The organism is Klebsiella sp. YJ, assembly GCF_002108615.1.
Taxonomy (GTDB): Bacteria; Pseudomonadota; Gammaproteobacteria; order Enterobacterales; family Enterobacteriaceae; genus Klebsiella; species Klebsiella planticola.
Genome location: NZ_MTEG01000035.1, coordinates 1 through 51,118, shown reverse-complemented (window position 1 = coordinate 51,118; position 51,118 = coordinate 1). Strand labels below are relative to the sequence as shown.

51 protein-coding genes and 6 pseudogenes are annotated in these 51,118 nt (G+C 49.3%); 37 read left to right on the top strand and 20 right to left on the bottom strand.

The genetic code is table 11. From position 1 onward, the window contains the following. Together BV390_RS26550 and BV390_RS26545 are read right to left on the bottom strand one after the other, a co-directional pair. A partial coding sequence (locus tag BV390_RS26550; protein ID WP_085397509.1) for a peptidoglycan DD-metalloendopeptidase family protein occupies nt 1-639 on the bottom strand: 639 nt, incomplete at its 3' end. A 288-nt stretch (nt 640-927) separates the two neighbouring features. After that, nucleotides 928-1,377 carry a hypothetical protein gene (locus tag BV390_RS26545; RefSeq protein ID WP_064360952.1) on the bottom strand — a complete coding sequence of 150 codons (450 nt, stop codon included), beginning with the start codon at nt 1,375-1,377 and terminating at the stop codon, nt 928-930. 234 nt (nt 1,378-1,611) lie between these two features. Here BV390_RS26545 and pcoA point away from each other — a divergent pair, with 234 nt between their 5' ends. From pcoA to BV390_RS26510, 7 genes are all read left to right on the top strand, one after another. Further along, entirely contained in the window at nt 1,612-3,429 is a 1,818-nt protein-coding gene (pcoA, locus tag BV390_RS26540; protein ID WP_073554100.1) for a multicopper oxidase PcoA, read from the top strand. A gap of 5 nt (nt 3,430-3,434) precedes the next feature. Beyond that, nucleotides 3,435-4,325 carry a copper resistance outer membrane transporter PcoB gene (gene pcoB / locus BV390_RS26535; protein ID WP_001378118.1) on the top strand — a complete coding sequence of 297 codons (891 nt, stop codon included), beginning with the start codon at nt 3,435-3,437 and terminating at the stop codon, nt 4,323-4,325. A 39-nt stretch (nt 4,326-4,364) separates the two neighbouring features. Then, entirely contained in the window at nt 4,365-4,745 is a 381-nt protein-coding gene (pcoC, locus tag BV390_RS26530) for a copper resistance system metallochaperone PcoC (RefSeq protein WP_085397508.1), read from the top strand. A 55-nt stretch (nt 4,746-4,800) separates the two neighbouring features. Next, nucleotides 4,801-5,679 carry a copper resistance inner membrane protein PcoD gene (gene pcoD / locus BV390_RS26525; RefSeq protein ID WP_080821469.1) on the top strand — a complete coding sequence of 293 codons (879 nt, stop codon included), beginning with the start codon at nt 4,801-4,803 and terminating at the stop codon, nt 5,677-5,679. A 54-nt stretch (nt 5,680-5,733) separates the two neighbouring features. Next, nucleotides 5,734-6,414 (top strand): copper response regulator transcription factor PcoR, encoded by a 681-nt coding sequence (pcoR, locus tag BV390_RS26520; protein ID WP_001188930.1) that lies wholly within the window; start codon nt 5,734-5,736, stop codon nt 6,412-6,414. Next, nucleotides 6,411-7,811, top strand: a complete 1,401-nt coding sequence (gene pcoS / locus BV390_RS26515; protein WP_064360950.1) for a copper resistance membrane spanning protein PcoS — start codon at nt 6,411-6,413, stop codon at nt 7,809-7,811. Before pcoR ends, pcoS begins: the two co-directional genes overlap by 4 nt. Before the next feature lie 215 nt (nt 7,812-8,026). Further along, complete coding sequence (locus tag BV390_RS26510; protein ID WP_004118347.1) at nt 8,027-8,461, top strand: hypothetical protein; 435 nt, start codon at nt 8,027-8,029, stop codon at nt 8,459-8,461. Nucleotides 8,462-8,640: 179 nt separating this feature from the next. Here the strand turns inward: BV390_RS26510 and BV390_RS31675 are convergent. From BV390_RS31675 to BV390_RS26495, 3 genes and pseudogenes are all read right to left on the bottom strand, one after another. After that, nucleotides 8,641-8,803, bottom strand: a pseudogene (locus tag BV390_RS31675) (type II toxin-antitoxin system RelE/ParE family toxin). Between the two features lie 36 nt (nt 8,804-8,839). Further along, nucleotides 8,840-8,959 carry a type II toxin-antitoxin system RelE/ParE family toxin gene (locus tag BV390_RS26500; RefSeq protein WP_009654306.1) on the bottom strand — a complete coding sequence of 40 codons (120 nt, stop codon included), beginning with the start codon at nt 8,957-8,959 and terminating at the stop codon, nt 8,840-8,842. Next, nucleotides 8,925-9,104, bottom strand: coding sequence for a type II toxin-antitoxin system ParD family antitoxin (locus BV390_RS26495; protein WP_004118349.1), 180 nt, complete (start codon nt 9,102-9,104; stop codon nt 8,925-8,927). Before BV390_RS26495 ends, BV390_RS26500 begins: the two co-directional genes overlap by 35 nt. Before the next feature lie 286 nt (nt 9,105-9,390). Between BV390_RS26495 and BV390_RS26490 the strand changes: the two genes are divergently transcribed. Then, complete coding sequence (locus BV390_RS26490) at nt 9,391-9,972, top strand: hypothetical protein (RefSeq protein WP_073554098.1); 582 nt, start codon at nt 9,391-9,393, stop codon at nt 9,970-9,972. A gap of 155 nt (nt 9,973-10,127) precedes the next feature. Further along, entirely contained in the window at nt 10,128-11,054 is a 927-nt protein-coding gene (locus tag BV390_RS26485) for an Abi family protein (RefSeq protein ID WP_224373622.1), read from the top strand. Between the two features lie 213 nt (nt 11,055-11,267). Here BV390_RS26485 and BV390_RS26480 read toward each other — a convergent pair whose 3' ends face one another. Next, a complete protein-coding gene (locus tag BV390_RS26480; RefSeq protein ID WP_223862240.1) occupies nt 11,268-11,852 on the bottom strand; it encodes a hypothetical protein in 585 nt (194 codons plus the stop codon). Nucleotides 11,853-12,135: 283 nt separating this feature from the next. Between BV390_RS26480 and BV390_RS26475 the strand changes: the two genes are divergently transcribed. From BV390_RS26475 to BV390_RS26445, 7 genes are all read left to right on the top strand, one after another. Then, on the top strand, nt 12,136-12,399 hold the full coding sequence (locus tag BV390_RS26475; protein WP_009310051.1) for a hypothetical protein: 264 nt from the start codon (nt 12,136-12,138) through the stop codon (nt 12,397-12,399). Beyond that, nucleotides 12,396-12,962 carry a hypothetical protein gene (locus tag BV390_RS26470; RefSeq protein WP_009654312.1) on the top strand — a complete coding sequence of 189 codons (567 nt, stop codon included), beginning with the start codon at nt 12,396-12,398 and terminating at the stop codon, nt 12,960-12,962. The genes BV390_RS26475 and BV390_RS26470 overlap by 4 nt, the downstream gene beginning before the upstream one ends. A 30-nt stretch (nt 12,963-12,992) precedes the next feature. Beyond that, on the top strand, nt 12,993-13,487 hold the full coding sequence (locus tag BV390_RS26465; protein WP_013023776.1) for a hypothetical protein: 495 nt from the start codon (nt 12,993-12,995) through the stop codon (nt 13,485-13,487). A gap of 43 nt (nt 13,488-13,530) precedes the next feature. Beyond that, nucleotides 13,531-13,899: a hypothetical protein gene (locus tag BV390_RS26460; RefSeq protein WP_009653915.1), complete on the top strand. Its 369-nt coding sequence runs from the start codon at nt 13,531-13,533 to the stop codon at nt 13,897-13,899. Nucleotides 13,900-13,932: 33 nt separating this feature from the next. Beyond that, nucleotides 13,933-14,136 carry an HHA domain-containing protein gene (locus tag BV390_RS26455; protein ID WP_004098931.1) on the top strand — a complete coding sequence of 68 codons (204 nt, stop codon included), beginning with the start codon at nt 13,933-13,935 and terminating at the stop codon, nt 14,134-14,136. A gap of 48 nt (nt 14,137-14,184) precedes the next feature. Continuing rightward, on the top strand, nt 14,185-14,442 hold the full coding sequence (locus BV390_RS26450; RefSeq protein WP_009653918.1) for a hypothetical protein: 258 nt from the start codon (nt 14,185-14,187) through the stop codon (nt 14,440-14,442). Between the two features lie 75 nt (nt 14,443-14,517). Continuing rightward, entirely contained in the window at nt 14,518-14,772 is a 255-nt protein-coding gene (locus tag BV390_RS26445; protein ID WP_009653916.1) for a hypothetical protein, read from the top strand. 159 nt (nt 14,773-14,931) lie between these two features. Here the strand turns inward: BV390_RS26445 and BV390_RS26440 are convergent. Further along, nucleotides 14,932-16,295 (bottom strand): annotated as a pseudogene (locus tag BV390_RS26440) (IS3 family transposase). Between the two features lie 128 nt (nt 16,296-16,423). On the opposite strand from BV390_RS26440, the pseudogene BV390_RS26435 reads away from it, so the two are divergent. After that, nucleotides 16,424-17,793: pseudogene (locus tag BV390_RS26435) on the top strand (ISNCY family transposase). A gap of 450 nt (nt 17,794-18,243) precedes the next feature. Here the strand turns inward: BV390_RS26435 and BV390_RS26430 are convergent. Together BV390_RS26430 and cadR are read right to left on the bottom strand one after the other, a co-directional pair. Continuing rightward, a complete protein-coding gene (locus BV390_RS26430; RefSeq protein WP_181680453.1) occupies nt 18,244-18,867 on the bottom strand; it encodes a hypothetical protein in 624 nt (207 codons plus the stop codon). 119 nt (nt 18,868-18,986) lie between these two features. Next, a complete protein-coding gene (gene cadR / locus BV390_RS26425; protein ID WP_004364961.1) occupies nt 18,987-19,394 on the bottom strand; it encodes a Cd(II)/Pb(II)-responsive transcriptional regulator in 408 nt (135 codons plus the stop codon). A 95-nt stretch (nt 19,395-19,489) separates the two neighbouring features. On the opposite strand from cadR, the gene BV390_RS26420 reads away from it, so the two are divergent. Genes BV390_RS26420 through BV390_RS26410 form a run of 3 tightly spaced genes read left to right on the top strand, consistent with a single transcriptional unit; the run spans nt 19,490 to nt 22,213 of the window. Continuing rightward, on the top strand, nt 19,490-20,386 hold the full coding sequence (locus BV390_RS26420) for a cation efflux transmembrane domain-containing protein (RefSeq protein WP_004574643.1): 897 nt from the start codon (nt 19,490-19,492) through the stop codon (nt 20,384-20,386). 3 nt (nt 20,387-20,389) lie between these two features. Then, nucleotides 20,390-20,902: a signal peptidase II gene (gene lspA / locus BV390_RS26415; protein ID WP_004863699.1), complete on the top strand. Its 513-nt coding sequence runs from the start codon at nt 20,390-20,392 to the stop codon at nt 20,900-20,902. Between the two features lie 21 nt (nt 20,903-20,923). After that, nucleotides 20,924-22,213, top strand: coding sequence for an ISL3-like element ISPpu12 family transposase (locus BV390_RS26410; RefSeq protein ID WP_004574636.1), 1,290 nt, complete (start codon nt 20,924-20,926; stop codon nt 22,211-22,213). Here the strand turns inward: BV390_RS26410 and BV390_RS26405 are convergent. Then, nucleotides 22,182-23,234 carry a hypothetical protein gene (locus BV390_RS26405; protein ID WP_206098734.1) on the bottom strand — a complete coding sequence of 351 codons (1,053 nt, stop codon included), beginning with the start codon at nt 23,232-23,234 and terminating at the stop codon, nt 22,182-22,184. The two genes, BV390_RS26410 and BV390_RS26405, sit on opposite strands and share 32 nt — an antisense overlap. 876 nt (nt 23,235-24,110) lie before the next feature. On the opposite strand from BV390_RS26405, the gene BV390_RS26400 reads away from it, so the two are divergent. Further along, nucleotides 24,111-24,761 (top strand): HAD family hydrolase, encoded by a 651-nt coding sequence (locus tag BV390_RS26400; protein ID WP_123198856.1) that lies wholly within the window; start codon nt 24,111-24,113, stop codon nt 24,759-24,761. A gap of 27 nt (nt 24,762-24,788) precedes the next feature. Here BV390_RS26400 and BV390_RS26395 read toward each other — a convergent pair whose 3' ends face one another. The 7 genes from BV390_RS26395 to BV390_RS26365 form a co-directional block, all read right to left on the bottom strand. Then, nucleotides 24,789-26,030 (bottom strand): VWA domain-containing protein, encoded by a 1,242-nt coding sequence (locus tag BV390_RS26395; protein ID WP_073554097.1) that lies wholly within the window; start codon nt 26,028-26,030, stop codon nt 24,789-24,791. An 87-nt stretch (nt 26,031-26,117) separates the two neighbouring features. Beyond that, nucleotides 26,118-26,693 (bottom strand): TerD family protein, encoded by a 576-nt coding sequence (locus BV390_RS26390; protein WP_044348232.1) that lies wholly within the window; start codon nt 26,691-26,693, stop codon nt 26,118-26,120. A 79-nt stretch (nt 26,694-26,772) separates the two neighbouring features. After that, entirely contained in the window at nt 26,773-27,351 is a 579-nt protein-coding gene (gene terD / locus BV390_RS26385) for a tellurium resistance membrane protein TerD (protein WP_073554096.1), read from the bottom strand. Between the two features lie 50 nt (nt 27,352-27,401). Beyond that, complete coding sequence (terC, locus tag BV390_RS26380; protein WP_014839889.1) at nt 27,402-28,442, bottom strand: tellurium resistance membrane protein TerC; 1,041 nt, start codon at nt 28,440-28,442, stop codon at nt 27,402-27,404. Between the two features lie 23 nt (nt 28,443-28,465). Further along, nucleotides 28,466-28,921: a tellurite resistance TerB family protein gene (locus BV390_RS26375; protein WP_073554095.1), complete on the bottom strand. Its 456-nt coding sequence runs from the start codon at nt 28,919-28,921 to the stop codon at nt 28,466-28,468. 22 nt (nt 28,922-28,943) lie between these two features. After that, the gene (locus BV390_RS26370; RefSeq protein ID WP_073554094.1) at nt 28,944-30,107 is read right to left on the bottom strand and encodes a TerD family protein; all 1,164 of its coding nucleotides are present in this window, start codon (nt 30,105-30,107) and stop codon (nt 28,944-28,946) included. After that, nucleotides 30,104-30,688, bottom strand: a complete 585-nt coding sequence (locus BV390_RS26365) for a TerD family protein (protein ID WP_073554093.1) — start codon at nt 30,686-30,688, stop codon at nt 30,104-30,106. Before BV390_RS26365 ends, BV390_RS26370 begins: the two co-directional genes overlap by 4 nt. Before the next feature lie 310 nt (nt 30,689-30,998). Here BV390_RS26365 and BV390_RS26360 point away from each other — a divergent pair, with 310 nt between their 5' ends. From BV390_RS26360 to BV390_RS31330, 16 genes and pseudogenes are all read left to right on the top strand, one after another. Beyond that, nucleotides 30,999-32,057: an ATP-grasp domain-containing protein gene (locus BV390_RS26360; RefSeq protein WP_073554092.1), complete on the top strand. Its 1,059-nt coding sequence runs from the start codon at nt 30,999-31,001 to the stop codon at nt 32,055-32,057. Between the two features lie 11 nt (nt 32,058-32,068). Further along, nucleotides 32,069-33,211, top strand: coding sequence for a phosphoribosyltransferase domain-containing protein (locus BV390_RS26355; protein WP_073554105.1), 1,143 nt, complete (start codon nt 32,069-32,071; stop codon nt 33,209-33,211). Continuing rightward, on the top strand, nt 33,204-33,977 hold the full coding sequence (locus BV390_RS26350) for an HAD family hydrolase (protein ID WP_071359886.1): 774 nt from the start codon (nt 33,204-33,206) through the stop codon (nt 33,975-33,977). The genes BV390_RS26355 and BV390_RS26350 overlap by 8 nt, the downstream gene beginning before the upstream one ends. 1 nt (nt 33,978) lies before the next feature. Further along, nucleotides 33,979-35,058: a cysteine protease StiP family protein gene (locus BV390_RS26345; RefSeq protein ID WP_085397507.1), complete on the top strand. Its 1,080-nt coding sequence runs from the start codon at nt 33,979-33,981 to the stop codon at nt 35,056-35,058. Continuing rightward, entirely contained in the window at nt 35,058-36,014 is a 957-nt protein-coding gene (locus BV390_RS26340) for an HpcH/HpaI aldolase/citrate lyase family protein (RefSeq protein WP_073554090.1), read from the top strand. Before BV390_RS26345 ends, BV390_RS26340 begins: the two co-directional genes overlap by 1 nt. 9 nt (nt 36,015-36,023) lie before the next feature. Beyond that, nucleotides 36,024-37,247 (top strand): DUF4236 domain-containing protein, encoded by a 1,224-nt coding sequence (locus BV390_RS26335; protein ID WP_073554089.1) that lies wholly within the window; start codon nt 36,024-36,026, stop codon nt 37,245-37,247. Between the two features lie 2 nt (nt 37,248-37,249). Continuing rightward, a complete protein-coding gene (locus tag BV390_RS26330; protein ID WP_073554088.1) occupies nt 37,250-37,723 on the top strand; it encodes a ribbon-helix-helix protein, CopG family in 474 nt (157 codons plus the stop codon). Nucleotides 37,724-38,043: 320 nt separating this feature from the next. Further along, nucleotides 38,044-38,682 carry a vWA domain-containing protein gene (locus BV390_RS26325; RefSeq protein ID WP_073554087.1) on the top strand — a complete coding sequence of 213 codons (639 nt, stop codon included), beginning with the start codon at nt 38,044-38,046 and terminating at the stop codon, nt 38,680-38,682. 24 nt (nt 38,683-38,706) lie between these two features. Further along, entirely contained in the window at nt 38,707-39,348 is a 642-nt protein-coding gene (locus BV390_RS26320; RefSeq protein WP_071359893.1) for a TerD family protein, read from the top strand. Beyond that, nucleotides 39,349-39,987: a vWA domain-containing protein gene (locus BV390_RS26315; RefSeq protein ID WP_071359894.1), complete on the top strand. Its 639-nt coding sequence runs from the start codon at nt 39,349-39,351 to the stop codon at nt 39,985-39,987. Between the two features lie 94 nt (nt 39,988-40,081). Then, nucleotides 40,082-41,122 (top strand): TerY-C metal binding domain-containing protein, encoded by a 1,041-nt coding sequence (locus BV390_RS26310; RefSeq protein ID WP_073554086.1) that lies wholly within the window; start codon nt 40,082-40,084, stop codon nt 41,120-41,122. After that, complete coding sequence (locus BV390_RS26305) at nt 41,122-42,888, top strand: PP2C family serine/threonine-protein phosphatase (RefSeq protein ID WP_071359896.1); 1,767 nt, start codon at nt 41,122-41,124, stop codon at nt 42,886-42,888. The genes BV390_RS26310 and BV390_RS26305 overlap by 1 nt, the downstream gene beginning before the upstream one ends. A gap of 27 nt (nt 42,889-42,915) precedes the next feature. Beyond that, complete coding sequence (locus BV390_RS26300) at nt 42,916-44,415, top strand: helix-hairpin-helix domain-containing protein (RefSeq protein ID WP_071359897.1); 1,500 nt, start codon at nt 42,916-42,918, stop codon at nt 44,413-44,415. A gap of 168 nt (nt 44,416-44,583) precedes the next feature. Continuing rightward, on the top strand, nt 44,584-46,788 hold the full coding sequence (locus tag BV390_RS26295) for a P-loop NTPase family protein (protein ID WP_071359898.1): 2,205 nt from the start codon (nt 44,584-44,586) through the stop codon (nt 46,786-46,788). Then, nucleotides 46,785-48,479: a LeoA/HP0731 family dynamin-like GTPase gene (locus tag BV390_RS26290; RefSeq protein ID WP_071359899.1), complete on the top strand. Its 1,695-nt coding sequence runs from the start codon at nt 46,785-46,787 to the stop codon at nt 48,477-48,479. Before BV390_RS26295 ends, BV390_RS26290 begins: the two co-directional genes overlap by 4 nt. Before the next feature lie 66 nt (nt 48,480-48,545). Then, nucleotides 48,546-48,744: pseudogene (locus BV390_RS31330) on the top strand (IS3 family transposase); the annotation flags it as partial. A 520-nt stretch (nt 48,745-49,264) separates the two neighbouring features. Here BV390_RS31330 and BV390_RS26285 read toward each other — a convergent pair. The 3 genes and pseudogenes from BV390_RS26285 to BV390_RS26280 form a co-directional block, all read right to left on the bottom strand. Beyond that, on the bottom strand, nt 49,265-50,335 hold the full coding sequence (locus BV390_RS26285) for a PDDEXK-like family protein (protein ID WP_073554085.1): 1,071 nt from the start codon (nt 50,333-50,335) through the stop codon (nt 49,265-49,267). Between the two features lie 144 nt (nt 50,336-50,479). Further along, nucleotides 50,480-50,650 (bottom strand): annotated as a pseudogene (locus BV390_RS30910) (IS30 family transposase); the annotation flags it as partial. After that, nucleotides 50,607-51,118: pseudogene (locus BV390_RS26280) on the bottom strand (IS3 family transposase); the annotation flags it as partial. The pseudogenes BV390_RS26280 and BV390_RS30910, both read right to left, overlap by 44 nt.

Sequence of the window (51,118 nt, the reverse complement as noted above, 5' to 3'; positions counted from 1 at the left end):
AGGATTGTTATTGATGACCAGCTCGTAATGCAGATGAGGACCGGATGAACGTCCGCTGTTACCGGATAACGCAATAGCGCCTCCCCGGGTAACCCTGGCCCCTTTAGTAACGAGTATTTTATTGAGGTGGAGATAGCGAGTTTTAACACCGGCTTTTCCTGTTACTTCAACAAAATATCCCATGGTGCTGTTGTATTCGGCCCGGGTGATTTTTCCGTCGATGACGCTGACTATTTTCGTGTTCATGGGCATGGAATAATCAATGCCATTATGGGGACTCACTTTTCCCGATACCGGGTTAAGTCTTGCAGGATTGAAAGGCGAACTGAGTCTTGCTGTGGCCGGTAACGGATAATCGAGACTGCCTTTCCCGGAAGTATCGGAAAGGTTATAGAACTTTTTATCTGATATACGATACGCCGTGTAATTAAATGAACCGGACGTAAATTTATAGGCCACGACACGTGATTTTCCCGCTTTCTTTTGCAGTACGAGTTTTAATGATTCATTTTTTTTCAAATGCCGCAGATTAAACCGGGAAGGCAAGGAGCGCTGAAGAGTAGCGATCTCGTTCGATTCCAGCCCCGAGCGGGTGGCTGAAAGGTAGGCATTTTCTTTTACGACATCGGTAGAATACATTTACTGGAATTCGCCGTTAGCATGAACACTGCGGCGTATGCTAGGGGTTTTCAGGAGGCGTGTCATCTGTCAGTTAATCGGGAGCACCGTTGATGGTCGTCATTTTTGTAACATATCTTGTTTCCCGTTTGCTCCTGAAGCTCTGGGAACTGTATGACCAGCCCGACGGTGATGATTAACGGGACTGAAACAGGTTACGGCAGAGCAATATGGGGCTCATGTCCTGCTACGTAACCCGTCAGTAAAGCCCTGCTGCGCACCTGACGCTAAGCACTAACCCGCCTGCAGTTACCTGGTCGAATACAGCCCGCGAAGCTTTCTTGCCTGCGTCTGATGTGCTTCCGCACCGGCATTATTGACCTGCTCATGCACGAGAGCGGCTTTTTCTCCGGCATTCAGTTCGTTAAAAGAAGAAGACGAGGTCTTTGAATTTGCATCACTGCCGGACAGCATTTTTTTATGTTCCTCAATCATTTTCTGATGCGCATAGGACGCGCTGTTGTTCATAAATGAATGAGCAACAATGGCCCTTTCATGTTCATTCATTTCAGAGAATGAGGGCGTGTTGTTTTTATTAACCCTGTCCGGTAAGTTTTCATGCGTCGAGTAATTCACATGACTGACGGCTGAGGCATTATTAACAAATCGATGTGTTTCATGGGCAATATCACTGGACTGAGCAAAAGCTGCCCCACAAAATAAAGCTGTAAACGCAGTGGTCGTGATTAATATATTCATGTGTAATTACCTTCTGAGGTACATAAAAGATGTCCTTATGATCATATATAAAAATAATCAACCTGTGGGGAAGATGACGTAAATGTAATACAGCTATGTACATTACACGATTGTAATGAATTTGTTTCTTAAGGTGTGCTAGATTCATTTCATTGTAAGTGGATGAACCAGTAATTTAATTTAAATCGGTTCTCGAATTCTGTCAGTAACCATACTTTAAATAAGGGAATGCGCATGCTGTTGAAAACGTCTCGACGAACTTTCCTGAAGGGGTTAACCCTCTCTGGCGTAGCCGGAAGTCTTGGCGTATGGAGTTTCAATGCGCGTTCCAGTCTGAGCCTGCCAGTTGCCGCATCCCTGCAGGGTACTCAGTTTGACCTGACCATTGGTGAAACGGCCGTCAATATCACGGGCAGTGAGCGTCAGGCCAAAACAATCAATGGAGGCCTGCCGGGGCCCGTTCTTCGCTGGAAAGAAGGTGACACCATTACCCTGAAGGTCAAAAACCGTCTTAATGAACAGACGTCCATTCACTGGCACGGCATTATTCTTCCGGCCAATATGGATGGTGTTCCGGGGCTGAGTTTTATGGGCATAGAGCCTGATGATACCTACGTTTACACCTTTAAGGTTAAGCAGAACGGGACTTACTGGTACCACAGCCATTCCGGTCTGCAGGAACAGGAGGGGGTATACGGTGCCATTATCATCGATGCCAGGGAGCCAGAACCGTTTACTTACGATCGTGAGCATGTGGTCATGTTGTCTGACTGGACCGATGAAAATCCTCACAGCCTGCTGAAAAAATTAAAAAAACAGTCGGATTACTACAATTTCAATAAACCAACCGTTGGCTCTTTTTTCCGCGACGTGAATACCAGGGGGCTGTCAGCCACCATTGCCGATCGGAAAATGTGGGCTGAAATGAAAATGAATCCGACTGACCTCGCGGATGTCAGTGGCTACACCTACACCTATCTCATGAACGGGCAGGCCCCGCTGAAAAACTGGACCGGACTGTTCCGTCCCGGTGAAAAGATACGCTTACGGTTTATCAACGGCTCGGCAATGACCTATTTCGATATCCGTATCCCCGGGCTGAAAATGACGGTCGTGGCTGCAGATGGCCAGTATGTAAACCCGGTTACCGTTGACGAATTCAGGATTGCCGTTGCCGAAACCTATGATGTCATTGTGGAGCCTCAGGGTGAGGCCTATACCATCTTCGCACAATCCATGGACAGGACCGGTTACGCTCGAGGGACACTGGCCACGAGAGAGGGGTTAAGTGCTGCCGTTCCCCCCCTCGATCCCCGTCCTCTGTTGACCATGGAAGATATGGGTATGGGGGGAATGGGACATGATATGGCAGGAATGGACCACAGCCAGATGGGAGGCATGGATAACAGCGGAGAGATGATGTCTATGGACGGTGCTGACCTTCCGGATAGCGGGACATCCTCCGCGCCCATGGATCACAGCAGCATGGCCGGTATGGATCATTCCCGGATGGCCGGAATGCCGGGTATGCAAAGTCATCCTGCGTCAGAAACGGATAACCCACTGGTTGATATGCAGGCGATGAGCGTCTCTCCGAAATTAAATGATCCGGGTATTGGTCTTCGAAATAACGGAAGAAAGGTTCTCACGTACGCGGATTTGAAAAGCCGCTTTGAGGATCCTGACGGACGTGAACCTGGCCGTACCATAGAACTGCATTTAACCGGCCACATGGAAAAGTTTGCCTGGTCATTTAACGGAATCAAGTTTTCAGATGCCGCACCGGTGCTGCTGAAATACGGTGAGCGGCTCAGGATCACGCTGATCAACGATACCATGATGACTCACCCCATTCACCTGCATGGTATGTGGAGCGATCTGGAAGATGAAAACGGTAATTTCATGGTTCGTAAACACACAATAGATGTTCCCCCTGGTACAAAACGCAGTTACAGAGTGACAGCAGATGCGCTTGGCCGCTGGGCGTATCACTGCCATTTGCTCTATCACATGGAAATGGGAATGTTTCGTGAAGTCCGGGTGGAGGAATGATGCGAATGAAGAGAAATTTGAAGGCCATACCTGTTCTGGTCGCCGGTTTGTTTACCTCACAGCTTTCTATTGCGGCGGGCTCCGTCTCTGCAGATCCCCACGCCGGGCACGACATGTCTGCCATGCAGATGCCAGCAGATGAGAATTTCACTGAGATGACGTCAATGGAGCCCATTGTAACTGAGAGCAGAACGCCAATTCCGCCTGTTACCGATGCCGACCGGAAGGCTGCATTCGGCAATTTACAGGGGCATGCGATTCACGACAGTGCGATTAATTATCTGGTTCTGCTGGATCAACTGGAATGGCAACGGTCGGATAACACCAACAATTTCAGCTGGAGTGTTAACAGCTGGATTGGAGGCGACACAGATCGGATTTGGCTAAAGAGTGAAGGTGAACGAAGCAATGGGGAAACGGAGGCGGCTGAAGCGCAGTTACTCTGGGGACATGCGGTTGGCCCATGGTGGGATTTGGTTGCGGGTGTCAGGCAGGATTTCAGACCTGCTTCTGCCCGGACATGGGCTGCTGTCGGTTTTCAGGGGCTGGCACTCTATAATTTTGAGTCTGAAATTACGGGTTTTGTCAGTAATGGCGGAAAAGCAGCCCTTCGTCTGGGAGGAGAATACGACGTTTTACTGACTAACCGGCTCATACTCCAGCCATCCTATGAGGTGAATTTCTACAGTCAGGATGATGAATCGCGGGGTCGCGGCAGGGGACTGACTGACACAGAGCTGGGGCTCCGGCTGCGCTATGAAATACGCCGTGAGTTTGCACCCTATATAGGCGTTTCCTGGAATCAACTTTACGGGAAAACATCCGATATGGCGAAAAGAGAAGGTGAGAAAGACCATCAGGTAGTATTCCTGGCGGGAGCCAGAATCTGGTTTTAACGCACTGATATAAAACACTCAACTAAACAGGTAAATAAAATGTCGATTTTAAATAAAGCCATTCTTACAGGTGGCCTCGTTATGGGCGTTGCTTTCTCTGCTACGGCCCATCCGGAATTAAAAAGCTCTGTGCCACAGGCTGATTCAGCCGTAGCGGCCCCGGAAAAGATTCAGCTTAATTTCTCGGAAAATCTGACCGTGAAATTCTCAGGTGCAAAATTAACGATGACGGGTATGAAAGGCATGTCATCACATTCTCCGATGCCGGTCGCGGCAAAAGTGGCGCCAGGCGCTGACCCTAAATCGATGGTCATTATTCCGCGAGAGCCTTTACCCGCTGGCACTTATCGTGTTGACTGGCGCGCGGTTTCTTCAGATACGCACCCTATTACCGGTAATTACACCTTTACAGTGAAGTAATATTATGAACGACCTGATTATGATTGTTATTCGTTTTCTTCTTTATCTGGATTTGATGGTAATATTTGGATTGCCATTTTTTCAGATATATGGAATAAGCGGTGTCAGACATGAAACCTATAACCTGACTAATTTCAGGTCGTTTATAACCTTTGCTGTTGTTACAGGCATCATTCTTACTGGCATTAATATGCTCCTGGTATCTAATGCCATGAGTGGAGTAACTGACCTCAGAGAATTATCCATCCATGTTATCGAGATGGTGATAGAAGAAACTGATGTGGGTATTAGCTGGATTGTCAGGCTCTGTGCCCTGTTTACCACACTCGGTGCTTTGTTCCTTTACACTAATAAGAGAGTATTGTCCTGCCTGCTGATGACGATGAGTGGGGGCGTGGCGCTGGCTACACTTGCCTGGGGAGGACACGCCGTTATGCATGACGGTCTGCATTACTATCTCCATTTACTGAGCGATCTGACCCATCTCGGCGCTGCAGGTGCCTGGACAGGTGCTCTGGTTGCATTTGCTATCCTGCTGATGCGCAGAAACGAGCATAATGCACAGAGCGTCATTGTGATATCTGACTCCCTGGCAAAATTTGCCACGGCAGGAACGGTGATTGTTGTAGCCCTGATCCTGAGTGCGCTGGTCAACTATCTGTATATTGCTGAGGGTAACTTAACTCCCTTATTCAACAGTTCCTGGGGGAGGATATTGCTTGCCAAGACGGCTCTGTTTGTTCTGATGCTTCTTCTGGCTGCAGCAAACCGGTTTCACCTGGGTCCCCGGCTTGAAGTTATGGTCAGGGAAGGGAATTATGATCGCAGCGTTGCCCTGATGCGAAACAGCATCCTGACAGAATTCGTTGTTGCGATTATCATTCTGGGCGCCGTAGCGTGGCTTGGAATGCTTGCTCCGTCTCAGATCAGCTAGGGGACAGCCAAAGCTCATGCGTGAGATTTTTACTTTCATATCAGCGAGTTGACCATGCAGCGTATTTTAATCGTTGAAGACGAACAAAAAACAGGTCGTTACCTGCAGCAGGGACTGGTTGAGGAAGGCTATCAGGCCGATCTCTTTAATAATGGCCGCGATGGTCTCGGGGCCGCGTCGAAGGGACAGTATGATTTGATAATACTGGACGTGATGCTGCCTTTCCTCGACGGGTGGCAAATCATCAGCGCACTGAGGGAGTCCGGGCACGAAGAACCGGTCCTGTTTTTAACCGCAAAGGACAACGTGCGGGACAAAGTGAAAGGACTGGAGCTTGGCGCAGATGACTACCTGATTAAGCCCTTTGATTTTACGGAGCTGGTTGCACGTGTAAGAACCCTACTGCGCCGGGCACGCTCGCAGGCCGCAACAGTCTGCACCATCGCCGATATGACCGTTGATATGGTGCGCCGGACCGTGATCCGTTCGGGGAAGAAGATCCATCTCACCGGTAAAGAATACGTTCTGCTTGAGTTGCTGCTGCAACGCACCGGAGAAGTGTTACCCAGGAGTCTTATCTCGTCCCTGGTCTGGAACATGAATTTTGACAGTGATACGAATGTGATTGATGTCGCCGTGAGACGTCTGAGAAGTAAAATTGATGATGACTTTGAGCCAAAACTGATCCATACCGTTCGCGGTGCCGGATATGTCCTGGAGATCAGAGAAGAGTGAGGTTCAAAATTTCCCTGACCACACGCCTGAGCCTGATTTTTTCTGCGGTGATGCTTACGGTATGGTGGTTATCAAGTTTTATCCTGATTAGCACCCTGAATGGCTATTTCGATAATCAGGACCGCGATTTTCTGACAGGTAAACTTCAGCTCACCGAAGAGTTTCTTAAAACAGAGACGTTCAGGAACAAAACGGATATTAAGTCATTATCAGAAAAAATAAACGATGCGATGGTGGGGCACAATGGCTTATTCATTTCTATAAAAAACATGGAAAATGAAAAAATTGTTGAACTCTATGCCAAAAATTCTGTTGTTCCAGCGGTCCTGCTTAATAAGTCGGGTGATATTCTCGACTATATGATCCAGACGGAAGAAAATAACACCGTGTACCGCAGTATCTCGCGGCGGGTTGCCGTGACGCCGGAACAGGGTAAAAGCAAACATGTCATCATTACGGTTGCCACGGATACTGGGTATCACACCCTGTTTATGGACAAACTCAGTACCTGGCTGTTCTGGTTCAATATCGGTCTGGTCTTTATTTCTGTTATTCTGGGCTGGCTGACCACACGTATTGGTCTGAAACCGCTACGGGAAATGACCAGTCTGGCTTCCTCCATGACCGTACACAGCCTGGATCAGCGTCTAAATCCCGATCTGGCTCCGCCGGAAATCTCTGAGACCATGCAGGAGTTCAATAATATGTTTGATCGCCTGGAGGGGGCATTCCGGAAACTGTCAGATTTCTCGTCTGACATCGCGCATGAGCTGCGCACACCAGTCAGTAATCTGATGATGCAGACGCAGTTTGCACTGGCTAAGGAAAGGGATGTTTCGCATTACCGCGAAATTTTATTCGCTAACCTGGAAGAACTGAAAAGGTTGTCACGAATGACCAGTGACATGCTTTTTCTGGCACGTTCAGAGCATGGTCTGCTGCGGCTGGATAAACATGATGTGGATCTGGCAGCCGAACTGAATGAATTACGTGAGTTGTTCGAGCCCCTGGCAGACGAAACAGGAAAGACAATCACGGTTGAAGGAGAGGGCGTTGTTGCCGGAGACAGCGATATGCTCCGACGTGCTTTCAGTAACCTGCTTTCCAATGCAATCAAGTATTCTCCCGATAACACCTGTACAGCGATACACCTTGAGCGTGACAGTGACTGTGTGAACGTGATGATTACGAATACGATGTCCGGCCAGGTTCCCGCTAATCTGGAACGTTTGTTTGACCGGTTCTATCGCGCAGACTCATCAAGGTTCTACAACACGGAAGGCGCGGGGCTGGGATTATCAATTACAAGGTCGATCATTCATGCTCACGGCGGCGAGCTGTCAGCAGAACAGCAGGGGCGGGAAATTGTGTTCAGTGTGCGTCTGTTAATGGATTAATACCGTTATTCAGGAGAAACCCGGAAGGTGACAAAAATGTCATCGTTCAGTCACGCGATAAACAGAGGCGGTTTTTTATAATCAGCCATAAATCAGGACAGCGTGATAATTCAATCGCCCGGTTCCTGGCGTGATGATCAACCAGCCCTGAGATCAAATGCTTTCTCTGTTATAAGCATTGATTGTTCGGGTATGAAAACACCGGAGACCCAACCATGAAAAAGATCCTTGTATCCTTTATTGCCATGATGGCTGTCGCTTCATCTGCCTGGGCTGCAGAGACAATGAACATGCATGACCAGGTAAATAATGCCCAGGCGCCTGCCCATCAGATGCAATCATCCGCTGAAAAAAGTGCAGTTCAGGGGGAGAGCATGAAAATGATGGATATGAGCGGTCACGATCAGGCCGCAATGTCCCATGAAATGATGCAAAACGGCAATTCTGCCGCCCATCAGGACATGGCTGAAATGCATAAAAAAATGATGAAAGCCAAACCTGAGAACACCCAAGAAACTGCTAAGCCATTTTCCGAAATGAGCGAGCATGAGAAAGCCGCTGTTGTGCATGAGAAGGCGAATAATGGCCAGTCTTCCGTTATTCATCAGCAACAGGCGGAAAAGCATCGCAGCCAGATCACCCAGAATTAACCCGCAGCTCCACTTGTCAGACCCTCATTTGACGCCGAAGTCACTGGCTTACGCTCCCGTCCGGGAGCGTTTTTTTTATAAGCGAAATGAATAATAATGAAAGAGTCCATACACAATGTTTTTTTTGGTCATGTCGACCTCACAATTAACTTATATTGTTTGAGAATCCTGTTCCCCGGTCATCTCCAGGGTGCATGTCGCGCCGTATCCTGAGACTGGCTGAGAATACGAATGACCGTAACCATAGAATGTGATGATACAAAATAGATCGTATGCCGGTTCTACCGGCAGTGTGCAGATATCGTCTCCCAGCTCTGCACAATGCGTGCCGATATCATGCATGGCCAGCACATCAAATACTGCAGCTATACGACCGATCTATGCATCCGCCTGAACAACCCCGATCTGTCTGAAGCTGAAGTCCCAGATGGCCTCCAGATCCTCTTCTGCTTTGGGTGTCAGCTCAATCTCTTTCATTTGCCACCCTGGCCCTGACATTCCTCAGGAATGCATTCTTGTTCCATGGTTTCGCCTCGCCGCTGCTGATCCCTTCGGCCAGCAGATCGCGCAGTTCCTGAAGTCTGGATTCAGCCTGCTTTTCATGCAGCTCATCACCCACGTCCACCGTCATCGTACGAGCCATAACCCCTCCATATCTTAATGTAAGATTTATTCTTACATCATTAAATCAGCTTACTACGCTGCTTCCATCTCCGGCATTTTTTCAAAAAAGCCCTGCTGCAGTCTGGAGATCCGACTTTGCCTTTTTCCGGATCTGTGCAAAATGAAGAGAGTGACGCTGGAATCATAACTTATCCTATGCATCAAATTCATCCTGAAAAATGCAGATATAAAATATTGCATCACATTTACGCGTGTGAGATGCTGATATCAGAATGCAGTCAGTAGTCGTTAACAGGGTGCCCGTAATGAAAGATGCCAAATCAAAAGACCCCTCTGAGTTGTTTAACACCATTACGGTGCGTAATGTGCCAGTTGATGTGGATGAAGCTATCACGCGGCAGGCTAAAGCCGCCGGCAAATCAAAGAGTGATTTTGTGCAGGAGTTTCTGACGGCAACATTTGGCGATCTGATCGGCAATTTCATCCGCACCAGTGAACTGGTTGCCCTGATGGACCAGGAAATGGCGAGGATGGCCGGAACAGTACTGAGCGAGCATGTTTATGATCTGGAGATGACTCAGGCCGGCCACCGGGAGTTCTGCCGTATTCTCGGGATAAAAAACAACGATGATTTGCAGCGCATTATGCTCGCGGGGATGCCATACCTTCAGATCCGCGCCGGACAGCTGAGAGGGATTGACAGCCTGGCAAGGGGGAACTCCCTGTATGCCGCACTGCTGGTCAACGGGGCGTCCCGGGATGAAGAGACGGTACAGGCGCTTCACCGGTCACTTTTTAATATGTTCCCGGAAACTGTTTTTCAGGAAATGATTAATGAACTGCGAAAGGCAATGCGCATGGACGCTTTTGAATGGTCGCTTATCTGAGACAGATATAAACGAGAAAAGCCACCCCGAGGGATGGCTTTTCCGGTACTAACTTTAACGCACGGGTCCGAAGAAATCCGCGCCTTGATGGGATAAATCTACCAGTTACTGGTACGCCCGTCAACCTGACCCTCAGTTTAGCCCGGGAGGGCTGTATGCAGCTGGAAGACTATATCTCGGCCGGGCGGCTGAACATTTACACTGACGTGCTGAAGCTGAAACCTGGTGAAGAACTGGGCGGGTATAACTGGAACAAAGCCGTTTCCGCCGCCATGCAGCCGCTGATGCACTGCCTTGAGGTGACGCTGCGTAACGCCATCGATTACAGTATTCGCCATGCCCGGCTGCCCGGCGCTGCCGGACACTGGCGAACCGATACCAACTGGATCTTTGATTTACCCCGCTATATCGGTGACAAGACCTGGATACGCCAGAACAAGCGCTACAAAACCGATGCCCGTGGCCAGAAGCTCATGCATCACGGGAAACCGGTGTATGACCGGACAGCCTGGGAAGAAGACTGTATCCGTAAGGTGTCAAAACGTATCCGTGCTGCGGGCAAGGCGCCGACGGCAGAGCGGGTGATCTCCGGTCTGGACTTTGGTTTCTGGACCAATTTTCTCACGAAAAACTACGATGAACCGCGGAACCGCTCGCTCCTGTGGCCCCAGTTGCTTCCGTCGGTGTTCCCCGGCGCCCCGGCCGGCACCCCCCGTCACGTGCTGGAAAAGAAATTTACCCGTATCCGTGACTTGCGTAACCGCCTGGCGCACCATGAAGCAGTCTGGAAATTCCAGGAGGAAGATCCGGTTACCGGTGCGCCGGATTACAACCGCCCGGTATATGGTCTTCAGGCGTCCCTGCAGCTGTTGCGTCGGGCATGGAAAGATATGCTGGAGGCTCTCAGCTGGCTCAGTCCTGCAAGGCATGCTGCGTTTCTGGCAGAAGGTCATCATCTGCGTTTCGAGGCACTGGCCACGCACGATGGTTTGCTGAGTTTCACCGGACGGGCACAGCTGATGCACGACCTGAACGTGCGGCGCAGTAAAGAGATCAGAAAATTATTGCGGGGGCTCGGATAGCAAAAAATCATCCGCCTGACCAGCCGTACCCGGATCATTGCCATTATTGGTCCCGATTTTATCCGTACCCTCTGACCTTTCCCCTCCCTTGTGGCAGGGGATTCTTCACAAAACACTGAAAGCTGAACGGCTTCCGTTGCCATTTTCAGCAGGACATGAGGCACGTCCCACTTGCTTTCCGCATAGCCAGACATGCCATGCTGACGCAAAGCGTTAGTCGCTCATCCACTGAAACGTAAGTTGCTTATTAATGGCAGATACATCATCCGGCATAGCCAGAAAATAAAAATGAGGTGTTCCAGACCGCTTCAGTACCTCATAACGATGGGTCCCGTCCCCGAAATGAAATCCACCATCTTCGTGCACAGATAACAGGACCGGTGAAACAGGCCATCCTTTTGCGATATGCAGTATGGCCTTTCCGAGTTTCGGGTTGGTAATTTCCACCCAGAGGCTGGAATCTGTCAGTCGAAAGAAGGAATTAATAAGCGGGTCAAAATCAGCAAAAGAGGCTTTCCCCAGCACCAGAGAACTGAGATCAATTTGTTCACAGTCAGCAGGCTGCAATACCCGTGGACCAGGAAGGTAAATCGAATGTCTGCGCCCCGGAACAGACAGATCCCAGTTAATGTCTGTCTGTCCTGCCGTTGGCCATCTGTCCGGAGACAACCCCTCCAGGGCATCAATCTCATCATCTGAAATCCGGAACAATTCTTCCTGGTGATCGCCTTTAAACATTAAACTCAACGCTTCGGCCCACATATCGCGAGCTTCATTGTTCTGGTCTGTCATTGCCATGTTCTCCTGTACTAAGAAGGCCACATTGTGCGCCTTTTCACGCTCTGGAGCCTAATACAGGCATGTGATAATCCTTGCTTCCTACTTAGCCAGAAACCGGATCTGCGCGGCGGGAAACGCGCAAAGGATATGATAATCAAACCAAACACATAAAATCATACTGAATGTGATATTTAGCATTAAACACACAATAATATCTGATATGATATTTGAATTATTAGTAATAAATCATACATGATATGATTTTTAACCTAACCGGACATGTTCAGACGGAGCGAGCAGGATGGATGAGAAAGAAGTGAATTTTTCACTCAGCTATGAGCAGCTGACCCGGATAGCGGAAGAGCGTATCCGTGAATGCAATCTGGACAGCCAGGGCGCGATTTACATCAGCGAGTCAGCCAAGGCCGGTGCCGTGCTGAGCTATTGGTATGAACTGGCCATAAATGGCTATGCCTCAGTGAATGCCATAAAGAGACAAGAGCTCATAGACGCCGATCACCTGCGCCTCAGACAACTCATCTGGCCGGAGGCGGACAAGCAATGACTCAGGCGCGCCGACCATCGCCGCTGCAGCGGCGGGTGCTGATTGTGCTGGCCGCCCTCGATGCGAAACGTCCGGGGCCGGTGGCGACGCGGGATATCGAGCGGGTGCTGGAGCAGGGCGGGGATGCCCCGGTGTACGGGCCGAACCTGCGCGCCTCCTGCCGGCGCATGGAAGCCGCGGGCTGGCTGCGCACCCTGCGCGCCCCGAACCTGCAGCTGGCCGTCGAGCTGACGGAGGCCGGTCGCGGCATTGCAGAACCGCTCTTCCAGGCAGAACGCGAGGCTGAAACGGCACGACAACGACTGACAGACGTCCGGCGTCTGCCGTTACGCCAGACGGCTGCCGGTGACGCGGTGGAGCTGCAGCTGGGTGACGGTCATTACTCCCTGCGGGAAGCGGCCTACGTGATCCGTCTGGACGGTACCACCTGCCTGCAGCTGACGGATGCCGGCGGCATACGCCGGATAAAAGAGGGCGATCCCCTGCAGGTGGCCAGCTGGTATCAGACCTGTTTTGATGCAGGCCTGCCGGTCACCGTCCAGGTGAATGAGAGCCGGGACTGATAGCCACCACACAAGGAATATGAGCATAAAATGAAAGTCACTGAACCCGGGCTGAATAAGCTGATCGATAACCTGAACACCCTGATTTGCGAGGACAGCCTGCTCACGCGCCAGGAGCGTGAAACGCTGGTACTGGCCGTCGCCGCTATCGGCGCCATGAAAGCGCGCGTCGGCTTGAAAAAAGGCGATGCGCCGACCGTTGCCAGACGGGAAAAAAGGGAGAAAAAAGACCGCCAGCCTGATCCGCGTTTTCCGCGAGCCGGTCATCCCTGGCAGGAAGACGAAAAAACCTTACTGAGTGATGCGCTCGATTCGGTACCGGACGAAGAGATTGGCAGGCATCTGTTCTGGCTTTCCGAGAAACTGGGCAGAACGCCTTTCAGTGTTGCTTTCCAGATCGCGGCAATCAGGGAGCTGCAGGACGGCTGGGAGGAGCAGTTCAGGGAGATTTCGGATAACATTCGCTTGTCCGGCCTGAGCATCAGTGATTATCTTAAGCAGAACGGCACGGACCTGAACGCCTGAATGCCATTTTCGTTACAGACAAATTATATAACTGAGGGCAGTGATGAAAACAGCGGTATGGGTGGTGGTGTATTTCGCGATGTGTTTTCTGCTTTTCACAGGATGGATGTTCGCCTTTGCGCAGTATGCGCCCTATAACGGGCAGGAACACGCGTTTTCTCTGACGTATCTGCTTAATTTATTTTTTCTTCATGTTGTGATGGTACCTTACTACGAGTTTATTCAGACTGAAACATACAGCAATGCATTAATGAGTATGGCAGATGAATCCGGTCAGATGATACGTTTTCATCACGTAGTGCCTGTTCTCTGGATATATAGTCTGTCCGCACTCTTAACTTTTGTGGTCTACATTACATATGCAAAATGGTTCACTCATAACCGACTGAAAGAAAAGCATCTTCCAGAATGATATTACCGGGACACCTCAGGATATATAAAATTAATGACGAAACAGGAATGGATTTTACGACTACGCCGCTGTACATCACAGGAAACTCTGGAAAGGATAATAGAAAAAAATAAATATTCCCTGACGGATGACGAACTTGAGCACTTTAATGCCGCAGTGGATCACCGGCTGGCGGAAATGGCAATGGGGAAGTTTTATGATAAAATACCAGCAGGCGTCTGGAAATATGTTAAATAATACAGCCAGCATCAGTCTGTTCGCAGTTATCTCACCTGGAGCGCAATCATGAATATGATATTTGAACTGATTGGATTGTTACTGGTAGTCGGATGCGCATTCTTCACCACTTTTTTCTTAGCCGCAGTAGCAGGCACTATGGTAGTTATTCTTGGATGGGGAATTTCTATTGTCACCCCGAAGGTGGTTACCTGTACTAATGATTGCATCACTACTTTTTTTGATGCCAAACCCTTTGGCTGGCTTCTGATTGTGTTTTCATTAACCATGATGTTCTTTATTATCAGAGGTATGATTAAACGTTAGATTGCCTTTAGTGTGTAGTTAAATCATCATCACAACAGCGTTAATCTGAAACTGATATTGCCGGAGGGGATCATCATGACGGGAAGAGGCATTAACACAGTACGTATCGGTGATGAAGTGAAGCACATCACCGAGCTCGATGCACTAACACTCATGCATGAATGGTCAAAGCTTAAAAAAGAAAATGCAGACCTGTATGACTATAACCGTCAGGTTAACCGGGGGTGGCGCGGCTTTATTCTTCGCCTGATGGGTATCCATTTGCCTGAAAAAAACCGTGTTTGTCTTTATGGCATTAATGCCAGAAAAGAATCCATCTATCCCGACTGAAGTCGTGCTGGCAGTGATAGTGAGCAGGCCATTGCAGAAGAACAGCTATAATTTGACGCTAAGTGATTGATATTTAACATAAAATGCATTAAGCGAAGTTGAGGTGTGACTGCAATATTCTAATGTCACTTTTGGGGCTGCGGATGTTTTCCTGGACTGTTATGTTGTGATCCCAAGATTCTGCCGGTACTTCACCGGACTCATCGCACCTAATGATAGCTTGATACGCTTCTCGTTATACCAGCGTATGTATCTGTCCAGGAAGCAGATAAATTTTTCCAGCGTTATACCTGCCCAGTTTCTTCCCTAGAACATTTCATTTTTGACCCGCCCGAAGAAGCCTTCACACGCCGCATTATCCGACGAGCATCCTTTGCGCGACATGGACCTTATAAGTCCGGATGTGTTGATACGATCAAGCCAACCCGGCCATCGATAATGGCCACCGCGGTCGCTGTGTATCACCGGTTTGTCATTTGCGCTGAGCGTGCCGATCGCATCATCGAGCATGGTATTCACCAGCGTTGCGTCTGGGCGTGTTCCTATCGACCAGCTCACTACCTGGCCATCAAAGCAGTCGATAACCGGCGACAGATACACTTTTCCAGCCGGAAGCTGGAACTCGGTAATATCGGTCAGCCACTTTTCATTTGGGCTGCAGGAACTAAAATCCCGGGCGAGCAGATTTTCCGGTGCCGGGCCGATTTCTCCACAGTAAGAGCTGTATCGTCGTCGCCTGGTGTGCTTAACAACGAGCTGTTCTTCTGCCATCAGTCTGCGGACAACCTTCTCAGAAATAAACCGGTTGTTAATACGGAGCATCGCATGAAGACGTCGATAGCCGTAGCAGCGGTAGTTTTCCTCAAAGATCTCCGCCATGATCACGCGTATTTCCGCATACTTATCACTCAAGCGCTGGCTGGCTTTGTGGTAAAAATAGCAGCTGCGGGCAAGTTGCAGAACGCCAAGCAACTCAGCAACGGGATACTTTTTCTTAAGGGCATCAACGATCTGGGTTTTCTCCCTGTTTTTCAGGGTCAGAAAGCTGATGCGCAGGTCTTTTTTTATCAGTTCATTCGCTTTTGTCAGTATGTCCCGTTCGAGCTGCAGCTGATGAACCTGCTGTCTGAGACGCTGGATTTCACCGAGCAAAGCATCCTGGTTTTTATCTTGAAGGGCAGCTTTTCGTTTGCGCATGGATTGATAAGCCTCGTCATCGATAAGGTCTTTCTTCCATTTGTACAGGACCGGGACGCTGACGCCTATGCTTTGTGCAACTTTACGCGCGGTTCCACGTCGGTTACAGAGTAAGATAATGCTCAACAGCAGCAATTTTCTGTGCACGAGAATAGCGTTCTATTGGCTTTAACCCCGGGTAAATCGCCCTTCTCTTCATAAATCCGAACCCAACGGCTCAGCTGTTTTGTGGATGGATATCCCAACTCCATGACAACAACGGAGGCTTTCTTTCCGTACCGGTAATAGAGTTCGACGGCCCGGATCCGGTCCTCGTATGAATGCATAAATTAACTCCTGAAAGTCCAGGAATTCGTCCGCCCCCCCCTCTGACCAATCCGCTACAGTCTCGCCACCGCGATCGCTGCTTTCAAAGGATGATACTCTGACGGCATACGGAACGGAGTTTTTCTCGATGAACGATGTAAACCGACTCAAGATCCTGCAGGACGTTATCGACCGGCGTCTTACCACGCGTCTTGCAGCAACCCGACTTGAGATCTCTGACAGGCACTGCCGCCGGCTACTCGAGCGCTATCGTGAACACGGACCGCTATCGCTGGTTAACCGCCGACGTGGTCAGCCTGGTAACCGACAGTTGATGCCTGGCCTCGCTGAGCGTGCGCTGCGCATCATTCGCGAACGTTACGCCGACTTTGGCCCGACATTAGCCTGCGAGAAGCTTGCTGAGATTCATGACCTTTATCTTGCTAAAGAGACTGTACGTAAGCTCATGACCTGGGACGGTTTATGGATCCCTCGTAAGTTACGGCCACCTCGTGTGCATCAGCCACGCCCACGTCGGGCCTGCACCGGCGAACTCATCCAGATTGATGGCAGTGAACATCTCTGGTTCGAGGACCGTGGTCCGGCCTGCACGCTGCTCGTTTACGTTGATGATGCAACAAGTCGGTTGATGCAGCTTCTCTTCGTCAGTTCGGAGTCCACGTTCACCTATTTTGAAGCCACCCGGGGATATCTGGAGCGCTACGGTAAGCCTCTGGCATTCTACAGCGACAAAGCCAGCGTCTTCAGGATCAACAACAAGCAGGCCACCGGCGGAGATGGCCAGACTCAGTTTGGTCGTGCCATGAACGAGCTGAATATCACTGGTATCTGTGCCAACACCAGTTCAGCCAAGGGGCGTGTTGAACGGGCTCATCTGACATTACAGGACCGCCTGGTCAAGGAACTGCGGCTCCGCGGTATTAGCGCACCTGAGGCTGCAAACGCCTTTGCTGATGAGTTCATGGAAGATTACAACCGTCGGTTTGCAAAGCCGCCACGTCACGATTTTGACGTACATCGCCAGCTGGATAACGGCGAAAACCTGCAGGTGACATTCACCTGGCGCGAGCAGCGTAAGGTCTAGAAAAACCTGACATTACAGTACGATAAGAAGCTTTATCTGCTTGAAGATAATGAACAAAATCGACGTTTTCAGGGAAGTACATCGAGGTCTGGCAATACCCGGATGGTGACATTGAGCTCCGGGCCAACGGCACTTCCCTGCCCTTTACCATTTACGACCGGCTTGGAGAGCTGGATCAGGGCGCCATCATCGACAACAAGCGTCTGGGACGTGCTCTGGAGATGATAAAACTGGTGCAGGACATACGGGACAATACCCGCTCACAGGCCCTACCGTCCCTTGACGGCCAGACCTCTCGCGGAAAAAAGAAGCAACCCGGCAAGAAATCACAACGAAGTCTGGACCAGAACGACATGCTGGAAGCCCTGCAGCAACTCCAGACCCGGAGCAAAGACATCTTCGGCAAAGGCTGAAACATAACCTACATGCGGACATTTTAATTTAGCTGTAAAGCGGACCTTTAAAAACAGCCCAGACATAGTATGTAACTCTAATATTCTGATGTCACTTTTAACTCATTTAGGGAACCCTGCAAAACCTGCTTATAGTAGCCGCGCAGAAAGAATTCGCCGGTGCTCCTGTTATTAAACGAATGACGGACTGGCGTATCCTCGAAGGTGAACCTGTTTGTCATGAAAGGGATAGAAAACTTTAAAAGATGCTGAAACTGGTAGCATCAAATATTCCTGAGCAAAATAACCATCCCAAAAAATAACTTTCTTATCGAATGTGCCGTTAACCCCCTTCCCTTCATTTAGGCCAGGGGGGATGTCGGTCTCCTTACTATCCGTTCCCTGTTTACCCGTAAGTACTTATTCGCGAACCATTTTTTTGCAATTTGACGATTATAATCATCGGGTTTTTCAATGGTTTTGTTCCATTGCATAAACCTCAATTAGTCTCCAAAGCAACCGTCCCATAGGTAATCTATAAATATCGTTATGTGCACCTCCACCTGTACCAAAAGAATTGAATTCTGTTATTCCGTTTGAGGTGTCAATGTAGTCAATCTTTCGCGGCCCGGTAATATTCTTAAATGGATCGGTACATTCTTTTGATATTTCACCACGGTTACATAATGAAAATATACCATTTTTAATTTTGGCTGAGGTATCTGAGGCAGTCATACAGTGAAATGCTCTTGAGTAATCAGGATCTGTACAAGCTTTCTTATAGCTTTTATCGCCTCCAGCCGGATCAGTCCATTTCGCTATTTTAACTGCCGAATCGAATCTCGATGCTGTAAGCACTATTTTCGTATTAACTAACGATACATAATCTCTGTATGGGGCTCCTTCATTGCCTAATGAAGGAAAGAACCTGTTTATACTCATTGCTCCCTGCAATGAAACAGCTAAATTTACTGGGCTAGTGACCATTTTTTCGTCATTTATCAATGGACTACTAAATAGCGCTCGAGTCATAGCTCGTGCACCGAAACTATGACCTATGGCGATAACAGGAAGTTTAGCCCCTGATTCACTCATGCTTTCAGGTATAGTTTTGTTGATAATTTTATGGGTAAGCGGATTAAATGGTTGATCTTACCTTTGCATGAGAGTGAGACAGACCGGCATCTCATCGGATTATCTGGTTGATGCTTCACCTACTGCTGGTGCATGTTTCCTTCGCTAATTCCAGCAAGAACCCCACACGCCTCAACTTCCCGGTCATCGTTGCAACTCGCTCTCAGTGAAACGAGTTGTTTCTCAAGCGCTTGCAGAGCGGTTATCTGCGACCGCACATGAGAGATGTGATCATCGAGCAAGGCGTTGACGGCGGTACAAGGCTGATGAGGGTCGTCCTGATAGCTCTGTAGTTCGTGAATCTCAGCCAGTGACAGGCCCAGGATTCTGCAGCGACGGATGAAGGCCAGCCCCTCACCATGCTTCTCGGTATAGACACGGTAACCGTTGTCCTGCCGATCAGGCGGCGGCAACAAGCCCTGCTGTTCATAGAAGCGGATCGTCTGTGTTTCGACCCCTACCAACTGCGCCAACTGACCAATGCGCATCAGCCTCCTCCCCAACGGATTCTTTACTCTATTGACCTTATAGTAGCTTTATAGTTTTAAATGGTACCACAACATTGTTCAAGTGGAGTCGTATCATGAGCAAATCCTGTGGTGGCGCCTGTGGCGGTGATGCAACGTCCGCAGCGGATACCGATATACAGGCCTCCTCCGAGGCGCCAGGGAGATGGGTCAGTGTTTATGCCGTGCCGAAGATGGACTGTCCATCAGAAGAACGAATGATTCGCCTAGCCCTGAACGGCTTTGAGGAGATTCGGGCGCTGTCCTTCGACTTGTCGAACCGCCGGCTGAAGGTCGTGCATGACGGCGAGGTCGAGCCCGTCACCTCGAAACTGAAGACCTTGGGGCTAGGCGCCTCGCTTCAGGAAACCGTCGCTGCAAATCCGGAGACCATCAAGGCCGCCGAGTTTTCGGCAGCTTCTGCTAAGCAAGAATCCGGGACCCTGCGCTGGTTGCTCGGCATCAATGCACTTCTGTTCGTGGTGGAAATGACTGCCGGTCTGATCGCCCAGTCCACCGGCCTGATTGGAGAATCCCTGGACAATTTTGCCGATGCGGCGGTGTACGGGCTTGCCCTTTATGCGGTTGGACATAGCGTGAAAATGCAGGTACGTGCCGCGCATCTTGCTGGTGTACTGCAACTGATCTTGGCTGTGGGCGTGCTCGTAGAGGTGGTGAGACGCTTTGTATTCGGTAGTGAGCCTGAATCGCTGGTGATGATGGCTATCGCATTCGTCGCATTGATTGCCAATACCAGTTGTCTGCTGCTCATATCCAAACATCGGGAAGGCGGGGCGCACATGAAGGCAAGCTGGATATTCTCGGCCAACGACGTGGTGATCAACCTGGGGGTCATCACCGCCGGCGCCCTGGTCGCGTGGACCGGTTCCAATTATCCGGATCTGATTATCGGCACCATCGCGGGGGGCATTGTACTTAACGGTGCCAGACGCATTTTGGCGTTGAAGGGTTAAATAATGCTCATTATTGGCAAAAAGCTCTCGCCGTATGCCCTATTGTCCATATCGGGCCTGCTGGCAGCGTCTGATCAGGCTGTAAAGTGGCTGGTGCAGCAATCAATGGCCTATGGCGAGTATGTTTCGGTGACCCCGTTCTTTAACTGGGTGCACCTATGGAACACCGGTGCCGCATTCAGTCTTTTTGCGAATGGTGGAGGCTGGCAGCGCTACTTTTTTATCGGAATCGCGGTAGTGGTCTCGATTTTTCTGATCAAGCTGATCCTTGAAAATCGTCATAAAGGAGAAGCCATCGCTTACAGTCTTATCCTCGGTGGCGCCATGGGCAACCTGATTGACCGGGTCTTTCGCGGCTATGTTGTGGATTCCTTTGATTTCTATTGGCGAGACTGGCATTGGCCGGCCTTCAACCTGGCTGATATTGCAATTGTCCTCGGTGCCTTACTTTTCGTTTCCAGCAGCTTGTTGGGTAAAAAAGCAAACACCAATGCCGAGCCGGATGGATCTGACTGACACCTACGCCTATACAACACCATGACCGAACTTCCCGACAACATCCTTCACCTGCCGCAATACCAAGTACTGGGCTGCAAATCAACCGACGACGAAATGCACTTCCAGGTGGACGTGCCCGATCCCATCGCCTGCGAGGAATGCGGCGTGCAGGGTGAGTTCGTACGGTTCGGCAAGCGTGACGTTCCCTATCGTGATCTGCCCATCCACGGCAAGCGGGTCACTCTCTGGGTGGTCCGCCGCCGATACACCTGCCGGGCCTGCAAGACAACATTCAGGCCCCAGCTACCGGAGATGGTGGACGGATTCCGTATGACACTGCGGCTGCATGAGTACGTGGAGAAGGAATCCTTCAACCACCCCTACACCTTTGTGGCGGCACAGACCGGCCTGGACGAGAAGACGGTGCGCGACATCTTCAACGCCCGCGCCGAGTTCCTGGGGCGCTGGCACCGCTTCGAGACGCCCCGCATCCTGGGCATTGACGAGCTATACCTGAACAAGCGCTACCGCTGCATTCTGACCAACATTGAGGAGCGAACCCTGCTCGACCTGCTGGCCACCCGCCGCCAGGACGTGGTGACCAACTACCTGATGAAGCTGAAAGACCGGCAGAAGGTCGAGATCGTCAGCATGGACATGTGGAACCCCTACCGGGCAGCGGTCAAGGCTGTGCTGCCCCAGGCCCGTATCGTGGTCGATAAGTTCCATGTGGTGCGCATGGCCAACGATGCCCTAGAGAGAGTGCGCAAGGGCCTCAGAAAGGAGCTGAAACCGTCCCAGAGCCGGACTCTCAAGGGAGACCGGAAAATCCTGCTGAAACGCGCTCACGAAGTCTCAGACCGGGAGCGCCTCATCATGGAGACCTGGACAGGCGCGTTCCCGCAACTGCTGGCCGCCTACGAGCACAAGGAGCGCTTCTACGGCATCTGGGACGCCACCACACGGCTCCAGGCAGAAGCCGCCCTGGACGAGTGGATAGCCACCATCCCGAAGGGCCAAAAGGAAGTCTGGAGCGATCTGGTCAGGGCAGTGGGAAACTGGCGCGAAGAGACCATGACCTACTTCGAGACGGACATGCCCGTCACCAACGCTTACACGGAGTCCATCAACCGACTGGCCAAGGACAAGAACCGTGAAGGGCGCGGTTACTCCTTCGAGGTGATGCGGGCACGAATGCTCTACACCACGAAGCACAAGAAGAAGGCACCGACTGCGAAGGTCTCTCCTTTCTACAAGAAAACCATCGGTTACGGACTGCCGGACTTCGCAGAGGAACTCAACTACGGAGTCGATCTATCAACCATCTGAGGGTGGTATCAGATTGATGGGGTGAAGGTGCCCCATCAACCATTAAATCCGTATACCCAATTTTATTAAGCCAAATGAGACCAAGTTCATCTGCATCATTTGCTTTGTTTGGATAACTGACTACATTAACAAGCCCAGTTGACCAATATGAAGGCCACGTTATACCAATCACGAGAGGTCTAAAATCACGGTTGTATTTTTCTTCCTTTGGTTCAATAACCCGTGACCTGGTAACTACCATTCTATTTAGTTTGGCTGACGGGTTCGTATCAGCCTCTTTTCGTTGCTCGAAAGAAGCCGTAATAATATTTCCAGTAATGTCATTAAAATTTCTAACCGCCTCACTTTGTGATGTATTCCAACCCATGACGATGACCAGAATGTGGCTATAAGCTCCACTTTCAAGGTCATGCTTTAGGTTTTCTTTAAGCGCAGTTAGGCCTGAATCACTATTTTTATAAAATGAGTGTAATTTTGCATCCTCCGCTTCTTGAATAGAACTGGATATTTTGCAAGCATTCCATCCATTTATTTTTGTTAGATCCAAACCTGAATCACCTACCAACTGTCGTGAGGTGTATGCGTTATAAACAAAGCAGTAATTATTTGTAATGTAGGGATTGTTTAGTTTATCTTTTATGATGTTAAAATCATTTTTTATAATATGAGATATAAACATGGACTTTCGGTCTTGCTTCGTGAATCCATCAATTTTATTTCTAGTGTTGTTTGTGCTATTAATTTCACTGTTTAGATAACTGTCACTGTTTAATAAACCATCATCAGATTGTTTTTCAGGCCCTCCGATAGTTTTTTTAGGCGACGTTTCAATCCCAATAATATACCCAGGGTTATGAAGTCCCTCGCCTGATGGGTAATATAACATTGAATGAAAACTTCTAGTGGTTGAGCCATCTAGCTCCAATATTTTTTCATATGGTGCTATTACCGTATCAGTATTGCTACAACTGAGGGTCGGACAACAACAAAGCATTATTGTAAATGTCTTAGAGAAATTCATATGCTTCCACTCTTCCATTTGCTGTGTTTGATAATATGTATTACATTGCGGCGGGAAATTTTAGCCAATTTGTTTTTTTACGCCTAACACAATAATGCATATATTCTTTTTGTTGTATGTCAATAACGATAATTAGAGATGGTGTGTTTATAAGAATTTTTTAGGTTGGTTGATTAAGCATATACACTACTATACCCAACTTCAACTTTACTATGATTACTCACTTAACCAGAGTAGCCATTTTTGAATCACTATAAAATTTAAGGCTAACCATATCTATATTCTATATTTACGCGAAGACCTAGTTATAACTGCTGAAATCTATGCTTATGAATTATTTTTTCATCTGATTAATATGTGTTTTTTTTGCATCTGCTTGTTGCATTCCGTATAAAAATCGAATTCTTATACTATGCAATACTATTTATTGGTCGTAACTATCACTAAAACGGTATTCTACAAAATTTAATCTCACCGATGAAATAGACACTGTGTCCAGTGAATATCTTTTATTAGTTGGCTAAGTGAAAGTATCTTTTGCTCTGTACTCACCGCGATAACCCTAACAGTTCGCCATGCCATGCCATGCCATGCCATGCCATGCCATGGTATGGAGCCCTCCTGCCTGGTTCTGTTGAGGCAGGGTCAGGCAAGGGGTAATTTCAAGATAGTTATTTTCTTTACTTCTTAGGCTTACCTAAGCAGCTGCTTATGTCAGTATCCCTCCACAGTCAGTACACCTTCCGTCGATAATCCGTGATCCAGTTTTATTACCAGGCATCCAATGGCTGTTGACGTTGCGGGTGCCGACGTTATGGTATAGTGCTGGTCTGCTTACGGCAGAAGTTACCTGACTAATAACGAGATATGATAACGATGAACGTCATAGTACCCCGTATGCTCTCTGTATTTGATTTTGACGGTACGTTAACGCGGCATGACAGCTTTATCCCTTTTCTGCGGTTTGCCTTTGGCAATCGGGCTTTTTCCCGTCGTATCGTCACCATGGCTCTTCCCACGTTACGCTGTATGGGGAAGAAGATGACACGTGATGAACTGAAAGAAATTCTCATCACAACCTTCCTTACTGGGGTTGACGAGAAATGGCTATCCAAAAATGCTGAGAAATTTTGCCAGGTCTACTGGAGTCGGCTTATGCGTCCTGCAGGCCTGATGGCCGTGGCGAATGAAGTGACTTCCGGCGCGGAAGTGACATTATGTTCTGCTTCACCAGAAATGGTACTCAGGCCATTTGCCGACAGGCTGGGCATCAAAGTGATAGGCACACAGCTTGAGGTCAAAGAAGGGATACTTACCGGGCGTATCAGTGGGCATAACTGCCGGTGTAGCCAGAAAATTATCCGGCTGGAAAAAGAGTATGGTCCTCTGAAAGATTATCATCTGCGGGCATGGGGAGACACACGAGGGGATTACGAACTCCTGTCAGCTGCAGCTGATCCACACTGGCGGCACTTCCATTCAACCTGGCGTCGGGGAAAAGTACCTTTCGAACTGACTATCCGGTAAATTATCGCCCCTTTCCGGGGCGAAGGCTCACAGAATACCCGCTATTTTTGCCTGCTCCAGCCAGTCTTTAAACTCTTCCAGCAGTTGCTCGTACAGTACCTCATCCTTCACCGTTGCGAAGTTATCGATGGCAAAGAAGTTGCTGTTATCGATTCGCCGATCGCTGAAGGTATCCAGTTTTTCGAGAATACCGTAATTCGAGCCGCCGAGGCCCACAAATTTCCAGAAAATGGGGTAGTTGGCCGAGCGGCGTATGGCTTCTTTGATTTCACGGGTTTTACTAATCCCACCATCCGTAATGCAGACAACATAGACCGGCAGTGTGCTGTCCTTGAAGAAGTCGATCACCTCATTCATAACCGGCGGCTCGTTGTTCGTCCCGCCCAGGCCCGGAAGAATTTCCCAGGTTGACCGGTTTCCAGTACTCTGGATCCCGGCGATATAACCATCAAGATTGTCCAGGGTGACGTCAGGGTATTTCTTGTGACGCTCAGCAAAGCCCCATACATCCATCGCGCCGTCATCGTCGAACTGGACTGACAGAACAGCTATACGGTCGAGAACGGACTGCACATGTCCCTTTTTAAACTGGCCGGTCATAGAGCCTGAGGCATCGAGAACAAAAGCCACTCGGGCTTCAACGGTATCCAGCTTATGCTTGGCAAGAGAAACACTGGCTTTTTTTGCCAGGCTGATAAGCGCGGGGGCTTTCCCTTCCAGCTTCTTCTCCAGACTGATACGGGAAGCCTCTGACGGGGTATCAGCTGGCTGTGCAACATCAACACCATAGCTGACAGCGAGCGGCTCCAGTCCGCCGTTAAACCCCTGCCCCTGAGCTCGGAGTTTCCAGCTGTCCTTGTGTCGATAAATCTCGCCCATAATCACCGCTTTCTCACTGCGGCCATTAAGATCGACATTAAATTCAGCTGTTCCGGTTGCCGTTAGCCTGAGTTGTGACAGTGCGCTGATCGTGTCATTTCCGTCAATCACAAGGGTTATCGCGATTTTCTGTATGGTGACAGGAATACGGTCAAGTTCAATATGAACGTTCGCATGCTGGTGGCCGGGAGATAGTCTTACACCACCACCAACTGCACTCAGATTGTTATAGAAGATAAAGTCAGCATCGCCGGTAACCTTACCCTCTGCACTCAGCATAAATATGCATATTTCAGGTTCACTACGAAAACCGGATGATGCCGGATAGTCAAGCCTGAGGTCCTGAGTCGATGTATGAAGCGGGATATTCTGTCCTGATTGTAATTGCATCTTTTCTCTCTGTAATGATGAGCAATACCAGTGTGTCAGCAGATACAAAAAACCCCGGGCAGGCCGGGGTTTCATATGCGCTATTTGTCAGATGTTGATGCCGTGCTGTTTAGCCAGCGCACCCAGACCGCCAGCAAACCCCTGACCAACGGCTTTGAATTTCCATTCAGTACCGTGGCGATAGAGTTCGCCGAAGATCATCGCGGTCTCTGTTGAGGCGTCTTCAGACAGGTCAAAACGTGCAATCTCAGCGCCGTTATCGTTGTTCACAACACGCATGTAGCTGTTGCTGACCATACCGAAGTTCTGTTTACGGGCTTCAGCTTCATGAATAGTGACAGCAAACACCAGTTTTTTGACTTCAGCACCGACTTTAGCCAGCTCGATTTTGACCTGTTCATCATCGCCGTCGCCTTCGCCGGTACGGTTGTCACCCTGATGCTGGACCGCGCCGTCCGGGCTGGTGGTGTTGTTATAGAAAACGAAATGAGAGTCAGACAATACTTTACCATCGTCACCGACCAGAAAAACGGAGGCGTCAAGGTCAAACGCCTGACCATCGGTGACTCGTGCATCCCAGCCAAGGCCTACAAGCGCCACATTCATGGAAGGGGCTTCTTTGGTCAGAGAAACATTACCGCCTTTTACGAGAGAAACTGCCATTTTATTGCTCCTGCTAATCGTTGTCGTCCGGGGTGGTTAATCACCCCGGAGTGAAAAAGAGTGTGAAAAGTTACTTTTATCAGGACGCGTTAATGCCGTACTGCGCACAAACGGAAGCCAGACCACCGGCATAACCCTGTCCGACCGCGCGGAATTTCCATTCCGCGTTGTGGCGATACAGTTCGCCAAACAGCATGGCGGTTTCGGTAGAGGCATCTTCAGTCAGGTCATAGCGGGCGACTTCTGTCTGATTGTCATCATTCACCAGACGGATGAATGCACCGGATACCTGACCGAAGCTTTGACGACGAGCCTGAGCATCGTGAATGGTCACGACGAAAATGATTTTGTCCACATCAGTCGGGACTGCATCCAGTTTGATTTTCAGTGACTCATCATCGCCATCGCCTTCACCGGTACGGTTGTCACCGGTGTGAGTGACTGAACCGTCGACAGATTTCAGGTTGTTATAGAAAATAAAATCGGCGTCGCCACGAACCTTGCCATTTGCGGCCAGCAGGAATGCCGAAGCATCGAGGTCAAAGTCCTGACCATCGGTAGAGCGGGCATCCCAGCCAAGACCGACGAGAACATTTTTCATTGTCGGGGCTGCTTTGCTCAGTGAAACGTTGCCGCCTTTAGATAGTGAAACACTCATCAATTTATCCTCTTTCGTTAATCACATACTTATTATTAAACAGCCGGAGATCAGCTTTCTTTATTTTCCGCTTCCGGTTTTTCAGGGAAGATAACGCTGGCAAGAATACCGAGCGCCAGCACGCCTAATACGACATACAGGCTGGTGGTTGCGGACAGACTGTAGCCATGGTGCCAGATATGGTCTGAGGCATTCAGGCCAAGCTTAAACGCAATAAAGAACAGCAGGACGATAACCGCTTTTTCCAGCTGAGACAGATACTGCTTCAGAGCTTCCAGCACAAAATAGAGGGTACGGAGACCAAGGATAGCAAACATCATTGCGCTGTAGACAATCAGTGGCTCACGGCTGACCGCAATGATTGCCGGAACGGAGTCGAAGGCAAACATGACGTCAGAGAGTTCAACGACCGCGACACACAGCATAAGAGGCGTCGCATACAGGGCGGCTTTTTTTACCCGTCCAATGCTCACATCGTTGTTTTCGGGTTTCGCCAACTCGGCATCAACTTCTTTCTGGGTTAACAGGAACGCATGTCCGGACAGTTTCGGCCAGATAGGGAAGAACCGTTTGACCAGGCGATAGGCGAGGTGCTGGGAGTAGTCCTCAATTTCATCGCCATCATCACCGCTTTTCAGCATCATGACAGCAGTCCAGGCAACGACCACGGCAAAAACCAGTTCGACATAAGGGCCAAGGCTGAGCAGACCGGTACCAATCGCAACAAAGATCCCCCTGAAGACGATGGCCCCAACGATCCCCCAGTACAGTACACGGTGGCGATAACGGTCTGGCACTGAGAACCACGAGAAGATGGCCATCATGACGAAGAGGTTATCAACGGACAGGACCTTTTCAAGCGCATAACCCGTGACAAACAGGCTGGCAACTTCTGCTCCGTGATGGATATAGAGGAAACCGGCAAATGCCATCGCAACGATAACCCAGAAAACGGACCATAAGGCCGCACTCTTAAGGGAAATTGGCTTGTCATGTCGATGCATGAACAGGTCAATAAAGATGGCGCCGACCGACAGCGCAATAAAAACAATCACTGTTTCAGTCGGAAAACCGATGTGTGTGGAAACCATAGCGTACCCTTAGCGGATGTTTATCAGAGGCCGAATTCAGTCGGGTCGAAGCCCAATGAACGGGCAATTTCACGAACGGCGTTTTTCTCATCCTCGTCAAAATTACCGTCGCTTTTTGCAACAGCAATACCGACACGGACTGCCAGCTGAGCCGCTTCAGGCTGGTCTTTCAGCGCGAGGATGTATTTCATCGTCTCACCTTTACCAATTTCCAGATCAAAGTCGAAGCTGCTCACCAGTTTGTTGAAGAATTCGATAACCTCAGTCGTTTCAAAAACTTTCAGTTCTTCTGATGCCCGCAGAAAGCCAATCATTTTCTGCTTTTCTTCAGCGCTGACGCCGTCACTGGAAACCGCGATACGGGCGCATACTGCGACTGTACCCTGCATAAATTTCTTGTTTTTGTAACGTCCAACCTGGCGGGTCAGCTCATCACGGCCTGAGGTCAGTGCCCCTTTTACTTTGTCGAAAAAACTCATTTTCCGTTCCTCATCAATTTGGTTATTTAGAACCTTTAGACCAGCGAAACCCCCAGCCAAAGGCCTTGTCCATCTCCTCCTGGCCTCTGAAGAACTGGTTAATCCGTTCTACGCGAATTGACCCGTTGTCATTCACCAGACGGGCAATTGCGCACAGAGTACGTTTGTTATCTCCCTCGGTCAGACGGGTTTCAATGGGGGGCTGGTCCGGTATATGGAGCGTCACCACACCGTCAGTTTTATCCCAGCTGGGTACGCCCTGGTAGATGAAGGCATAAATCAGTACCTGATTGATTTGCTTCCACTCCCGGCCGTTAATATGCAGCCATTCGCCATCCATGGCCTCCCCGGTACGATCATCGCCCTGAAGCTGAACATAGGGCTCGTTATGATAGTTGCCAAAGGCATTGCCGAGTGCCTGGATCACGGACTTGTGACCATCCTGAAGTTTGACGAACGCGCCCAAATCAAGGTCAATCGCTTTGCTTGAGCCAAACATCCCTCCCAGTAAGCCACCGGAGCCGGAGCCACGATGCCAGTTAAGGTTGATGCGGATCTCGCCAAAGTTGTCCTTCTTGGCAAGGCTGATAGCCGGTTTCTCTTTGGTCAACGAGACCTTGCTTAGGCTCACCTTATTTGGTGCAGTAGCCGGAGGCGGTGTGACTGGCGGCGGAGAGGCTGGTGCGGCATCATCAGAGACGTTAACACCAAAGTGTTCAGCCAGCGGTTTGAGACCACCATTAAACCCCTGGGCAATAAACCGGAATTTCCATTCAGCATTTCGCCGATAGAATTCGCCGAGGATAAGTGCGGCCTCCTGCCGTCCAGTCAGTTCAACCTGCCCGCTGATCAGTTGAGAAGCACCACTTTCAACCAGGATAGAAAGATTATTCAGGGTAGAGACGGTGTGGCTGCCGTCACAGGTCACCGTAAAAGCTACTTTCTGAACCTCAGATTTGAGGCGGCTCAGGTCAACGATAAAAGAGCTGTTATTTCCCTCAGGATGATAACTGACAGAGCTGTCGTCGTTACGGGGCTGTCCGTAGAAGACCATATCCGCGTCTCCCTGCACTTTTCCGTCAGCAAACAGACGGAACGCGGAGGCATCAACGGGGCCACCTGAAAGGATCCGCACGCGGAGTTCCTGAGCGGGAACGGGGGCATTTCCCCCTGGTGTCAGGTTCATGCGCTGACCACTGTGTTAATGATGTCAGGGTACATATCATCGATCGTGCGTCCACTGCTGGCTTTCCCGTGGGCGGTAAAGTCCCAGTTGCCGTTATTACGGCGGAGTGAGGCAATAATAATGCCAGTATGCGCTCCCTGCTCGGTCAGTTTGTATCGGGCCAGTTCTTTGTTGGTCTGATCCACAACGCGGCAGAAAGCGTTATCAACATCATTAAAAGACTGCCCACGGAAACTGTTGACGGTGAAAGCCAGATATTCAACCTTTACAGGCAATTGGCCGAGATAGACATTGATGACCTCATCGTCACCGTCTCCCTCACCCGTCAGGTTATCGCCGGTATGTACCACGGAGCCACAGGTCGATTTCAGTTTACGAAACCAGATCGTGTCAATTTTATTACCGGCACTGTCCAACAGAACGCAACCCGCGTCCAGATCGATAGAGTCATTGCCGCCAAAAATGTTGCCAAATAATCCTTTTTTCTTTACCGGATCCCATCCCAGACCGAACTTAAGTTGGCTGAGTGCGGATGATTGTTTGCTGAGTGATACCGTCTGGTTTTTACTTAAAGAAACCATATTCATTCCTTAAAAGGTATTGACTGAGACATTGTGAAATTAGTAGTAAAGCAGGCACCATCAAAATCATATCATGACAAAGTTCACCTGCAAGACAAAAACGGGTAGGTTTTCATAATTTACTTTAAATTACATTCAGACCTAACGAATTAAATTAGCGTAACCATTTGATAGTATTTAAAAACACATAGTTTATCTCAAAATTATAAACAGCCAGAGTTTATCATATTATGATTGACATGGTTCGGAGGTATTCTTAGACTCATGTATCAGTAAAACTTTTTCTCTCTTCAGGCAAAAATAATAAAAGATGAAAAACAAAATTTGGTTTATGGAAGGTTTGTCCTCCCAGCGTGACATTATTCTCGGTGTGAAATCTTTTGCAGATAAACACAATAAAGATATTCTGGTTTTATCTTCTCACCGGAATGAACGAAATGAGATCCTGTCTGTTTCAGATTCCGCATTAATCGAACCCCAAAATGAAGATGACCGTCTTTCTTTTATTCATTCTGTCACAACAAACTATGGGATTAATGTCATTCATACCGGGCGAAACTGTAAATGGTTCGAGACCCGCCGGGAGGAAATTGAAAATTCCTCCGTCACTCTGACAACCGGCGCGACCGGGTCCGAATGGTTCGACCTTGCAGATGAAAAAGTAACTTTCTCGGAATACATGGCAAAAAATGGACTCCCGGTTGTGCCGTCTGTGCGAATCAACTCTCCCGACGAACTTTGTCATTTGCTCAGCCACTCCCCGTATCCTTCTGATCGTCTCTGTATTAAGCCCGTGACCGGTATTTATGGCATGGGATTCTGGCGTTTTGATGACGAGATCTCACCGGTCGCGTTTCTGAATAACCCCGATAACCGGGTTATACGTCCGTCGCAGTATCTGGCCGCACATGCCGAAATGGAGACCTTTACACCTCAGGTTCTGATGCCTTATTTACCGGGACCTGAATACTCAGTGGATATGGTGGTCAATAAGGGGACTGTCCTGGCCGCCGTCGGGCGGCGTAAGGAAGGCGTGCTCCAGTATCTGAAGAATGAAGGGGAAGCGATTGAACTCGCCATCACCTGCGCCCGCTTAATGAACGCAGACGGCATGGTCAACGTCCAGACCCGGCATAACGCTGAAGGGGCTCCCCTGCTCCTTGAAATAAACATGCGCCCGTCAGGAGGAATTGGTTATACGCAGCACAGTGGCGTGAATCTGCCAGGTCTGTATGCCTTCCATAAACTGGGGTTGATGGATGAGGATCAGGTCAGACAGTCAGCGAAAACTGATTTTTCACCGGCAGTTGTCCGCTCGGTCACTGACGTTATTCGTTACCCGGCATCATTGACTAACAGAATCAATTAATGGAGATAAATATGTCACTAATAGATGGATGTTCCGTTTATCAAAAGACATTATCTTGTGGGCGGATTGAGGTGAGCAGCGAGGTGTCCGATTATCCTCTTACTGATCTCTTTGATATAGCCGAAAGGCGTAATCCCAAACGCGCATTCTTGTTTGTCAGTAAAGTGCTGGGTCGCCATATTCCTGTCTCGCCTCAGGTAATGCGAGACGTTTACACAGAGCTGGCGGAGCAGTTCCTTGAGACTCTGGACGGGCCGGTTGTCTTTATCGGGATGGCCGAGACGGCTGTCGGTCTTGGGGCGGGAGTGTTTGATGAGGTGCGTAAGCATCACCCTGATTGTGTCTATCTGACATCAACCCGCCATCCCGTAGATGGCGAACTGCTGTGTGAGTTTAAAGAAGAGCACAGCCATGCCACTGACCACCTGATCTACTATCCATCCACACCGGATATGCGGCGCACAGTGGCAGAAGCCCAGACGCTGGTGCTGGTGGATGATGAAGCCACGACGGGAAAAACGTTTCTCAATCTTCTGGCCTCATTACGTGCATCGGGTGCACTCAAGCAGGTACAACGGGTTATTGCTGTCACGCTGACGGACTGGAGTGGAGAGGCCCTCAGTAAGCACTGCCCCCTGCCTGTTCACGCAGTATCTCTCATCTCGGGCCACTGGCGCTGGACACCCGATCCGGATGCCCCATTGCCTGTGATGCCGCCGGTCAATGTGACCTCCAGGGGGAACGTTCCGGTTACCGGAAAACAGTCCTGGGGGAGACTCGGGATGCAGATACCGGCCAGTGATCTGGGCCTTCAGGTTAAGGTTTCGCACGGAGAAAACATTCTGGTGCTGGGCACTGGCGAATTCGTCTGGGAACCGTTCCTGCTGGCAGAACGGCTGGAAGTTGCAGGCGCTCAGGTCCTTTACAGTTCCACTACCCGATCACCGATTTCAACTGGCTTTGCTATCCAGTCCGCTATTGCCTTCAGTGATAACTACGGCCTGGGGATCCCGAATTTTGTCTACAACGTCGCCCACCAGCAGTTTGACCGTATCCTGCTTTGTACCGAAACCCCGGCGTCGAGTGTGGATCCCCACCTGCTTGAAGCGCTTTCAGCTGTTGCTCCTGATGTAGAGGTGATTACCTATGAATAAGCCTGTCGTATTCAGCGATCTTGATGACACCCTGTTCCAGACTCGCCGAAAAATGGTGGATGAACTTGCCCTTGAGCCGTTCCGGACCGGCGCACTGGATCGCAGCCTCACCCCACGCAGCTTTATGACCGAAGAACAGGCTATGCTGGTGGACTGGTTGCTGGAGCAGGCGGACCTCATCCCGGTGACGGCCAGAGGCACGGAAGAAATCAGCCGGGTGCAGATCCCCTTCCGTTCCTGGGCAGTGACGACTCATGGCGCGGTGATCCTTCGCCCGGATGGCACGCCAGACAGCGACTGGAAAGCCCATATGCTAAAGAGTCTGTCCTCCTACGCCGACCGCTTAACGTCGATGCAACATATTATCACTGAACTGATGGATGCCAGGGGAATCAATGCCTGGGCCCGGCTCAACTACGAATATGATGGCACGCCGGTGTATCTGGTCATGAAGCACTGCGACAGCACGAAGCTTGATGAACTGAACGCCATCGGGGATGAGATCGAGCGTGTCTTTTCGACCGAAGGGTTTTACATCCACCGCAACAGCAACAACATTGCCTGGTTACCCTGTCCGGTAGAAAAAGGACTGGCCGTTTCCTGGTTGCTGGAGAAACTCCGTCAGGAACGCGGGGTTTTCCCGGTGATGGGGCTGGGTGACAGCCTGAGCGACCATCGGTTCATGAAACTGTGCAGCTGGTTTGGTCTCCCACGCCAGAGTCAGTTTGCTGAGGCTATTTCACAGCATATTTTTGGAGAGCAATAACATGTCTCATATCACGTCGTTTTCTGGTTCGTATCATCCGGAAGATGTTCAGTTTTTGCTAAAGCCCATTGCTATGGAGATGACGCCGGTTGATCTGAAGGAAGAACTGATTCAGTCAGGAAAAATGCATTATTCCGACATGTTAAGTCAGGAGCCAGAGCCTACCCGATGGCATCTGGACCTTTTTACCCGAGCCCTGGACTCGGGAGCAGCACGGCTGGCACTGGAGGTATCTCAGCTTGCACGTGAACTGTCTTTACGCGCCGGTGATGAACCCGTGGTCCTGGTCAGTCTGGTCAGAGCCGGTGTCCCCCTTGGAGTGATGCTCCACCAGGCACTGCAGGTAATGGGAAAACGGTCTTACCATTACGGGGTCAGCATTATCCACGATCGGGGTATTGACGTTGCAGCACTCGACTACATCGAATCACGTCATGGCACCAAGGGCATTGTGTTTGTCGACGGCTGGACGGGAAAAGGAGCCATTACCGGCGAATTGTCCCGCACACTGAAGGATCGCCCCGGTTATCCGGAACAGCCTCGCCTTGTTGTGCTGGCAGACCCCTGCGGATGTGCCTGGCTTGCCGCCAGTGATGATGACTGGTTGATCCCGTTTGGTATCATGGGCGCACCTGTATCAGGTCTGATTTCGCGTTCTGTCTGGGCCGAAGATGGCCTGCATGGCTGTGTGGTCTGCGATCACCTTCAGTCTTTTGAATGCAGTCAGATGCTGGTGAATACGGTAGCACATTTCCGCGAACAACTTGACGGGAGAGACCTTCCCGCTTCCGGTTGGGATGCGGAGCACAATGCCGCACGCTGGAAGCTGAGCCGGGACGTCATCGGAGGGTTGGCAGTACGCTATAAGGTGGACAGTATTAACCGGATTAAACCGGGCATTGCTGAAGCGACACGGGCAGTTCTGCGCCGTGTGCCCGATCATGTGTTTGTCCGGCAGATGGCTGACCCGGATGTCGCTCTTCTGGTCGGTCTGGCAAAAGAGAAAGGGATCACAGTGACGGAAGCCGGTGAGGCTCTCGGCCAGTATCGTGCAGTTACCATCATCAAAAAGGTACGCTGATGAAAAAACAATTCACTCCATGGGATCTCGGAGCAACGCTGTACATGCCAGCGACCCGTATGGATCTTGCCGAAGTGGTGCTGGAAAGAAAAATACCCGGTCTGCGGTCTCTGGTGGTCTGTCTTGAAGATGCCGTCAGCGAGCATGATGTACCTTTTGCGCTTCAGAATCTCTCACTGTTTTTGCAACGACTTAATGACGCAAAATCTCTCCATGGAGACGACGAATGGCCGTTGGTCTTTATCCGCCCCCGTCATCCGGGCATGGGCCGGTGGCTGACCGCGAATATGGATCTGAGTGTCATTGATGGTTTTGTCCTGCCGAAGTTCACCCGTTCCGCGCTGCCGGTGTGGTGGGACATCATGTCCGATACCGGGTTGAGTATGATGCCGACACTTGAAACCGAAGAAGTCTATGACGTTCTGAAAATGCAGGCACTGGCCTCCGAACTGTCGGACCATGCCTGCAGAGAGCGAATTATCGCACTGCGGATCGGGGGTAACGACCTGATGAACGTGGTCTCTCTGCGACGGCCACGGGATCTGACTCTTTATGACACGCCAATGGGCTATGTCATTAAAATGCTTGTCTCGGTATTTGCCCCCCGTGATTTTGCGCTGACGGCTCCCGTATGCGAGCACATTGATGACCACGGGATTATGGCGCGTGAACTGGCGATGGATATCGCACACGGGCTGGTGGGGAAAACGGCAATTCACCCGGATCAGATCAGTGTGATTGAGGGAGCGCTGAAGGTATCTCCTGGCGAACATTCTGACGCATTGAGAATTCTGAACTCCACACAGGCGGTCTTTAAATCTCAGGGAGCGATGTGCGAACCGGCGACACACCGGCGGTGGGCTCATGGGATCCTGGCCCGGGGTCAGGTATACGGACTGACGACAGGACAGAACACGGACGGGATGAGGTTAATCCCGTTCTCTCAGCAGCAATAAGGGAAGAACATGGGATTTAGATTCAGGAAGTCGATAAACATCATTCCCGGCGTCAGGATAAATCTGAGCAATGGAGCCCCCAGCCTGAGTGTTGGACCCCAGGGGGCGTCACTGTCTTTTGGTAAGCGCGGGACATATGCCAATCTGGGGCTGCCGGGCACCGGACTGAGTTATCGTACCCGAATTGACCGGACAGTACGGGAGCGTCAGAACAGCAGAACCCAGTCTAATCCGGGACTGAGGGAAGCGCTGGAGCCGGAAGTGGAAAGGCTGATGACCGCAATAACGGCTATTACCAATATTCATGAGCTTTCCCCTTCACCCGTTGACGGTAACACCTGGGCATCGCTTGAATCACATTATCTTCAGCTCCACCAGAGGACGTTCGATCGGCCCGCGCCCGTTCGTCCTTCCAAACCTGAATACAGCCCTCTCCCATCCGCACCAGATGAACGTTACGGTCGAGGTTTTCTGGGGGGATGGTTCGAAACCGATGCGGCTCGCACTGAACGACAGAATGAGAACCAGCGACAGTGGCAACTGGAAGTGGCGGACGTTGAGCGCGAAAACACACGGCTTAAACAACGGTATGAGAAACAACGTATAGCCTGGGCTGAGCAGTATGCAAACTGGCAGTTTGAAGCTCAGGAACATGAAAAAAACTCTGCTCTTACTGTTAGCGTTGCACGCGAGCAGTTCCGTTCGGATGCCCGTTTCTTTGAAGACTGCCTGGCAGAGGTGCTCTCACAAACGGAATGGCCGCGAGAAACGCTTGTGACGTTTGAAGTCAGGCCTGACGAGTCAATGGTCTGGCTTGATATTGATTTACCTGAGATTGAGGATATGCCTGATAAGGTATATTCCGTCAATGCAAGGGGAACGGATATCACTGAAAAAACGATGACACAGAAAGCAGTCCGGGAGAGTTATGCAAGACACGTCCACGGTTGCCTGATGCGATTAGCGGCTATCGTATTTCAGACGCTTCCGTTTGAAACCGTCGTGCTTTCCGGCTTTACTCAGCGGATCAGCAAACAAACGGGTTACCTTGAGGATGAGTACATTCTTTCCTGCCGTATAGACCGCCAAAATATGGAAAAAATTAACTACACGAACCTTGAAGACGTGGACCCGATAGCAGTACTGAGTGTTCAGACGCTTGTCCGGAAAATGAGCGCCACTTTCCTGTTTCAGGCCATCGATCCTTTTACGATAAATGCAGGCACCAGCTGACTATGCAACTAAATACCCGACAGGAACGAATTTATACTCTGGCAAACTTACTGGGTACGGGAAAGCCTGTTTCTGCGGTAAAAATCATCAGCATTCTTGACTGTTCGGAACCTACCCTCAGTCGCGCCCTGAAGGAGATTCGGGAGTCCTATGCGGCGGAAATCAAATACAGTAAAGCCAGCCATTCCTATCAGTTAATTTGTCCCGGCCAGCTCGATAAAAAAACATTGCGACGGATGAATGAAGCACTCACTCAAAATGCAGAACTGAAAGCGCAGGATATTTCGACAAAGGTGGTACTGGATAAAGATCTGAAGACGACCGTTTCTTTATCCATTCGACGCCGGGTACTCCGAAAAATTGACAAACTGGCGGAACTTACCGGCACGTCCCGAAGTGAGGCGGTAGAGACCCTCGCTGAAATGAAGGTCGAGGACTTTATTAAGGCAGTTCAGTTGAAAAATAAACCAGAATAAAAACATTCCCGGCAGAAAATCAATCTGGGGCTACCTGGAGAATGGGCCCCCTATATCAGAACTGGTTTAATCGACCTCCCTGGGATCACAGTCAGAAATTCTTTGCGTCTTCTTTACATCGCAGTGCAGCGTAAGCTCGACTTATTTACCGATCGAGGGGGGCTGAACAGACCCAACGTTATCTTCATCAAATCATATCATTTGGACGTTAACTATCAGATTTAGGGCTGGTATTCGTGATATACAAAAGCCTATAGTCAGAGAAAAAGCGGCCAGATGTGCCACTGTTCCCCCATTATTTACCGCAAGGAACATTGTTAATGAGAAGACTCCCCGTTTACCTGTTACTTGATACATCAGGTTCAATGCATGGTGAACCCATTGAGGCTGTTAAAAATGGCGTTCAGACACTGCTAACCACGTTAAAGCAGGACCCCTATGCTTTAGAAACGGCGTTTGTGTCGGTTATTACTTTCAATTCCTCAGCACACCAGGCCGTTCCTCTGACGGATCTGCTTAGTTTCAACCTGCCCTCTTTGACCGCGAGCGGAACCACAGCGCTGGGCGAAGCCTTATCTCTGATTGCGAATCGTATTGACTCAGAAGTCATGAAAACAACAGCAGATACAAAAGGTGACTGGCGACCGTTGGTGTTCCTGATGACTGATGGCGCTCCGACAGACGACTGGCGAAAAGGCCTTAACGATTTTAAAGCAGCAAGGAAAGGCATCGTGGTAGCCTGCGCGGCGGGCCATGACGCGGACACGGGTGTGCTGAAAGAGATTACAGAAATCGTCCTTCAACTGGATACTGCTGACAGCTCTTCTATCAAAGCGTTCTTCAAATGGGTATCGGCGAGTGTTTCTGTAGGAAGTCAGAAAGTTGACGCGGGTAAGAAAGAGGTTATCGGTCTTGATGATTTACCTCCACCACCGCCAGAAGTGAACGTGGTTTTATAAGATACTAATTTTAGGGGAGAGCCCATGACAGTCAGCTTACGAAAAGGGCAAGGCGTTAGCCTGCGTAAAAATGAGTTTGATCTTTCTTCGGTCACTATCGGTCTTGGCTGGGATATTAATGAAGAAAAAAAAGGTCTTCTCGGCGGGCTTTTCGGCAAAAAAGAGGAAGAGTATGACCTTGATGTCATCGCCTTCCTTTGCAACAACGAGGGAAAGGTTACTGATCTCGGAAATGTTGAAAACGGTAAACCCACGCTGGTTAATGGCGATATTGTCTTCTTTAACAGTCTTCGCCATAAATCTGGGCAAATCTGGTTGACCGGCGATAACCGGACAGGGGCCGGAGACGGAGACGATGAGCAAATAATTGCAAAACTAAATAGCCTCGACCCGAAGTATGAAAAAATTGTATTCATTGTTCAAATCTACAACGGCGAAAAATTACAGCAGCACTTCGGTAAAGTACAGAATGCATTTATCCGGGCGGTGGATGGAAGAAATGTCGAAATGGCCCGGTTCGACCTTTCAGGAGGCGCATCCTTTACCGGTCAGCGATCGATGGTCTTTGCAGAACTCGTTCGGGAACCAACCGGCTGGAAACTGAATGCGATCGGTGAGCCGTCAACCTCAGATTCCTTCGTCAGCCATCTGAGGAATTTTATCTAAATGCGCAGACTACCTGTTTATCTGCTCATCGACACTTCGGGTTCGATGCGTGGCGAATCAATACATTCAGTGAATGTCGGTGTTCAGGCGATGCTGAGTGCCCTGCGACAGGACCCCTATGCCCTGGAAAGTGTCCATATCTCTATCATCACCTTTGATAATGAAGCACGGGAATATGTCCCTCTGACGGCACTGGCTGATTTTCAGTTTGTGGATATTCAGGTGCCCAGTGCGGGTGGGACATTTACGGGAGCTGCACTGGAGTGCCTGATGAGTTGTGTGGACCGGGACATTCACCGGTCCGATGGTGAGCAAAAAGGTGACTGGCGACCGCTGGTCTTCCTGATGACCGATGGTACGCCTTCTGATGCATGGGCTTATGGTGAAGCCGTTAAAGAGGTTCATCACCGTTCATTTGGTTCCATCATCGCCTGTGCTGTTGGTCCTAAAGCTGGGCATGAGCATCTTAAGCAACTGACTGACAAAGTTGTGGCACTGGAGACACTGGATTCGACAGCCTTTTCAGGCTTTTTCAAATGGGTCAGCGCAAGTGTGGCATCAGGAAGTTCGAGTGCGGGGGTCAATACCTCCTCAGACACGCTTCCCCCTCCTCCACCTGAAATACAGCTGGTCCTTTAAGTCCTTACCGGTATGGCAGGAGGACAACCTTGCCATACATCCTTTCAGTCCATCTAAGAAGTGGACGTAATTTATGGCGTGATGGGAGTTTCTTATGAGACGGCTTCCCGTATTCTTTGTTCTGGACTGTTCAGAGTCCATGATTGGTGAAAATCTGAAAAGGATGAATGATGGCTTACAGATGATCGTTAACGATCTGCGTAAGGACCCCCATGCACTCGAAATGGCCTGGATTTCGGTTATTGCATTTGCTGGTGTCGCCAGAACTATTGTTCCTCTCCATGATATTGTGTCTTTTTATCCCCCTCGCCTTCCTGTTGGAGGAGGAACAAGCCTTGGGGCTGCGTTACGGGAACTTACGATACAAATAGATTCTCAGGTGCGTAAAACCAACCTTGAAGAAAAAGGGGACTGGAAACCTGTGGTTTACCTGCTCACCGATGGACGTCCTACCGATGATATTTCGGGTGAAGTAAAACGCTGGAATGATTATTACGCGAAAAAAGTGAACCTGATCGCGGTAGGTATGGGGAATTCGGTAGACCTTGGTGTGCTTCGCCAACTGACTGAAAACGTTTTACTGTTTACGGAAAGCCAGGACGGAGATTTCACGCGTTTCATACAGTGGATCACTGCTTCCGTCACGGCCCACAGCAGAAGCGTAGGAGAAGATACTCAACCGCCACTGAAACAGACCGACTATATCGTCAAACTCGCCAAAGATGAAATCACCAGAGCTTACGATGGTAACTGCGTGGTTCTGACCGGACGTTGCAGCAAAACACGTCGACCCTATCTTATGAAGTATGAACGGCCACCGGCTAAGGTATCAGGGCTTGCCTTTGACCTAAACCTGAACACCTTCAATATTACAGGCTGCTATCCGATCGATGAAGACTACTTCTCATGGTCGGATATGGCCGCATCTGGCGTTCAGGTTAATACCAGTGAACTCCATGGCGTTCCTGGATGCCCGCATTGTGGAAACAGTAGCGCTTTCGCGATGTGCAGCTGTGGGAAGCTTCTTTGTATCGATGGTCCGGATGATGTTATCCGCCCATGGTGCGAGAAAGGACAGTCCTTTCAGGACGACGGTGGTCATTCCGATTTCAACGTTAGCAGAGGACGCGGCTGATGAGCGAATTGAGTACGCTGGAGCATAAAATTGTCTCTCTTATTCTGGAAGAGTCAGCGGGAAAATCAGAACCTGAGGTCGCACTACAACTAAGCAACGACCCGGCCATTTGCAAGCTTATAAATGATTTAAGAGGCTGTGTGATAAACTTGGGGACCGGGGTAGCGTTATCTGACTCCAATGCTCATAAAGAGGTTGACGCCGCATACGTCAGCGAGCAGGTAAGCAGCTTAGTTCCATTCAGTGATGAACAATCCCCATCTCCCCTTCAGAACGATGTAAACCAAGACCACGAACATGATGCACAAATGGATGTTGTACAAATCAACCCAGAACCATCCAGGCATGAGATGAATGAACCTCCCGGACATGAGAATGCTGACACGACTAATCAGCAATCTTCAGTGCAGGCAGAATCAGCGATTGCTGAAGCACAACCGGCTTTGTCAACTGCATCAGAAGCAGAGATGTCGGGCATTACAGATAGTGACGATACATCGGAAACAGCTGAATCTCACAGTCAGTCTGAGGCGATCTTACTCAGACCAGGGGAAATACCCCACAAAAAGACTGAGGAGCGTTCTCCTGCCATCCAGAAAGCACCTGACGTGTCCATTATTCTTGCAAATGCCAGGGTCGGTGAATCTTTTGATGCACTGGTAGATATCATTACTGACAGTGGCGTTACGGCAGAAGTGACCGATATTCACTTTCCCCAGGATATCGGTCTGCTCTTTTGTAAAAACGAGAAGCGCCTAAAAGGAACACCAGCATTCAGCGGAAACTTTGATATGACAGTTAAATGGTCATGTCCCTCATATCCGGATAATGAAAAAAAGTTACTTTTTGTTGTCAATCCCGACCCAAAAAGCCTCTGGAAAGTGATTGATCCCCCTACCGACACTCCTTTTTTCAAAAAGAGTATCGATCATCGGAATATCACCTCTCCAACTGTAAATATCGTTGCTGCAAGTCGACGTGGACGTTCCCATGAACATGCAGGTACCTTCCGCGACGATGATTTTTATATCAATGTCAGTGATGAATCCGGATGGAACGTGTTGCTGGTGGCAGACGGAGCAGGTAGTGCCCGATTTTCTCGTGAAGGCTCACGCATTGTGGCTGACACCGTTGGTAATTACCTTTTCAGCCAACTAAAAGCAGAAAAGGGTCATGAAATCAAAGACAGAGTGCTGCGCTGGAACAGCGAAGATCAGCGGGCTGTATGGGATTTCATGAATCACCATTTCAGGCAAGCTGCGTTACTGGCTGTGCATAACATCAGCAGTGCAGCAATCATGGCCCAGGACAAAGTAAAGTCATTCTCAACAACTTTGCTGGCGACCGTCACTTTTCGTGAGGGCTCTGAACTGTTTGCTGCGTCCTTCTGGCTTGGCGATGGCGCTATTGCTGCATATGGACCGGTCGGAAAGGTCAGGGTCCTGGGAGCCCCCGATAGTGGAGAATATGCCGGACAGACACGATTCCTTGACGCTGAGGCCGTCAGTGACACTGGATTCAGTAAACGCATCAGTATAGGTAAGTGGAATGATGTCTCTCACCTTGTTCTGATGACTGATGGTGTATCCGACCCGTGGTTTGAGACAGACAACGGACTACAGAATCCGACGAAATGGGACACGTTAATGACAGAGCTGAATCCCCTTCTCTCTGTTCCTGATCTGGCCTCATCGCAGCTGGTGGAGTGGTTAAACTTTTTCTCCCCGGGTAATCATGATGATCGGACAATCGTTGTTCTCTGGTGAGCTTAATGGGACCACAGGTGGGTATTCATGGCAAATATTGTTACATGTAAAACTAAGGATGGAAAAACCATTCAGTATGTCGATGAAGTCATCGGCTCAGGCTCAATGAAGGATGTATATTTTTCTCCAGATAAATCGTACGTTGTGGCCTTCTATCATAAGCCTCAGAACGATCAGGCCCGCGAACGTATTAATATGATAACGGGCAGATACCGGCAAAATATTTTCGAACAATCAGGAGGAGATTACTGGAAAGGTCTTTTTTGCTGGCCTACAGATGTTGTCGAGCACGGCGACAAGGTGGGGATTGTGGTGCCCTCCTATCAGCAGCACTTTTTTTTCCGGTATGGCTCCAAAAATAACGATTTTCTCGGGATCAAAGGACGGGAAAAAGAAGGAAAATGGTTCGCCAGCGCCAACAATCAGAATAAGTTCCTCGATCCTCGTGAACGGGGCAATACTCTCAACTACCTCAAAGTTTGCTTACTGTTAACCCGGGCAGTCAGACGGATGCATGCTGCAGGACTGTGCCACAGTGACCTGAGCTATAAGAATGTCCTGATAGACCCTGAACTGGGCCATGCGTGCATCATCGATGTTGACGGGTTGGTTGTACCTGGCAAATACCCCCCTGACGTGGTTGGCACACCAGATTTTATTGCCCCGGAAGTGGTGACAACAAGCCATCTGCCAAAAGATGACGCTAAGCGTGTACTGCCAAGCATAGCCACCGACCGGCATGCGCTTTCAGTACTGATTTATATGTATCTGCTTTTTCGTCATCCCTTACGGGGTGGAAAGATCCACGACATGGACGATGAGGTGCGGGATGAATCCCTTGCTATGGGGGAAAAGGCTCTGTTCATCGAACATCCGACAGACCACAGCAACGGGGTTAAACTCAGCCAGGTCTCCTCATTTTCTCTTCCCTGGGCCGATCCTCAGAAAATCCCTTACACCGTCCTGGGACCTTATTTAACACCGCTATTCGACCGGGCATTTATTGACGGGCTGCATGATCCGTCAAAACGGCCGACAGCGGATGAATGGGAAACGGCCCTGGTAAAAACGGTCGATTTAGTTCAGCCTTGCCAGAATGATGCCTGTGAGCAGAAGTGGTACGTTTTTTCCGGCAAAACGAAACCGGCGTGTCCTTACTGTGGAACGCCATACAAAGGTAAGCTTCCGATCCTGAATCTGTATTCATCCAGAAAAGCAGGGTCTTTCAGGCCTGATGACCACCGGCTAATGGTCTGGAGCGGGCAGTCTGTATATGCCTGGCATGTTAACCGGCTGGTTGCACCCAATGAAAGAACAACAGCTGACCAGAAAAAACGAGTGGGGTATTTCGTTTTCCATAATGACCAGTGGTGGCTTGTAAACGAGGGAATACATGGGTTGATGTCTCTACCCGACCGCAGAGTGATAGCCATTGGTGATAAGCTCCGTCTGGATGACAACGCTCAGTTTATTCTTTCTGCTGAGGAAGGCGGGCGATTGGTGGTGGTTCAGCTTTTGGATAATTAGATACGGTTTCTCTGTTTAATCCTGACCATTGATATCATAACGTCAATATGAGCCCACCTTTAGGTGGGCCATAAATATCGCAGCCGAAACGGAATAATTGCGGCTATAAGGTTTTACTTCAGTGACGAATAAACCTGATGACTCATTCTAAAATGTAAAGAGCATATTGTGACTTTAGAACTTAAACACCCTCGTGAGATCTATCAGATTATCTCTGAAGAGCTGGACAAAATCATACATTCATTACAGAGCCAAAGCGGTGATAAATATTTCGATGACACCCAGGCCGACGCGCTCAAACAATTAGATCTACATCAGGCAGAGTTACGTGCTCAGCTAGTCCGGTTGGAAAAGAATGCCGAGTGGAATACGTTTACTGTCGCTTTTTACGGGGAAACCGGGGCAGGGAAATCCAGCATCATTGAAACGCTGCGTATTCTGCTTCGCGAGCCCGGAAAACTGAATGATCAACTTAATTTCCGAGCATTTCAGGAAAAGTACAGTTTAAGCGAGAGTAGTTTTCAGAAACTTGCACAAGATACGGAACAAGCAGAGAAGAAACTTACCGGGATCATTAAGCAAATCGCAGGCGTTAGACAGGTTTTTGATCAACAGCATCTGGCCGACCTGAAGCATATTGAGTCTCTGCAAAGTCAGGTCAATGAACATAAACGTACGGCTTCGCTGTGGCAGAAGCTACTCTTCTGGTTTCGAAAGTTGCCACAGGAAATCGAACTCGACACGGTCAGACAACATTTGCAGGATACCGTTGCCTCACATGAATGCGCTATCCGCAAGTTACTCAACGTTCAGGAGGAGGCTCGGCAGAAAAAAAATGAGTTAATTCAGAAGAATCTGGAGTCTAAAAGCCACCTGCCGGAATTGGGTGCAATGGCCGACGGTGCCATCATCGGTGATGGTAGCTCTGACTTCACTCGACAAACTCAGCGTTATAACGTGGAGCTTGATGGTTATAAGTTCGCTTTGCTGGACGTCCCCGGTATTGAAGGTAAAGAAGGGTTAGTGCTTAAAGAGATCGAAGATGCAGTTCAAACGGCTCATGCGGTGTTCTATGTCACCAACCAGCCTGCTCCGCCGCAAACAGGTGATGATCAACGTCAGGGCACACTGGAAAAGATCAAAACACATCTCAAAGATCAAACCGAAGTGTGGACGATTTTCAACAAGAAAATTATCAATCCGATGGCAATCATGAAACAGCCACTGATTAAAGATGATGAAGAAAATAGCCTAGCTGAGCTCGATAAAAGAATGCATGAAAAGTTAGGTACAAACTATCGTTGCGTGTTTCCCCTCAGCGTTCTGCCAGCTTTTTTAGCCTCTACGGATCATTTTGCTCCCGATTCACAAAATGCTAAACGACGCAAAAAATTTCTTGATAGCTTTAATGCCGATGAACTTTTGGAAATATCTCACATGCGGTCCTTTATCCGGATGCTCAGTGAAAAGTTACTGGGTAACAGTGCCGACCGAATTAAAGCCGCTAACTTCAGCCAGGCCAAAGGCAGGGTTGATGAAAGCAATGCCAAAGTACGGCATATTCACGAGATCTTCTCTACTGTGGCCGAACAACTGGAACTGGACAGTGACAATTCCTGCAAACAGCTGCGTCAAAGTTTCAGTTTGTTCCGGCACCGGCTGGAAGCCCTCAGTGCCAAATTGGTTGATGAACTGGTCATCTCCGTACGCGCTTCTGTCTACTCACTAATTAATCAAGATATCAGCAGCGATGAATTCAAAAGTAACCTGAGAAGTTGCATTACACAGCAGCAGGATGCATTCAGCGAAAAGTTAAGAAAAGGCATTCAGGAGGACGTAGAAATATTCCAGCAAGATTCCAAAAATATACTCACACGGTTTGAACAATACAGTCAGGAATTGTTCAACACCTATGGCAAGCTCGGTGCTACAAAGTTCAATTTAGACTTTGATATCAATATCAAAATGGATAACGGTGTTAATGGATGGGGGCTGCTGGCTGGGCTGGCGGGGATTGCGCTTGCTCCTTTCACCGCAGGAGCAAGCCTCTGGGTGGTCGGGGCGGCTGTACTGACATCTCTGATTTCCGTCGGCAAGGCCCTAGTTGGATTTTTTAGTACTTCATACAAACAATCCCAACAACGTAAAGCCACAAATGAAAATCTGGTGGTGATACGCTCACAAATACAGACAGCCATTGATTCTGCTCTGAAGGACATCACGCCGCAAATGCAGAAAACAATTGAACAGATTGAACAGGCTCTAAAATCCCCGGGCGAGCAGGTCGCGGCTAAAGCCTGGCTCCTTAAAAGCGCTACCCAAAAACTTGACCTTCTTTCACGCCAGATCAGTAATGCAGGTAACTTGCCATGAACGAAACAATCAACGCATTTAATGCCCAACAAACTCATGCTTTGGAACTTCTGCAAAAGCTTGAAGCCTTCCTACAGCAAGGGGCTCTGGCGGGAGTTCCCATCGATCCAGTGCTCAGCGGGAAAATACACAATGCAATCGCCAGTTTAGCTGATGAAAAACTTAAGGTAGCACTCATCGGCGGTTTTTCAGAAGGTAAAACCTCAATCGCTGCGGCCTGGATGGAGGAGCTCGATAAGTCGAGCATGAAGATCAGCCACCAGGAATCATCCAATGAAGTGAAGGTGTACGACGTTGGTCAGGATTTCGTCCTGATCGACACTCCGGGGCTTTTCGGTTTCAAAGAACAGGTAAACGACGATAACCATTCCATAGAAAAGTACAAAGACATCACAAAAAAGTACGTTAGTGAAGCCCATCTGGTGCTTTACGTAATGAACCCGACCAACCCGATCAAGGAAAGTCACGAGGAAGACCTGACATGGCTTTTCCGCACACTCGATTTATTGCCACGCAGCATATTCGTGCTCAGCCGTTTTGACGAAGTGGCCGATGTCGAGGATGAAGATGATTATGCGCACAACCTGAATATCAAACGAACAAATGTGGCGAAGCGCCTCGGCGAAATGATCAGCCTGACCGCGCAGGAACAGGAAAACTTGTCTATTGTTGCGGTAGCAGCTAACCCCTTTGATCTGGGGACTGAGCACTGGCTGGCGAATGGCGAGCAGTTTAAAGCGTTATCCCACATCACCAGCCTGCAAGCCGCAACTACTGATAAGATACAACACAGTGGTGGCAGCAAGGCTCTGGCTAATGACATGCGCAGCAGTGTTATCCGCGATATTTTGCACAACCAGTTGCCCGTCGCGATTGATAACGACGAAAAAATATCTCATGAAGTCCGCAAGCTCGACAGCCTGTATAGTCGTATGAAAACGGAGCTGGCACAGGCAGATCGGGAAATCGAAAACACCGTGATTAATCTGCGAGAATTTGTCATCCGCTACTTCGCCGATCTAATCGTGCAAGCCCAGGGATGCAGCATGGAAACCTTCAGCGAGTTCTTTGAACGTGAAGTGGGCGATGAAGGTATCATCGTCAGCATGCGACTGGAAAACGAATTCAGCCGACAGATTCAGCCTATCGAACTCAACATGGAGAAAATGCAACTGAGTTTTGATATTGAAATTAATCAGTTCAATACCACCATCAAAGCGCTTGGCAAACAAGGTATCAATCATGTCCTTAAGGGGGATCTGATCAACAACAAGACCGTGCTTGGCGCCCGCGATGGTATCGTCGGCATGGGTAAGTTGTTCGGTAAAGATTTCAGCAGTGTATTAAAATTCAAACCCTGGGGAGCGACCAAACTGGCGAAAGGGGCCAATGGTGCGTTGATCGCAGTCGGTATAGCGTTGGAGGTGTGGGACAGTTACCAGCAATATCAGCGAGAACAAGCATTCCAGAAAGCCATCGCAGGTATGATTGAGAACTTTGAACAGCATCGTAAGAATCTGAAAATACTGATTGAAAAAACTCAGTTCAAGGAGCAGTTCTTTGGCGATTTGAAAAGTAATGCCAGAGAACTTGAAGCCAGTCTGAATGCGAGCAGGGAGAGTCAGCAACGGTTCCAGGCATGGCGTGCAATGGCAGAAACTATCGAAGGTGAATTCAGGAAGCTGGACTAAATAGCATTTTCTCTTGAACCGCCCCGGTAATCCTGGAGACTAAACTCTTTGAGAGAGGTAAACAGGATGGCTAAAAATACACGTTTTCCTCGATATATGGCAGCAGACCGTCAGCATGGTTCTGGAATGCGAGGACGGGTATGACTCACAATGGGCAGCCCTGAGCTCCATCGCTCCGAAAATCGACTGCACGCCGGAGACCCTTCGTATCTGGTTGCTTCTGTATGAACGTGATGCTGGTGGTGGTGATGGTGGACTCTCCACTATTTAGGCGACAAATACACTGGCCTGTTTGTAATCCGAGCGTCCTGTTTCTTCTTTCATGGGATAGGTTGTGACGCTGAATACCAGACAGGTCAGTTTTTACATGGTTCAACGTAATAAAGGTCTTAGACCCTGTACACGATTCTGTGTAAATGCCTTTTCTCAGTAGTGACCGTCCAGGCGATCCCCGTAGCTGGCACCGACGACCTTCGCCATGGTGGTCTGCAAATTCTCAATAAGTCTACTGTAGCCAAATCGCAGGCGGTTCAAGGAACAGCCCTTAGACAACAGACATTATAGAATTCTGTTGAGTTTTTTATTACTTCTACCTAAATAAATTTGCATATTACCGAACCTAGCCAGGCTATGGTTGACCTATTCCCAGTTGCTTGACACAGGCCGTTGTTAGCAAGATTCATGATGATTCAACTACGGACTTCTGCTCTTCGCTCATACCTGGCATCCGAGATATTTTCAGGTTTCGAAATACTCGAATTCAAGGCAACAAGTAAAAATGGCCGCTATCTCTCATGGCACAGTTCAAATTCGTTCAACTGCTCTAACGCTTTCGCCACACTCTGGAACATCAGATGTTTTTCCTCATGCTTCTGTGACAGCCGAGAAACGACGGTAAACACACTTCCGCTGCTCTCAGGCCAGCAGTCGTCATGAAGTGCTGGTATCAACATCTTTCTTGCTTGATGTTGCAATGCAGGAGTCGTCAGACTACAGATGTACGTTCGTACTTCAAACTGTCTTCCAGGTGTTTTGTCTAGAAAAAGTACCACATCAGATTTACTCACCCAGTGCGACAACCCGAAGCGCAGTGCCGGGTAACCTTCCCAATGATTAAGTGCCGTTGTGACCTCATAACCACGTTCAGAAAAGTGCTCTGTCAGAAACCGTAGGCCTTCCTCCTGAAGTGATTTCACCACAGCATTTTTCAGTAACACCGCTTCCTGAATATTACGCAAATTTTCGAGAACGAAGATTTCTGTCTCTGCTGCAATCGTATTTTTACCCATCAGTGTCTCCAGATGTAGAATGAATTCGCGCAGCAAAACCTGCCATTTATTGAGCGGGGAAGAAATGCATGCCATGCCGAGCCTGGGCGACAGAACAGAAATAAACATACTGTAGCTTATTCCTGTCCAACCGGCAGGAGCCAGTCCTTCCGGCGACAGAACCACTAGGAACGGTGTCTTATCTGGATGTTTTTGCTCCAGATACCCACTGTAATCATTGAAAGGATTGTTCAGCTGGTGCCAGATTTTATTCTCCAATACCATGGCCCATTCTTTCGACTCAAGTAGCAAATCGATTCGAGTTCCTTTCTGGGTCATAACCTCACGGGCTGGTGGAGAGAGAAGTGATGCATCAACATGGGCTGGCAGGCACTCCAGAAGGGCCCCAAGAACCAGTGTATTCAGTCCATGGGGCGCATCCGGATCAATAAAGAAAGCGAGTAAATCGCTGACAGGGTTTTCATAGTGTCCACGGGCACCAACCGAAAATATATTGGTCTCACTTTTTTCAGCAACAGGCAGTGACTTGAGGCGAGTCAGTAATTCTTCCAGAGCAGGCAGGTCCATCGGTTTCTCCGCAGCGGCTTTCCCTGGACAGAAACATACCAACAAAAAGAGCCTTGGCATAGGGGGGCCTGTCTGCCCGCTGGCATTGGGTGCACGATAATTGCGGTGGATTTCAAAGTTAACAGTCCGCTTCGTGCTGTGAGTTCAACCGATGGACGCAACACACTTATTGAACCGTTCTGCGGGTGATTCATAGTCTAGCGTTTTTCTCGGCCTTTCGTTGAGCTGTCTGGCAACACTGTTAAGTCTTTGCTGGCTGTGAACCGATAAGTCAGTTCCTTTTGGAAAATATTGTCTGAGCAATCTGTTTGAATCGCCACAGATAGTCTAGACACTTCTGATAATATTGATTTTCATATTCCGTCGGTGGCATCTGATTACTCGAACCATGCCGACGCTTACTGTTATAAAACATTCGATGTAATCAAAAATATCGCTGCGGGCTTCTTCCCGCGTCCCGTAGATCTTTTTCTTTATCCGTTCACGCTTCAGGAGCTGGAAAAAACTTTCTGCAACTGCGTTATCGTGACTGTTACCGCGGCGGCTCATGCTGCCCTCCAGTCCGTGTGATTTCAGGAACGATTGCCACTCATGGCTTGTGTACTGACTACCTTGATCAGAATGAACCTGCACCTGTTTTTGGGGATTACGTCGCCACACGGCCATCAGAAGCGCATTCAGGACAATATCTTTTGTCATCCGGGGTTGCATTGACCAGCCGATAACTTTGCGTGAGAACAGGTCAACAACTACGGCCAGATACAGCTAGCCTTCGTGGGTTCG

Coding starts and splice junctions, on each gene's coding strand:
- BV390_RS26310 (WP_073554086.1), top strand. CDS start 40,082: ATGAGACGGCTTCCCGTATTCTTTGTTCTGGACTGTTCAGAGTCCATG.
- BV390_RS26305 (WP_071359896.1), top strand. CDS start 41,122: ATGAGCGAATTGAGTACGCTGGAGCATAAAATTGTCTCTCTTATTCTG.
- BV390_RS26285 (WP_073554085.1), bottom strand. CDS start 50,335: ATGGACCTGCCTGCTCTGGAAGAATTACTGACTCGCCTCAAGTCACTG.
- BV390_RS26405 (WP_206098734.1), bottom strand. CDS start 23,234: ATGAATTTCTCTAAGACATTTACAATAATGCTTTGTTGTTGTCCGACC.
- BV390_RS26455 (WP_004098931.1), top strand. CDS start 13,933: ATGACGAAACAGGAATGGATTTTACGACTACGCCGCTGTACATCACAG.
- BV390_RS26490 (WP_073554098.1), top strand. CDS start 9,391: ATGAAAGATGCCAAATCAAAAGACCCCTCTGAGTTGTTTAACACCATT.
- BV390_RS26360 (WP_073554092.1), top strand. CDS start 30,999: ATGAAAAACAAAATTTGGTTTATGGAAGGTTTGTCCTCCCAGCGTGAC.
- BV390_RS26325 (WP_073554087.1), top strand. CDS start 38,044: ATGAGAAGACTCCCCGTTTACCTGTTACTTGATACATCAGGTTCAATG.
- BV390_RS26395 (WP_073554097.1), bottom strand. CDS start 26,030: ATGCAATTACAATCAGGACAGAATATCCCGCTTCATACATCGACTCAG.
- BV390_RS26320 (WP_071359893.1), top strand. CDS start 38,707: ATGACAGTCAGCTTACGAAAAGGGCAAGGCGTTAGCCTGCGTAAAAAT.
- BV390_RS26335 (WP_073554089.1), top strand. CDS start 36,024: ATGGGATTTAGATTCAGGAAGTCGATAAACATCATTCCCGGCGTCAGG.
- BV390_RS26350 (WP_071359886.1), top strand. CDS start 33,204: ATGAATAAGCCTGTCGTATTCAGCGATCTTGATGACACCCTGTTCCAG.
- BV390_RS26500 (WP_009654306.1), bottom strand. CDS start 8,959: ATGTCAGGGCCAGGGTGGCAAATGAAAGAGATTGAGCTGACACCCAAA.
- lspA (WP_004863699.1), top strand. CDS start 20,390: ATGCTCATTATTGGCAAAAAGCTCTCGCCGTATGCCCTATTGTCCATA.
- BV390_RS26330 (WP_073554088.1), top strand. CDS start 37,250: ATGCAACTAAATACCCGACAGGAACGAATTTATACTCTGGCAAACTTA.
- pcoR (WP_001188930.1), top strand. CDS start 5,734: ATGCAGCGTATTTTAATCGTTGAAGACGAACAAAAAACAGGTCGTTAC.
- BV390_RS26485 (WP_224373622.1), top strand. CDS start 10,128: ATGCAGCTGGAAGACTATATCTCGGCCGGGCGGCTGAACATTTACACT.
- pcoC (WP_085397508.1), top strand. CDS start 4,365: ATGTCGATTTTAAATAAAGCCATTCTTACAGGTGGCCTCGTTATGGGC.
- BV390_RS26475 (WP_009310051.1), top strand. CDS start 12,136: ATGGATGAGAAAGAAGTGAATTTTTCACTCAGCTATGAGCAGCTGACC.
- BV390_RS26400 (WP_123198856.1), top strand. CDS start 24,111: ATGAACGTCATAGTACCCCGTATGCTCTCTGTATTTGATTTTGACGGT.
- BV390_RS26365 (WP_073554093.1), bottom strand. CDS start 30,688: ATGGTTTCTTTAAGTAAAAACCAGACGGTATCACTCAGCAAACAATCA.
- pcoD (WP_080821469.1), top strand. CDS start 4,801: ATGGTAATATTTGGATTGCCATTTTTTCAGATATATGGAATAAGCGGT.
- BV390_RS26495 (WP_004118349.1), bottom strand. CDS start 9,104: ATGGCTCGTACGATGACGGTGGACGTGGGTGATGAGCTGCATGAAAAG.
- pcoA (WP_073554100.1), top strand. CDS start 1,612: ATGCTGTTGAAAACGTCTCGACGAACTTTCCTGAAGGGGTTAACCCTC.
- BV390_RS26420 (WP_004574643.1), top strand. CDS start 19,490: ATGAGCAAATCCTGTGGTGGCGCCTGTGGCGGTGATGCAACGTCCGCA.
- BV390_RS26355 (WP_073554105.1), top strand. CDS start 32,069: ATGTCACTAATAGATGGATGTTCCGTTTATCAAAAGACATTATCTTGT.
- terD (WP_073554096.1), bottom strand. CDS start 27,351: ATGAGTGTTTCACTATCTAAAGGCGGCAACGTTTCACTGAGCAAAGCA.
- BV390_RS26450 (WP_009653918.1), top strand. CDS start 14,185: ATGAATATGATATTTGAACTGATTGGATTGTTACTGGTAGTCGGATGC.
- BV390_RS26390 (WP_044348232.1), bottom strand. CDS start 26,693: ATGGCAGTTTCTCTCGTAAAAGGCGGTAATGTTTCTCTGACCAAAGAA.
- BV390_RS26290 (WP_071359899.1), top strand. CDS start 46,785: ATGAACGAAACAATCAACGCATTTAATGCCCAACAAACTCATGCTTTG.
- BV390_RS26430 (WP_181680453.1), bottom strand. CDS start 18,867: ATGAGTGAATCAGGGGCTAAACTTCCTGTTATCGCCATAGGTCATAGT.
- terC (WP_014839889.1), bottom strand. CDS start 28,442: ATGGTTTCCACACACATCGGTTTTCCGACTGAAACAGTGATTGTTTTT.
- BV390_RS26315 (WP_071359894.1), top strand. CDS start 39,349: ATGCGCAGACTACCTGTTTATCTGCTCATCGACACTTCGGGTTCGATG.
- BV390_RS26300 (WP_071359897.1), top strand. CDS start 42,916: ATGGCAAATATTGTTACATGTAAAACTAAGGATGGAAAAACCATTCAG.
- BV390_RS26345 (WP_085397507.1), top strand. CDS start 33,979: ATGTCTCATATCACGTCGTTTTCTGGTTCGTATCATCCGGAAGATGTT.
- BV390_RS26445 (WP_009653916.1), top strand. CDS start 14,518: ATGACGGGAAGAGGCATTAACACAGTACGTATCGGTGATGAAGTGAAG.
- BV390_RS26370 (WP_073554094.1), bottom strand. CDS start 30,107: ATGAACCTGACACCAGGGGGAAATGCCCCCGTTCCCGCTCAGGAACTC.
- BV390_RS26545 (WP_064360952.1), bottom strand. CDS start 1,377: ATGAATATATTAATCACGACCACTGCGTTTACAGCTTTATTTTGTGGG.
- BV390_RS26470 (WP_009654312.1), top strand. CDS start 12,396: ATGACTCAGGCGCGCCGACCATCGCCGCTGCAGCGGCGGGTGCTGATT.
- BV390_RS26480 (WP_223862240.1), bottom strand. CDS start 11,852: ATGGCAATGACAGACCAGAACAATGAAGCTCGCGATATGTGGGCCGAA.
- BV390_RS26465 (WP_013023776.1), top strand. CDS start 12,993: ATGAAAGTCACTGAACCCGGGCTGAATAAGCTGATCGATAACCTGAAC.
- BV390_RS26410 (WP_004574636.1), top strand. CDS start 20,924: ATGACCGAACTTCCCGACAACATCCTTCACCTGCCGCAATACCAAGTA.
- BV390_RS26460 (WP_009653915.1), top strand. CDS start 13,531: ATGAAAACAGCGGTATGGGTGGTGGTGTATTTCGCGATGTGTTTTCTG.
- BV390_RS26375 (WP_073554095.1), bottom strand. CDS start 28,921: ATGAGTTTTTTCGACAAAGTAAAAGGGGCACTGACCTCAGGCCGTGAT.
- cadR (WP_004364961.1), bottom strand. CDS start 19,394: ATGCGCATTGGTCAGTTGGCGCAGTTGGTAGGGGTCGAAACACAGACG.
- pcoB (WP_001378118.1), top strand. CDS start 3,435: ATGAAGAGAAATTTGAAGGCCATACCTGTTCTGGTCGCCGGTTTGTTT.
- BV390_RS26340 (WP_073554090.1), top strand. CDS start 35,058: ATGAAAAAACAATTCACTCCATGGGATCTCGGAGCAACGCTGTACATG.
- BV390_RS26510 (WP_004118347.1), top strand. CDS start 8,027: ATGAAAAAGATCCTTGTATCCTTTATTGCCATGATGGCTGTCGCTTCA.